Source organism: Alexandriicola marinus (assembly GCF_004000435.1).
GTDB classification, from domain to species: Bacteria; Pseudomonadota; Alphaproteobacteria; order Rhodobacterales; family Rhodobacteraceae; genus Alexandriicola; species Alexandriicola marinus.
Window position 1 is genome coordinate 57202 of record NZ_RBVZ01000003.1, and the last position, 55699, is coordinate 112900.

The 55699-nt window shown below is 63.8% G+C and carries 55 protein-coding genes and 1 riboswitch (2 of these 56 running past the window's edge); of the genes, 28 read left to right on the top strand and 27 right to left on the bottom strand.

From position 1 onward, the window contains the following. Nucleotides 1-59 carry the final stretch of an enoyl-CoA hydratase/isomerase family protein gene (locus EP376_RS12885; RefSeq protein ID WP_203331010.1) on the top strand. 727 nt of this gene lie to the left of the window's left edge, so 59 of the gene's 786 nt are visible here — the last part of the coding sequence; the start codon falls outside the window, past its left edge; the stop codon is at nt 57-59. Continuing rightward, complete coding sequence (locus tag EP376_RS12890) at nt 56-637, top strand: GAF domain-containing protein (RefSeq protein WP_127656017.1); 582 nt, start codon at nt 56-58, stop codon at nt 635-637. Before EP376_RS12885 ends, EP376_RS12890 begins: the two co-directional genes overlap by 4 nt. A 265-nt stretch (nt 638-902) precedes the next feature. Here EP376_RS12890 and EP376_RS12895 read toward each other — a convergent pair whose 3' ends face one another. The 6 genes from EP376_RS12895 to EP376_RS12920 form a co-directional block, all read right to left on the bottom strand. Beyond that, nucleotides 903-1670, bottom strand: a complete 768-nt coding sequence (locus tag EP376_RS12895) for an ABC transporter permease (RefSeq protein WP_127656241.1) — start codon at nt 1668-1670, stop codon at nt 903-905. 76 nt (nt 1671-1746) lie between these two features. After that, the gene (locus tag EP376_RS12900) at nt 1747-2550 is read right to left on the bottom strand and encodes an ABC transporter ATP-binding protein (protein ID WP_127656018.1); all 804 of its coding nucleotides are present in this window, start codon (nt 2548-2550) and stop codon (nt 1747-1749) included. A gap of 57 nt (nt 2551-2607) precedes the next feature. Then, a complete protein-coding gene (locus tag EP376_RS12905; protein WP_420837131.1) occupies nt 2608-3609 on the bottom strand; it encodes an ABC transporter substrate-binding protein in 1002 nt (333 codons plus the stop codon). 256 nt (nt 3610-3865) lie between these two features. After that, complete coding sequence (locus EP376_RS12910) at nt 3866-5290, bottom strand: FGGY family carbohydrate kinase (protein ID WP_203331011.1); 1425 nt, start codon at nt 5288-5290, stop codon at nt 3866-3868. Next, entirely contained in the window at nt 5287-6507 is a 1221-nt protein-coding gene (locus EP376_RS12915; RefSeq protein ID WP_240652463.1) for an NAD(P)/FAD-dependent oxidoreductase, read from the bottom strand. Before EP376_RS12915 ends, EP376_RS12910 begins: the two co-directional genes overlap by 4 nt. Continuing rightward, nucleotides 6500-7897: an NAD(P)/FAD-dependent oxidoreductase gene (locus tag EP376_RS12920; protein WP_127656020.1), complete on the bottom strand. Its 1398-nt coding sequence runs from the start codon at nt 7895-7897 to the stop codon at nt 6500-6502. Before EP376_RS12920 ends, EP376_RS12915 begins: the two co-directional genes overlap by 8 nt. Before the next feature lie 155 nt (nt 7898-8052). On the opposite strand from EP376_RS12920, the gene EP376_RS12925 reads away from it, so the two are divergent. From EP376_RS12925 to EP376_RS12945, 5 genes are all read left to right on the top strand, one after another. Next, entirely contained in the window at nt 8053-8811 is a 759-nt protein-coding gene (locus tag EP376_RS12925; protein WP_127656021.1) for a DeoR/GlpR family DNA-binding transcription regulator, read from the top strand. 16 nt (nt 8812-8827) lie between these two features. Continuing rightward, nucleotides 8828-9340 carry a TRAP transporter small permease subunit gene (locus tag EP376_RS12930; RefSeq protein ID WP_127656022.1) on the top strand — a complete coding sequence of 171 codons (513 nt, stop codon included), beginning with the start codon at nt 8828-8830 and terminating at the stop codon, nt 9338-9340. Next, entirely contained in the window at nt 9337-10671 is a 1335-nt protein-coding gene (locus EP376_RS12935) for a TRAP transporter large permease (protein WP_127656023.1), read from the top strand. The genes EP376_RS12930 and EP376_RS12935 overlap by 4 nt, the downstream gene beginning before the upstream one ends. A gap of 70 nt (nt 10672-10741) precedes the next feature. After that, nucleotides 10742-11836: a twin-arginine translocation signal domain-containing protein gene (locus EP376_RS12940; protein ID WP_127656024.1), complete on the top strand. Its 1095-nt coding sequence runs from the start codon at nt 10742-10744 to the stop codon at nt 11834-11836. Between the two features lie 164 nt (nt 11837-12000). Then, entirely contained in the window at nt 12001-12840 is an 840-nt protein-coding gene (locus EP376_RS12945; RefSeq protein WP_127656025.1) for a DUF6544 family protein, read from the top strand. A gap of 56 nt (nt 12841-12896) precedes the next feature. Here EP376_RS12945 and EP376_RS12950 read toward each other — a convergent pair whose 3' ends face one another. Beyond that, complete coding sequence (locus EP376_RS12950) at nt 12897-13382, bottom strand: bacterioferritin (RefSeq protein WP_127656026.1); 486 nt, start codon at nt 13380-13382, stop codon at nt 12897-12899. Nucleotides 13383-13705: 323 nt separating this feature from the next. On the opposite strand from EP376_RS12950, the gene EP376_RS12955 reads away from it, so the two are divergent. Further along, nucleotides 13706-15334 (top strand): ABC transporter permease, encoded by a 1629-nt coding sequence (locus EP376_RS12955; protein ID WP_127656027.1) that lies wholly within the window; start codon nt 13706-13708, stop codon nt 15332-15334. A 45-nt stretch (nt 15335-15379) separates the two neighbouring features. On the opposite strand, the gene EP376_RS23015 is transcribed toward EP376_RS12955, so the two are convergent. The 3 genes from EP376_RS23015 to EP376_RS12965 all read right to left on the bottom strand — a co-directional run bounded on the left by EP376_RS23015 (nt 15380) and on the right by EP376_RS12965 (nt 18930). Beyond that, a complete protein-coding gene (locus EP376_RS23015) occupies nt 15380-15517 on the bottom strand; it encodes a hypothetical protein (RefSeq protein ID WP_164744932.1) in 138 nt (45 codons plus the stop codon). 167 nt (nt 15518-15684) lie between these two features. Further along, complete coding sequence (locus tag EP376_RS12960; RefSeq protein ID WP_127656028.1) at nt 15685-16701, bottom strand: extracellular solute-binding protein; 1017 nt, start codon at nt 16699-16701, stop codon at nt 15685-15687. Nucleotides 16702-16923: 222 nt separating this feature from the next. Continuing rightward, nucleotides 16924-18930: a DUF5054 domain-containing protein gene (locus EP376_RS12965; RefSeq protein ID WP_127656029.1), complete on the bottom strand. Its 2007-nt coding sequence runs from the start codon at nt 18928-18930 to the stop codon at nt 16924-16926. Between the two features lie 229 nt (nt 18931-19159). Here EP376_RS12965 and EP376_RS12970 point away from each other — a divergent pair, with 229 nt between their 5' ends. The 10 genes from EP376_RS12970 (at nt 19160) to EP376_RS13015 (ending at nt 30914) form a co-directional block, all read left to right on the top strand. Further along, nucleotides 19160-20563, top strand: coding sequence for a CehA/McbA family metallohydrolase (locus EP376_RS12970; protein WP_164744933.1), 1404 nt, complete (start codon nt 19160-19162; stop codon nt 20561-20563). Nucleotides 20564-20651: 88 nt separating this feature from the next. Beyond that, entirely contained in the window at nt 20652-21167 is a 516-nt protein-coding gene (locus EP376_RS12975; RefSeq protein ID WP_127656030.1) for a nucleotidyltransferase domain-containing protein, read from the top strand. Nucleotides 21168-21393: 226 nt separating this feature from the next. Next, nucleotides 21394-22740, top strand: coding sequence for an ABC transporter substrate-binding protein (locus EP376_RS12980; RefSeq protein ID WP_203331012.1), 1347 nt, complete (start codon nt 21394-21396; stop codon nt 22738-22740). A gap of 66 nt (nt 22741-22806) precedes the next feature. Further along, nucleotides 22807-24102 (top strand): carbohydrate ABC transporter permease, encoded by a 1296-nt coding sequence (locus EP376_RS12985; protein WP_127656031.1) that lies wholly within the window; start codon nt 22807-22809, stop codon nt 24100-24102. Beyond that, on the top strand, nt 24099-24926 hold the full coding sequence (locus tag EP376_RS12990) for a carbohydrate ABC transporter permease (protein WP_127656032.1): 828 nt from the start codon (nt 24099-24101) through the stop codon (nt 24924-24926). The genes EP376_RS12985 and EP376_RS12990 overlap by 4 nt, the downstream gene beginning before the upstream one ends. Then, nucleotides 24926-25969: an ABC transporter ATP-binding protein gene (locus EP376_RS12995; protein WP_127656033.1), complete on the top strand. Its 1044-nt coding sequence runs from the start codon at nt 24926-24928 to the stop codon at nt 25967-25969. The genes EP376_RS12990 and EP376_RS12995 overlap by 1 nt, the downstream gene beginning before the upstream one ends. Continuing rightward, a complete protein-coding gene (locus EP376_RS13000; RefSeq protein ID WP_127656034.1) occupies nt 25966-27384 on the top strand; it encodes a glycerophosphodiester phosphodiesterase in 1419 nt (472 codons plus the stop codon). The genes EP376_RS12995 and EP376_RS13000 overlap by 4 nt, the downstream gene beginning before the upstream one ends. Beyond that, nucleotides 27377-28396 carry a LacI family DNA-binding transcriptional regulator gene (locus tag EP376_RS13005; RefSeq protein ID WP_164744934.1) on the top strand — a complete coding sequence of 340 codons (1020 nt, stop codon included), beginning with the start codon at nt 27377-27379 and terminating at the stop codon, nt 28394-28396. Before EP376_RS13000 ends, EP376_RS13005 begins: the two co-directional genes overlap by 8 nt. Next, the gene (locus EP376_RS13010; protein ID WP_127656036.1) at nt 28386-29147 is read left to right on the top strand and encodes an inositol monophosphatase family protein; all 762 of its coding nucleotides are present in this window, start codon (nt 28386-28388) and stop codon (nt 29145-29147) included. The genes EP376_RS13005 and EP376_RS13010 overlap by 11 nt, the downstream gene beginning before the upstream one ends. A 108-nt stretch (nt 29148-29255) precedes the next feature. Continuing rightward, nucleotides 29256-30914 carry a Na/Pi cotransporter family protein gene (locus tag EP376_RS13015; protein WP_127656037.1) on the top strand — a complete coding sequence of 553 codons (1659 nt, stop codon included), beginning with the start codon at nt 29256-29258 and terminating at the stop codon, nt 30912-30914. Between the two features lie 88 nt (nt 30915-31002). Here EP376_RS13015 and EP376_RS13020 read toward each other — a convergent pair whose 3' ends face one another. Continuing rightward, complete coding sequence (locus EP376_RS13020) at nt 31003-31356, bottom strand: DUF5368 domain-containing protein (protein ID WP_127656038.1); 354 nt, start codon at nt 31354-31356, stop codon at nt 31003-31005. 11 nt (nt 31357-31367) lie between these two features. Continuing rightward, on the bottom strand, nt 31368-32678 hold the full coding sequence (locus tag EP376_RS13025; RefSeq protein ID WP_127656039.1) for an FAD-dependent oxidoreductase: 1311 nt from the start codon (nt 32676-32678) through the stop codon (nt 31368-31370). 236 nt (nt 32679-32914) lie between these two features. Between EP376_RS13025 and EP376_RS13030 the strand changes: the two genes are divergently transcribed. Genes EP376_RS13030 through EP376_RS13040 form a run of 3 tightly spaced genes read left to right on the top strand, consistent with a single transcriptional unit; the run spans nt 32915 to nt 35939 of the window. Then, entirely contained in the window at nt 32915-33619 is a 705-nt protein-coding gene (locus EP376_RS13030) for a hypothetical protein (protein ID WP_238928837.1), read from the top strand. After that, entirely contained in the window at nt 33616-34722 is a 1107-nt protein-coding gene (locus EP376_RS13035; protein WP_127656040.1) for an AAA family ATPase, read from the top strand. Before EP376_RS13030 ends, EP376_RS13035 begins: the two co-directional genes overlap by 4 nt. After that, the gene (locus EP376_RS13040; protein WP_240652464.1) at nt 34719-35939 is read left to right on the top strand and encodes a vWA domain-containing protein; all 1221 of its coding nucleotides are present in this window, start codon (nt 34719-34721) and stop codon (nt 35937-35939) included. Before EP376_RS13035 ends, EP376_RS13040 begins: the two co-directional genes overlap by 4 nt. A 38-nt stretch (nt 35940-35977) precedes the next feature. Here EP376_RS13040 and EP376_RS13045 read toward each other — a convergent pair whose 3' ends face one another. Next, nucleotides 35978-36826 carry a DUF6782 family putative metallopeptidase gene (locus tag EP376_RS13045; RefSeq protein WP_127656041.1) on the bottom strand — a complete coding sequence of 283 codons (849 nt, stop codon included), beginning with the start codon at nt 36824-36826 and terminating at the stop codon, nt 35978-35980. Between the two features lie 150 nt (nt 36827-36976). Between EP376_RS13045 and EP376_RS13050 the strand changes: the two genes are divergently transcribed. Further along, nucleotides 36977-37717: a heparan-alpha-glucosaminide N-acetyltransferase gene (locus EP376_RS13050; RefSeq protein WP_238928838.1), complete on the top strand. Its 741-nt coding sequence runs from the start codon at nt 36977-36979 to the stop codon at nt 37715-37717. Nucleotides 37718-37719: 2 nt separating this feature from the next. Here EP376_RS13050 and EP376_RS23020 read toward each other — a convergent pair whose 3' ends face one another. From EP376_RS23020 to EP376_RS13080, 7 genes are all read right to left on the bottom strand, one after another. Further along, the gene (locus EP376_RS23020; protein WP_164744935.1) at nt 37720-37890 is read right to left on the bottom strand and encodes a hypothetical protein; all 171 of its coding nucleotides are present in this window, start codon (nt 37888-37890) and stop codon (nt 37720-37722) included. After that, the gene (locus EP376_RS13055; protein ID WP_127656042.1) at nt 37887-38309 is read right to left on the bottom strand and encodes a hypothetical protein; all 423 of its coding nucleotides are present in this window, start codon (nt 38307-38309) and stop codon (nt 37887-37889) included. Before EP376_RS13055 ends, EP376_RS23020 begins: the two co-directional genes overlap by 4 nt. After that, nucleotides 38299-39543, bottom strand: coding sequence for an agmatinase family protein (locus EP376_RS13060; RefSeq protein ID WP_127656043.1), 1245 nt, complete (start codon nt 39541-39543; stop codon nt 38299-38301). Before EP376_RS13060 ends, EP376_RS13055 begins: the two co-directional genes overlap by 11 nt. Next, on the bottom strand, nt 39524-40291 hold the full coding sequence (locus EP376_RS13065; protein ID WP_127656044.1) for an ATP-binding cassette domain-containing protein: 768 nt from the start codon (nt 40289-40291) through the stop codon (nt 39524-39526). Before EP376_RS13065 ends, EP376_RS13060 begins: the two co-directional genes overlap by 20 nt. A gap of 22 nt (nt 40292-40313) precedes the next feature. Beyond that, nucleotides 40314-40697, bottom strand: a complete 384-nt coding sequence (locus EP376_RS13070; RefSeq protein ID WP_127656045.1) for a nuclear transport factor 2 family protein — start codon at nt 40695-40697, stop codon at nt 40314-40316. Between the two features lie 63 nt (nt 40698-40760). Next, nucleotides 40761-41573, bottom strand: a complete 813-nt coding sequence (locus EP376_RS13075) for an ABC transporter permease (RefSeq protein ID WP_127656046.1) — start codon at nt 41571-41573, stop codon at nt 40761-40763. Nucleotides 41574-41597: 24 nt separating this feature from the next. Then, on the bottom strand, nt 41598-42656 hold the full coding sequence (locus EP376_RS13080; protein ID WP_127656047.1) for a putative urea ABC transporter substrate-binding protein: 1059 nt from the start codon (nt 42654-42656) through the stop codon (nt 41598-41600). Between the two features lie 98 nt (nt 42657-42754). Beyond that, nucleotides 42755-42875: riboswitch (guanidine-I (ykkC/yxkD leader) on the bottom strand. Nucleotides 42876-43037: 162 nt separating this feature from the next. Between EP376_RS13080 and EP376_RS13085 the strand changes: the two genes are divergently transcribed. Next, the gene (locus EP376_RS13085) at nt 43038-43823 is read left to right on the top strand and encodes an MBL fold metallo-hydrolase (protein WP_164744936.1); all 786 of its coding nucleotides are present in this window, start codon (nt 43038-43040) and stop codon (nt 43821-43823) included. On the opposite strand, the gene EP376_RS13090 is transcribed toward EP376_RS13085, so the two are convergent. From EP376_RS13090 to EP376_RS13115, 6 genes are read right to left on the bottom strand one after another with little or no spacing between them, the layout of a single operon-like run. Further along, nucleotides 43820-44569 (bottom strand): hypothetical protein, encoded by a 750-nt coding sequence (locus EP376_RS13090; RefSeq protein ID WP_127656049.1) that lies wholly within the window; start codon nt 44567-44569, stop codon nt 43820-43822. The two genes, EP376_RS13085 and EP376_RS13090, sit on opposite strands and share 4 nt — an antisense overlap. Beyond that, on the bottom strand, nt 44566-45180 hold the full coding sequence (locus tag EP376_RS13095) for a cysteine hydrolase family protein (RefSeq protein ID WP_127656050.1): 615 nt from the start codon (nt 45178-45180) through the stop codon (nt 44566-44568). The genes EP376_RS13090 and EP376_RS13095 overlap by 4 nt, the downstream gene beginning before the upstream one ends. Before the next feature lie 12 nt (nt 45181-45192). After that, the gene (locus tag EP376_RS13100; RefSeq protein ID WP_164744937.1) at nt 45193-45966 is read right to left on the bottom strand and encodes an ABC transporter permease; all 774 of its coding nucleotides are present in this window, start codon (nt 45964-45966) and stop codon (nt 45193-45195) included. Nucleotides 45967-45989: 23 nt separating this feature from the next. Then, entirely contained in the window at nt 45990-46973 is a 984-nt protein-coding gene (locus EP376_RS13105; RefSeq protein ID WP_127656052.1) for an ABC transporter permease, read from the bottom strand. Continuing rightward, nucleotides 46970-48034 carry an ABC transporter ATP-binding protein gene (locus EP376_RS13110; protein WP_127656053.1) on the bottom strand — a complete coding sequence of 355 codons (1065 nt, stop codon included), beginning with the start codon at nt 48032-48034 and terminating at the stop codon, nt 46970-46972. Before EP376_RS13110 ends, EP376_RS13105 begins: the two co-directional genes overlap by 4 nt. 6 nt (nt 48035-48040) lie before the next feature. Continuing rightward, nucleotides 48041-49111 carry an ABC transporter substrate-binding protein gene (locus tag EP376_RS13115; protein ID WP_127656054.1) on the bottom strand — a complete coding sequence of 357 codons (1071 nt, stop codon included), beginning with the start codon at nt 49109-49111 and terminating at the stop codon, nt 48041-48043. 248 nt (nt 49112-49359) lie between these two features. Here EP376_RS13115 and EP376_RS13120 point away from each other — a divergent pair, with 248 nt between their 5' ends. Next, nucleotides 49360-50439, top strand: coding sequence for an isopenicillin N synthase family dioxygenase (locus EP376_RS13120; RefSeq protein WP_127656055.1), 1080 nt, complete (start codon nt 49360-49362; stop codon nt 50437-50439). Nucleotide 50440: 1 nt separating this feature from the next. Beyond that, nucleotides 50441-50887: a hypothetical protein gene (locus EP376_RS13125; protein WP_127656056.1), complete on the top strand. Its 447-nt coding sequence runs from the start codon at nt 50441-50443 to the stop codon at nt 50885-50887. Here EP376_RS13125 and EP376_RS13130 read toward each other — a convergent pair. Next, nucleotides 50875-51783 carry a LysR family transcriptional regulator gene (locus EP376_RS13130; RefSeq protein ID WP_127656057.1) on the bottom strand — a complete coding sequence of 303 codons (909 nt, stop codon included), beginning with the start codon at nt 51781-51783 and terminating at the stop codon, nt 50875-50877. The genes EP376_RS13125 and EP376_RS13130 overlap by 13 nt on opposite strands. Before the next feature lie 126 nt (nt 51784-51909). Here EP376_RS13130 and ygiD point away from each other — a divergent pair, with 126 nt between their 5' ends. The 3 genes from ygiD to urtB all read left to right on the top strand — a co-directional run. Next, nucleotides 51910-52734 carry a 4,5-DOPA-extradiol-dioxygenase gene (gene ygiD / locus EP376_RS13135; RefSeq protein ID WP_127656058.1) on the top strand — a complete coding sequence of 275 codons (825 nt, stop codon included), beginning with the start codon at nt 51910-51912 and terminating at the stop codon, nt 52732-52734. A gap of 305 nt (nt 52735-53039) precedes the next feature. Further along, nucleotides 53040-54326: an urea ABC transporter substrate-binding protein gene (gene urtA, locus EP376_RS13140; RefSeq protein WP_127656059.1), complete on the top strand. Its 1287-nt coding sequence runs from the start codon at nt 53040-53042 to the stop codon at nt 54324-54326. 64 nt (nt 54327-54390) lie between these two features. Next, on the top strand, nt 54391-55699 hold the 5' portion of the coding sequence (urtB, locus tag EP376_RS13145; RefSeq protein WP_127656060.1) for an urea ABC transporter permease subunit UrtB. It continues 644 nt past the right edge of the window; only the first 1309 of its 1953 coding nucleotides appear in the window; it begins with the start codon at nt 54391-54393; its stop codon lies off the right edge, out of view.

The following is a 55699-nucleotide window of genomic DNA, read 5'->3' on the forward strand; positions in this document are numbered from 1 at the left end:
AAGGCTACCGTGCCTTTCTGGAAAAGCGCCGCCCCGATTTCGGGGGCTCAAACCAATGAAAATCACACTTCTCGAACAGGCCGCAGCCGCGGGGGCCGCGGCCCCGGGTCCGGAACAGGCTTTGCGCGCCTTGCTGACGCCGCTACATCAGGGTCTTGGGCGGCGCGACGGCACGTTCGACCTGCCGGAGGGGGTGTCCCAGTTCTTCGTCGCTGGGGCGTTCATGGTCACGCCCGATCAGGACTGGCATATGCTGACGGCCAGCCTTGATTTTCCGCCCGAACAGGAACGGCTGATGATCCCTATCGGCGCAGGCCATCCCGGCCGCGTGCGTGACAGTGGCACGCCCTTGCATCTGCTCGATACCGAGGCTGAACCGGGCGCATTCAAGCAATACCTGAAGACCGCGCGCATGGGATCGGCGATCTATGCGCCGATGATCTGGCAGGGGCGCTTTCTTGGGCAGATCGTGATGGCGGGACGGGCGCGAAAGACGCTGGAACAGGCCGATTTCGAAGTCATGCGCGCCGCGGCTCCGATCGCGGCCGCGCTCTGGATGGCGCATTCCGGCGATGACTGGCTCGCCGGGATCTACCCGCCCGAGAACGGGTTCCGGGTCGATCCGATGGGGATGTAGCGGCAGACCCGGCCAGCCTTGATGCCGGAAGAGCCTGCGCCCCAACCAGAAGGTCTTTCGGGCTCAGTCGTGGTTTCGGTCCGCTGTCGAATTGAGCGGAGCAGTCTCGATCAAGTGTGCCGGCCATCTGGTGACTTGAGGGGGACCGACAATGACGGCCGCTGGAAATACGTGATCGACAGCCCGGACGGCGCGGCGCTTCTTCCGGGATAGACCTGCGGCATCTTCTCCGTTGGGACTGCAAGAGGTCGAGAACGTTCCGGTCCTATTGGGTCGGGGTGCGTTCCGCCCAGCCGGCAAAGATCTTCTCGAGGGCGACCACCACGTAATAAAGCAGGATCCCCAGCACGGCGAGCGCGATGAGAACGGCAAACATCAGCGGATAGTCGGAATTCGTCTTGCCGGAATCGAACAGCGCACCAAGACCACGGCCATGCGGGCTGACGATCTCCATGAGGTTGGTGCCGATGAAGGCGAGCGTCACCGCGACCTTCAGCGCGCCAAAGAATTCGGGCAGGGTCTTGGGCAAGGCGATCTTCCAGAAGATCGTGGTCTGCGAGGCCCCGAGCGAGCGCAGGATATCGCGGTATTCGGGCTCCAGCGTCGACAGGCCGATCGACACCGAAACCGCGATCGGGAAGAACGAGATCATGAAGGCGATCAGCACCGTGTTGAAATCGTGCGCGCCCACGAAGAGCAGGGCCACGATCGGAACCAGTGTCGCCTTGGGGATCGCGTTGAAGCCGACAAGCAGCGGATAAAGTGCGTCGCGCGTGGTGCGGGAGAAGCCCATGGCCATTCCGATCAGAACACCGACGACGACCGCCAGAACAAGCCCGACGACCGTGCGCCACAGCGTCTGCCAGCCCATGATCAGGAACAGGTTCCAGTATTGCGAATAGGCGGCGGGCAGGTCGGACGGCGAGGCCATGACGTAATCGGGCCAGCTGTTGGCCCAGACGATGAATTCCCAGAAGACAAGGAACAGGATCACCGCACCGATCGGCGCCAGAACCGCACGACTTGTCAGCATGCGCAGAAGGCCGCCGCCGCGGGGAACGCGGTTCGTATCGGGAAGCGGTTCGGGAACATAGGCCATCGTGTTGCTCCTACTCGGCAGCAGATGTTTCTTCGGCCGGGGCCCGGCCCTGCGCGACCTCGATCTGGTGGCGCAGGATCGCCAGCATCTCGGACGCTTCGGACGTGTAGAGATGCTCAAGGTCCCGGGGGCCGGTATTGGGCACGGGAAGGACGTATTGCGTTCGGGCGGGGCGGCCCGACAGGACGATCACCTGATTGGCCAGAAAGATCGCCTCGCGCAGATCGTGGGTGATCAGGACGCCGGTAAACGGCTCTTTCTCTTTCACGAGGTGCATCGTCTGCCACAGGTCTTCGCGGGTGAAGGCATCGAGCGCGCCGAACGGTTCATCGAGGATCAGAACCTCGGGCTGGTGCACAAGGGCACGACACAGCGAGGCGCGCTGGCGCATGCCGCCTGATAACTCGGAGGGCCTCTTGTCTTCAAAGCCTTCCAGACCAACCAGCGAGAGAAGGTATCGGGCCCTGTCTTCCTGCTGGCTGCGGGTCAGCTTTGTCGGCACGATTTCAAGCGGAAGCATGACGTTCTTGAGGATCGAGCGCCATTCCAGAAGCACCGGGTTCTGGAATGCCATGCCAACCGTCGACCGGGGCGAAGTCACGCGCGAGCCGTGCAACCAGACTTCACCGGTGTCGGGCTTCATCAATCCCGCGACAAGTTTCGTCAGCGTCGATTTTCCGCAGCCCGAGGGGCCGACCACGGCGGCAAAACCGCCCTCTTCGACGGATAATTCCAATCCGTCCAGAACGGGCAAAGGGCCCTGGCCTGTCGGGTAGGCGTGGCGCACGCCCTTGATCTCGATGAGTTTTTCCATGACCGGCCCGGTCCCCTATTGTTGCGGGCCCGTGTAACCGGGCCCGCACAGGTTGGATTACTGGAGCGAGAAGCCGCCCTCGGGCAGATATGCGTCGGTAAAGTATTTCGACATATCAGGCACCGTTTCGAACTCGTAGGTCAGGGCGATCTGCTCGATGGAATTTGCCATACGGTCAAGATCGATCCCGCCCATGCCATTGGCCAGGGTGTAGTCGGTCACGACGTTGTCATTGATGGACAGCTGCAAGCGACGCTCTTCGAGCGCGGCATCCGCTGCCGGGTTACGTTCGATCAGGCTTTCGATTGCGCCGCTCGGGTCGGCGATCGCATCGGTCCAGCCTTTCGCGATCGCGACGAGGAAGCCTTCGATCAACTCGGGATTCTCGGCGGCAAAGTTGGTATTCACGATGATCGCGTTGCCATAAAGATCGACGCCGTAATCCGCCATCAGGATGGTCGAGATGTCGGCCTCGTCGACACCCAGCCGCACGAGGTTGAGGTAGGAGCTGAACGAAAAGCCGGTGATCGCGGCCACGTTGCCTTCGGCAAGCATCGGTTCGCGCGTCGGGAAGCCGACGGGTTCCACGGTGATCGCATCGACATCGAGATCGTTCTCGACGGCGAAGATCGGGAACTGGGCCCAGGCGCCGTCCGGCGGCGGCGCGCCAAGCACCCGACCTTCAAGATCGGCGGGCACTTCGACACCCAGGGATTTGCGCCCGATAATGGCGAAGGGCGGCTTGTCATAGACCATCATGACCGCGATCACCGGGGCATCCGGGTTCTGATCGAGGAACTTGATCAGGCTGTTGATATCGGCAAAACCAACCGGAAACGCACCAGTCGCCACTTTCGGGATCGCGTCGAGCGAACCGGAGCCGGCAGAGATTTCGACCTCGAGCCCGGCATCGGCGAAGTGCCCGTTGTCGATGGCGACGAAATAGGGCGCGGCGGGGCCTTCGAATTTCCAGTCGAGCGCGAAGGGCATCTGTTCCTGGGCCTGAGCGGCGGCCCCCAGAACAAGTGCGCTTGCCATCAAGATAGAGCGATGAATCACGGGTGTTCTCCCTGTTCGAGTGTTTCTGGTCCGGTTATGGGCTTGTCGCTCGCGGGCTGTGAGGCCGGGACTTATGTTTTGTTCCGTTGCTTGTAACATGTGTGCAGGTATTAGGCGCAAGCGAGGATTTTGCTCAAAAGATAAGCGGTCGGGTGGTGAATGTGATCCCGGATCGGCAGGAAACGCGGGCGTGGCTGCGCCGGATTCCCGATCGTGCGCTTTGCCTGGCGCCGGCCGAACCTTGGGTCTCGCGGGATTACCCCACGTCCACAGGCGCCTTGCCGAACTCCTGAACAAGACCCCGCGCAAGGGCGAAAGTCTCGTTCCAATGCGCGGGCTGCGGGCGCGGCGAAATGATCTTGCCGGCCCGTTTCCTCTCGAAGGTCTGCCCGGCGCCCAGTGCCGCAAGCTCGGCAGTGCCGAGGGCCGTCAACTCGGGTTCGTCTGAAATCACGACCTCTCGCCCCAGCGTGTCGGCAAGAAATTGGCAGAACCAAGGGTTGCGCGTCATGCCGCCATCGATCGAGATGGGTTGGGTCAGGGGCGTATGCGCCTCGAACGAGGCGATCACCTCGGCAGCGCGGAACGCGACCCCCTCGATCACCGCCTGAACGAGGTCGGTCTTTCCGGTATCCAGACCCAAGCCCAGCCACGCACCTCTGGCACGCCTGTCCCAATGGGGGCAGGCCAGACCGGCAAGCGACGGCACGAAGACCAGTCCGCGTGATATGGCCGGCGGCGCGCTGAACTCCACGATCTCGTCAAATTCGCCAAAAAGACCGAGGTCCCGCGCCCAGTTGAGGGCGGCCGCCGCAGCATAGACCCCGCCTTCAAGAGCGTAGGTCGGGCCCTTGCCCCCGATCTCCCACGCGATCGTCGGCAATGGTCCACGCCCCGGTTCGGGCACCTTGGCCCCGCCGACGGCAAGGACGAATGCGCCGGTTCCAAAGGTAATTTTCGCATCGCCCTCGGTGGCGCAGCCATGGCCGCGCAATGCGGCCTGCTGATCGACGACCGAGGCGGTCAGTGGCAGCGAGCCGATCTGTCCCAGATCACCTGTCGTTGGGGTGATCTGCGGCAAGCATTCTACCGGAACGCCGAACAGCGCGCAGAGGTCGGGATCCCATTGGCATGTGCCCAGATTCATCAGCGATGTGCGCGACGCGGTTGTCGGATCGGTCTCGCATCGCCCGGTCAGCCGCTGCCGGAAAAACGCATCCGTGGTCCCAAGGCGCAGGCGGCCCGCGCGCGCAAGTGCGGCGGCCTCGGGCAATTCACGCATGATCCATCCCAGCTTCGACGCCGAGAAATAGGGATCGAGCGGCAGGCCTGCCCGCGCAAGGGTCAGCGCCTCGGCGCCCTCGGACCTGAGCCGGTCCGTCTCGGCCATCGTCCGTTCATCCTGCCACACGATGACCGGTGAGACGGGCTGGCCGGTTTCGGCGTCCCAGGCGAGGCAGCTTTCCCCCTGGTTATCCAGACCGACGGCTGCGACTGCGCCTGCGGCATCGATGCAGGCGCGGATATTGCCCATCAGTTCCTCTGGGTCATGTTCGACCCAGCCCGGGCGCGGATAGATCTGGCGATGTTCGATCGACCTGACGATCCGGACCGTGCCATCGGGCGCCACGGTGACGGCCCGTGTGCTGGTCGTTCCTTGATCGATGGCAAGAATGGTCATGACGATGGCTCCAGCGACACAGAGGGATCAGAGCCGGGGGAAGGCAGGGGCAGGAGCAGGCGTCTTTCGGGCAGGGCCAAGAGCGCGCGGCCCGCGGTTTCCTGCCCGCCCGCGTGCAGAGACAGGCGGCCCCTCGCTGCCGAGCAAGCACGCAATTGAAGGACATCCAGCGCGGGCGCGGCGCCTCCGGCGATCCGCTGCGGGAGGACATAGGCAAGGTGTTCGCCTGTCTGGCCGATGCGCTGCGAGGCCGGTGGCGGAAGCCCCCCCGACAAGGCGCGCGCCATCGCCCCCGCGACCGCGCGTCCCTCGGCCCAGCACCAGCCCGCGGTTTCCACCCCGCGCAGCAGGTTGCCGGCGGCAAAGACCTGCGGGTCGGAGGTTCGGCCGAATTCGTCGACCTCCGGTCCGCCGGTCGCAGGGTCATAAGTCAGGCCGCCCAGCCGGACCAGCGACGCCTCGGGCCGAAACCGCCCTGTGACGATCACACCATCCGCGGCCAGCCGCCGTTCCCCGCCGGGCGTGCGCAGGACAACCTCCTCAACGGTCTCGCGGCCTTCGATCGACACCAGCCCTGTCCGGTAAAGGAGCGGGATGCCGAGGAGGCGGGGCAGAAGGCTCGCGGGCCAGCGTGCCGTCGTCCGGTGCCCGGGTTCGATCATGGCGACGGGGCGGATGCCGGCGTGTCTGCAGGTAAGGATTGCGGAAAAGGCGACGAGTTCCGTCCCGAGGATCACGGGCCGCCGAAATGGCCGCATCCCGGCACCGTAGACGAGGCCCTGAAGCGCACCCGTTGTCAGAACGCCACCGGGCTTCGTCCCCCCGAGAAGCTGCCCGGCCCGAGTTGTCTCACGGATTCCGGTGGCCAGCATGACGACTTTGGCAGAAATCTCGGACAGTCCCGCGTCGGAACTGATCTCAAGACACGGGCCCTTTTTCAGCGCGATGACGGTGACGCCGGTTGCGATCCGAACACCGGCACGGCGCGCCTGTGAGACAAGGGAACGGGCATAGGCGGGTCCCAGCATCGGGCGTTTGAATTCCCGCAGGCCGTAGGGCGAGTGGCCGCAATGGCGCGGCACACCGCCCGGTTCGCTCTCCCGCTCGAGGACAACCACCCGGTCGATGCCCAGCCGGCGCAACTCCGTCGCGGCGGCGAGACCCGCCGGGCCTGCGCCGACGATTGCCACATCTACCTGATGGGGCAGGTCAGGCACGCTCTGCCATGGGCGTGTCGAACGCCCCCTCCGTCATGGTCGCGAGCGGGCCTGAGCAATGAAATCCCTGGCAGCGGCCCATGGTCACCCGGGTGCGCCGTTTCAGTCCGGCGAGGCTTTGGGCGGGCAGGGGCCCGGAGAGCGCCCTTTCGATCTCGCGCCGCGTCACCTGTTCGCAATGGCAGACGATGCCGCCATTGCCGGCACTTTCGCAATCGCGCGGCGCGGCGGTCGAGATGTTGGGCACGCGGGGCCAGTGGATCCGCGACGGGGCAGACCAGCCATGGCCCGCCTCCCTTGCCATGCGGACCACATGCGCCGCGATGCCGAGGGCGCCGCTCAGGCCGGTCGACCGGATGCCGCCTACCGTGACATAGCGCCCCTCGTCGTGCAGCCGGATCTGATAGTCCTTGAATTCGGTCGCGGGGCGCAGCCCGGCATAGACGGCGGTGATGTCATGATCGCGAAGGGCGGGCAGGATCTCTTCACCGCGGATGCGCAGCGCGTCGAGCGTGTCGTGATCGAGGCCCGCGCGGTCGCGGTCTTCCTGATCCTCGGCGGTCGGGCCGACCAGCAGGTTGCCCCATGCCGTCCGGCACAGGACCACGCCCTTCGTGATGGCGGTCGGCACCGGCAGAAGGATATGTCCGGCCAGCGCCGCGGCAGGTTTGTCATAGACGATGAACTGTCCCTTGCGCGGCGTGACGTTGAAATCGCGCCTGCCCAGCAGCGCCTCGTCAACCAGATCGCCCCGCAGCCCGGCGGCATTGATGACCAGACGCCCCGAGATCGCGCCCCGCGTCGTGTCGAGCGCCCAGACATCGCCCTGCCGGGTGCCGCCCCGCACCTCGCAGCGGCGGATGACCTGCCCGCCGTGTTCCATCGCCTGCAGCAGATAGGCCAAGGGCGCGGACCATGCATCGATCAGGAACTCTCCGGGCACCCGGAAACTCGCCTTCAGCGCAGGTGACAAATGGGGCTCTGCCGCGAGCGTTTCCTCTCGGGTCAGGGCTTCGACATCCGTCACGCCGTTCTCGCGGGCTTGCGCCATCAGGTCGGGCAATTTGTCGTCCTGTTCGGCCGTCCAGGCGATGACCATCGCACCCGACCGGATGACCGGCAGGCCAAGCCTGTCGTGAATGTCGAGGTAGTCGCGATAGCCTTCGGCAATGCACGCCGCCTCGAGCGATCCGGGCGGTGCGTCGAACCCCGTGTGGAGGATTGCGCTGTTGCCCTTGGACGCCCCGTCGAGGATATCCGCGGCTCGCTCCAGCAGGACCACGCTTGCCCCCTCAAGCGCAAAGCGTCGCGCAAGCGCGCAGCCCACAACTCCGCCGCCAATGACAACCACGTCAAAGACATCATCGGGGGCGGAGGTGTGGTCTTTCATGGAGCGAGGGTCTCCCGAAACTCCCCTCAGCAAATCGCACGAAAAGCCCGTTTCGTCAATTTTGACCCTCGAATTTTCCGAAACAGTAACACATTGGGTCAGAAATTGTTGACACGGTCATTTCACTTGGGGTCTCGTGTCCGTCGGGAGCGCGCATGAAACCAAGAAACCGACAGGCAATCATCCTCGAGATCGTGGCGACCGACGGCGAAGCCTCGGTCGATGCGCTTGCCGCCCGGTTCGATGTTTCGGCCGAGACGATTCGGCGTGACCTGCGCGATCTGGCAAGCACCGGTGCGCTCTACAAGGTGCAGGGTGGCGCCCGTCGCATCCGGCTGTCGACCGAAGGCAGCTTTGAAGAACGGCGTTTCGAACAGGCTGAGGCCAAGGCCGCCATCGCCCGGACCCTGAGCGACATGATCGAGCCGGGCGAGAAGATCTTTCTCGATACCGGGACGACCACGCTCGCCTGTGCGGAGGAGCTGGCCCAGATCGACGGGTTGACGGTGGTGACCAATTCTTTCCGGATCGCCAACCGGATGGGGTCGGGTCCCGGAAAGACGCGGATCCACGCGATCGGTGGCGCCTGGGCGGCGGACAATGCCGAAACCGTGGGGCCGATGGCCATCGGGCAGATCGCGGCGTTTCAGGCCGACCGTGCCATCGTCGGCGTGGCCGCGCTCGATGCCGAGGCGGGCGCCATGGATGCCGATTTCGACGAGGCACAGGTTGCCCAAGCGATGATCGGTCATGCCAACCAGGTGATAATTCTTGCACATTCCGAGAAATTCGATCGTCGTGCGGCCTTCAGGGTTTGTCGACTTGCCGATATCGATGTGCTTGTCTGTGACAAACAGCCGGACGGAGACTTGGCCCGCGCGCTCGAGCGGGCGGGTGTCGAGGTTCGGTGCTAGAAGGCGATTGGGGGCAATGCCGGAAATAATCAAGACATATGTCCGGTGGGTCGACCGCGTGTCCGACTATGTCGGCATCGTCGCCATGTACCTGATTTTCCTGATGATCGGCATCCTGCTGATGGACGCGATCACTCGCAATGTCGTCGACATCCCCGTGCATTGGGCCATCGAGGCGGCGCAGTTCACGCTGGCCGCCTATTACTTCATGGGTGGCGCGATGACTCTCAAGAACAACGATCATGTCCGGATGGACCTGTTCTATGACAACCTCTCCGAGAGGGGGAAGGCGCGGATGGACCTGATCACGATGGTCTGCCTGCTGTTCTATCTCTCGGTCCTGCTGTTCGGGTCGGTGTCGTCGCTGAGCTACGCGATCGAAACGGGCGAGCGCCGGTTTTCGATGTGGAACCCGTCGATGATCCCGATCAAATCGCTGATGGTGGCCTGCATCGTGCTGATGCTGCTGCAAACGTTCTCGCTGATCATCAAGCATGTGGCGACGCTCCGTGGGGAGCGCATTGCATGACCGACGAATACACCGCGCTTTTGATGTTCGCCTCGATGATGGTCCTGCTGGCAACGGGTCAGCGGGTCTTTGCGGCGATCGGGTTCGTGGCGTCGGGCATGGTGCTGATGCTCTATGGCACGGGCGGGATCGAATTGCCGTTCAGCCAGGCGTTCAAGCTGTTCAACTGGTTCCCGATGCTGACCCTGCCCCTGTTCATCTACATGGGCTATATCCTGAGCGAGAGCGGCATCGCCGAAGACCTCTACCGCATGCTGCACGTCTGGTTCGGGCGCATGGCAGGCGGGCTTGCCATCGGAACGATCCTGCTCATGGTCATCATCTCGGCGATGAACGGGCTTTCTGTGGCCGGCATGGCGATCGGCGCCACGATCGCGCTGCCCGAGATGCTGCGGCGGGGGTATGACAAGATCCTCATCACCGGAGTGGTGCAGGGCGGGTCATCGCTGGGGATCCTCGTGCCGCCATCCGTCGTGCTGGTGCTTTACGGCATGATCGCGCGCGAGCCGGTCAGCCAGCTGTGGCTTGCCGGCGTCTTTCCGGGCCTTCTGATGGCCACGTTCTTCGGCATCTACATCTGGCTGCGCTGCAAGTTTCAACCGCACCTCGCCCCGACCCTGTCCGAAGAAGACCTCGCCATGCCGCTGCGCGACAAGCTGCGGCTCTTGCGGTTCGGGATCCTTCCGTTCCTGATTTTCTTCACGATGACGGGCCTCTTCGTCATGGGGATCACCAGCCTTGTCGAAAGCTCGGCCGTGGGGGCCACGGGCGCCACGCTGGCCGCGATCGCCAAGGGGCGGATGTCTTTCCGTCTTTTGCACGAGACGGCGCGCAAGACGCTGGGCATCTCGTGCATGTTCCTCTGGCTGATCCTCGCTGCGTTGGCCTTTGGTGCGGTTTTCGACGGGCTGGGGGCCGCCCGCGCGATCGAGAGCCTGTTCATCTCGGATTGGGAATTGTCGCCCTGGCAGGTGATCGTGATGATGCAGATCAGCTTCATCGTGATGGGCATGTTCCTTGACGATACCGCCATGCTCGTGATCGTCGCGCCGCTTTACGTGCCGCTTGTCAAACTTCTTGACCTGGGCTTCGACAATCAGCTGATCTGGTTCGGTATCCTCTACACGATGACCTGCCAGATCGCCTATATTACGCCGCCCTTCGGCTATAACCTGTTCCTGATGCGGTCGCTGGCGCCGCCCGAGATCAAGCTGATGGATATCTATAGGTCCATCTGGCCTTTCGTTCTGATGATGGGCGCAACCATCGCGCTGGTGATGATCTTTCCGCAGCTTGCCCTTTGGCTGCCCGAGACCTTGAATGTGAGGTAACCGATCGAAGCATTCTGAGACCGAAGGCCCGCCAAGAGGCCCCATATCCACCTGCAGAGGAGTGACGGACATGTCCGATCCAAAATCCAAATCACCATCCCCTTCGGAAAAGATTCTCGCGTCGCGTCGCGACTTCATGAAAAAGGCCGGCTTCGGCGGCGCCGCGGCGGCCACGGGCATGCTCGCGGCACCGGCCGCGATCAAGGCACAGGCGCCGATCCGCTGGCGGCTTCAGACCTATTCGGGCGCACCGCTGGGCGCGCATGTCATCAAGCCGCAGGTCGATGCGTTCAACGCCGCGGCCAATGGCGAGATGGAGATCGAACTGTACTACGCCGACCAGCTTGTTCCCACGGCCGAACTGTTCCGCGCCATGCAGAACGGCACGCTTGACGCGGTCCAGTCGGACGAGGCGACGATGGCCTCGCCCGTCGATATCTCGGTCTTCGGGGGCTACTTCCCGTTCGCCACGCGCTACAGCCTCGATGTGGCGTCGATGTTTACCTACTGGGGTCTCGGCGAAATCTGGAACGAGGCCTATTCCGAGGTCGACAACGTGACCTGGCTGTCTTCGGGCGCCTGGGATCCGCTGCACGTCTTCACCGTCGACAAGCCGATCCGGTCTCTTGAAGACATGCGCGGCCTGCGCGTCTTTGGCGTGCCGACGGCAGGGCGGTTCCTGTCGCGCTATGGCCTGATCCCGGTCACCGTTCCGTGGGATGACGTCGAGGTCGCCATGCGCACGGGCGAACTGGATGGCGTGGCCTGGTGCGGCTTTACCGAAGCTTACGAGGTGGGCTGGGCCGATGTCTGCAACTACGCTCTGACGAACTCCGTCACCGGCGCCTGGTTCGGCTCCTACTTCGCCAATACCGAAAGCTGGAACGCGGTGCCGCCGCATCTGCAGCAGCTCTATCGCTCCACGATCGACCAGTCGCACTACTACCGCGCGGTCTGGTATTGGGGCGGCGAGGCGCTTCTGCGGACGACGGGCGAAAAGATGGAGCTGACCTCCATCCCGGCCGAGGAATGGAACACCGTCGTGTCCGACGCCTCCGAGTTCTGGGACGAGATCGCATCCTCTTCGGAACGGGCCGGGCGCGTGGTCGATATCTTCAAGCGCTATGCCGCCGCACAGGAAGCGGCGGGATATCCCTACCGCTGATCTTTCACGAAACAGGAAAGGGGCACCGGCTGGTCCGGTGCCCCTTTTTCGTGCGGCCATGACGGCGGGGCCAGTCCCGGACACCGGGATTTGATCCAGGTCATCGTGGCGGCGCTATGCCTGCATTAGGCCCTCTGCGGAACGTAGCCGGGGGCCGATCCGCCATGAACCTTGTCACGCTTATCCTTGCCATTCTTGCCGCCGGACTGCTGGCGCTGTTTGTCCTGCGCGGACTTGACCAGAGGGCGATGACCGCGGAGTGGGCGCGTCTGGCGGCGCACCAGCCATCGGAGCCGTTACGATATTCCCCCGACATGGTCGCAGATCTGCCCGAGCCGGCCCGCCGCTATTTCGCCTATACGATCCAGCCCGGCACGCCGCTCTATACTGTCGTGACCATCGAGATGACGGGTCAGTTCAGCCTCGGCACGAAGGAGGCGCCCAACTACCAGCCCATGATGGCGCGCCAGATCCTCGCGGCGCCCTACGGATTTGTCTGGGCCATGCGCACGACCGGAAAGATGCCGTTTTCAGGGTCGGATAGCGGGCACTGGACGCGGTTCGGCATCTTCGGGCTGATCCCTGTGGCGCGACAGGGCGGCGATCCCGATCATGCCCGGTCGGCCTTCGGGCGCTATGTCTCTGAGGCGATTTTCTGGACACCTGCCGCCCTGTTGCCGGGGCCGGGCGTGACATGGGCTGCGGTCGACGCGAACACGGCCCGCGTCACTGTCCGGCAGGGCGGGCAGGAGCAGGCGGTCGATATCATCCTCGACCCCGAAGGCCGGCCGACCGAGGTGTCGTTCCAGCGCTGGACGAATGCTAACCCCGAAAAGGAACACCGGTTGCAGCCTTTCGGAGGTTACCTGTCCGATTTCCGCGAAGTCGACGGCTTTCGCCTTCCGTTCCATGTGGAGGCCGGGAACATGTTCGGCACGGAGGAATATTTCCCCTTCTTCATCGCCGAAGTCACAGGGGTCGGGTTCCCCGCTCCCGATCCGTAGCGAAGACCGGCGCGCAGCCGGGGCGCCGCTCCGCGGCCCCGGCTGTGCACTGCCGCTCAGGCTCCTGTGCTGTCCCCGCTCATGTAGATCGACATGAACGCCGGTTCGCCCATGCGTTTGAGCGTGGCCAGCTGCCGGTCGAGCCAATCCCAATGGCCCTCCTCGTCGATAACGATCGTCTCGAACAGGGTCCGGGTGCCGATGTCGTTCGCCTCGTAGGCATCGCGGGCGGCCTTGCTGTAGAACTCGATCGCGCCCTTCTCCTCGGTCTTGTCGTCCTCGAACATCGACTGGAGGGTTTCAGCCATCGCCGGCGTTTTGGTCGGGCTCAGTTCCGGTGTTCCGCCGAGGAACATGATCCGGTCGATGAACTGTCCGGCGTGGCCCAGTTCCTCCTGCATCTCCTCGCGCATGCGGTTCGCGAGCTTGTCCAGTCCCCAGTCTTCCAGGGTGTGGGCGTGCAGGAGGTATTGATTGACGGCGGTCAACTCCATCGCGAGGGCGGTCTGAAGGTTCTCGATGCTTTTGCTGTGGTCGGTCATGAGGGTCCTCTCTTTGCGGTGCGTCTCATTCAAGACTAGGCATGCATCTTCGGATTTGAACCGTCGGGCCGGGAATTCGGGTTCTATCAAAGGGGCAAGCTGCTGTTTCAAATGGATAAATTTTTCTAACCTGCGCCGAGTGATATCTACGCCTTCCCGCAAACCCTGATGGCCAGCCGAGGCCCGGCCTGCGACGAGGTGGCGCCCGGACCTGATCGAGTGTTGAAGAATCCCGCCGGATAGGCTCATTTCCGGTAATCCCGACTAAAACTATCGGAACTGGACCGCGGGGTGCTGACAGGACCCGTGCAGGAGGCGAAGAGATGGACACGAAGATCATGGCCGGCCTTGTCCTGCTGATCGCGGGGATCTGCCTTCTGCCGATGCTGGGTGTCATCGCCGCCGCGGCCTTCGGCACGCTTGAAACACTTGGACAACTCGCGGAGACAGTGCTGTGGCGCTATACCCGCACGACACTTGCGCTAGTCGCGCTTGTCGCGCTGGGCACCATCGTGATCGGGGCCACGACGGCGTGGATCGTGGTGACCTGCGAATTCCGGGGGCGGCGGTTCCTCGAGGCGGCGCTTGTCGTGCCGCTGGCCTTTCCGGCCTATGTGCTGGCCTATGCCTATACCGATGTTCTGGACCATCCCGGGATCGTGCAATCGACGCTGCGGGATGTGATGGGGTGGGGGCCGCGTGACTATTGGTTTCCCGAGATCCGGTCGCTGGGTGGCGCGGCGCTGATGCTGACGCTGGTGCTTTATCCTTATGTTTATCTGTTGACCCGAACGGCCTTCCGGATGCAGGCCGCTGCCCCGTTCTATTCGGCCCGGTCGCTGGGCGCGTCACCGGTGCACGCGTTCCTGCGCATCTCGCTTCCCATGGCGCGGCCCGCGATTGCGGCTGGGGCGCTGCTCGTCGTGATGGAGACCATCGCGGATTTCGGGACGGTGGCGCATTTCAGCGTCCAGACCTTTGCGACAGGCATATACACCAGTTGGTTCGGTCTGGCCGATCGCGGGGCGGCGGCCCAACTGTCGCTCGGGCTTCTGACCTTTTCGCTTCTGGTGGCGGCGCTGGAGTACATGAACCGTGGGCGCGCATCATACGCGATGAAAGGACGGCACGAGCCCTTTACCCGGTTCAAACTTTCCGGGGGCCGCGCTCTGGCCGCCCAGATTGCCTGTGCCCTGCCGGTCCTGCTGGGGGCGGTCATCCCGGTCATCACGCTGTTTCTGATGGGGTTGCGGTCGGAACAGGATATCCTCAGCCCGCGCTACCTTCATTTCATCCGGAATTCACTGCTCCTCGCCGGTATCGCGGCCCTTGTCACGGTTGCTGCTGCCATGCTGCTGAGCAGTCACAACCGGATCGCATCCAACCGCGTCTCGCTCGCCTCGCTGTTCGTCGGGCGGCTGGGATACGCGGTGCCCGGCGGTGTGATCGCCGTGGGCCTGCTGGTGCCGTTCGCGACGTTCGACAACTGGGTCGACGCCCGGATGGAGGCGTGGTTCGATATCTCGACCGGGCTTCTGATCTCGGGGTCGATCTGGCTGATGATCGCTGCCTACATGATCCGGTTTCTGGCCGCCGCGATCGGGGCCTATGACAGCGGGCTGACGGCGGTCACGCCGAACATCGACGCCGCGTCCCGGGTTCTGGGCCGCACGGCGTGGGGCACGGCGCGGGCCGTTCATCTGCCCCTGCTGAGGCCCAGCATCCTGACGGCCCTGCTGATCGTCTTTGTCGATACGGTCAAGGAATTGCCGGCCACACTGATCCTGCGGCCATTCAACTATGACACGCTGGCGGTGCAGGCCTTTCGGCTTGCTTCGGACGAGCGGCTTGATGGCGCGGCTGTCCCGAGCCTGATGATCGCGGGGATAAGCCTGATCCCCGTGGCGTTGTTGTTGTCGCAAATGGGGGTGGGCGGAAAAGGCCGCGGCTAGGCTGACAAGGGCGCGAGCCGAAGACATACTCCGGCCCGGGACCTCTCAGCCAAGCTGTTCCTTGATCTTCTCGATCACATCTTCGACCGACAGGCAGAGCCCGCTCTCACCGATCATGTCCATGATTTTGTCTTGCCCTCCGAGGGCGCCGCCTGCTTTTCCAAGCATGTCACCAAGTCCCATTACGCAACTCCTTTACCAGATCGAACACGGTTAGGTTCCCCTACCGAAGGTGCCATCGATGCCGTGGGATGGAAAGTGCGACCAAGCCGCATTGCGGGCTCTGATCATCGCGAAACGAAAAAGGCGCCCCGAAACAGGGGGCGCCTTTCCGTGGTCTCTGGTTTGGTTCAGCGCCAGCCGGCCTCGTTCAGAACCCGCTGGGCCGCTTCGATATTGTCTGCAATATCGGACAGGTCGATCGTGTCGGGGCGGAAGATACCAAGTGCCGCCACCGAGGGCGCAAGGCCCACGCCCGCGACGGCCGGGTATTCGTCGTTGCCGGCCGAGAAATAGTCCTGCGCCTGATCCGACGCGAGGTATTCGAGGAACGCGATCGCATTCTCGCGGTTGGGTGCATAGGCCGCGACGCCGCCGCCCGAGATGTTCATATGCGCGCCGATGTCGTTCTGGTTGGGGAACACCCAGCCGATGTTGGCGAGGTCGTCCTCGGTCATCGTGCTGTCGCCTTTGCGCAGGGCGCGGGCATAGTAATAGGTGTTCGACATGGCGATGTCGCACTCGCCCGACGCGATGCCGCGCAGCTGGTCGGTGTCGCCGCCCTGCGGATCGCGGGCAAAGTTGTTCACCACGCCCTTGGCCCAGTCCAGCGTCGCCTCTTCGCCCAGATGTGCCACCAGGGCTGCCGTGATGTTCTGGGTGTAGACGTTGGAGGATGAGCGGATGCAGACCAGCCCCTCGTATTCGGGGTTCGCCAGATCCTGATAGGTTGCGGGCGGGTTCGTCACATCCGTCTTGTCGTAGAACAGGATCCGCGCCCTCTGGGAAAAGGCGAACCACTGGTTGTCCTCGTCCTGAAGATAGGCGGGGATCCGCGCCTCGAGCAGGTCGCTGTCGATGGATTGCAACAGACCCAGTTCCTTCGCCCGGGTCATCCGGACAGTGTCGACGGTCAGGAAGACATCGACCGGGGAATTCTCGCCCTCGGCTTCCATTCGGGCGATCAGCTCATCGGCATTGCCTTCGATCCGGTTGATCGTGATCCCGGTCGCTTCGGTGAAGTCGGAATAGAGGCGTTCGTCGGTGTCGTAATGGCGCGAGGAATAGAGGTTCAGCTCGCCTTCAGCATAGGCCGGCACGGATACCGCAGCCATGCCAATCGCAAGAATGAAATGTCCGGTTTTCATGAAGGTCTCCCTTGTCGATCAATTCCTATTGTTTTTGTCGGATATCGGAGGCTGACTTGGAAATCAAGTTTAGTTGAGTAAAACAGTAGGAGATTAATCAGGCGGACACTGGTAATCCCATGTCGGTATATTTGACATATTTATCAGGGTCTTGCGGTTGATCTCCGACCCCGCGCCGGGATGCTGTAGACGCGAGGTCGGGGAGGGCACCGATGGGCGGTGCTAACTGTCGCCGGACATTTCCGGCCAGGACAACTCGAATCGGAAGACCGCGTCGCCGGACCACCACATCGGGAAATTCGTGCCCCATTTGTTGGTGTAGGTCAGGAAGGCGATGCCCCGATCCCATGCGGGCGGATCGGACTGAAACGTCATCAGGTCGTGTCCCGCAGGTGCGCAAAGCCCGGCGTCCAGAGGCCTGATGCCAAGCTGCCCGTCCGGCAGGCTGCATCGCGCGGCAAAGAGGCCATGCAGAGCGCCGCCGGCCCGGCGGGCACAGGTCGCGGGATCAATCCAGAGGCCCGTCTTCTCCAGCTGCCAGTCGCGGGCGCCTTGGGGGGCGATGGTGACATGGCCCGCTTCAGGCATCCGGTTCGCGGGCTTGTCTTCGAGGATGAGCATGATCGAGAGGCTGTCGGCACTCTGGCCGGGGGTGATCCGCCAACGATACCCCGCCGGCGCGCCGAGTTCGTCATGCGCGCCTTGCGGCATCCGGGCTGTGATCTCGACGATCTCGCTGTGCTGGGTCAGCCCGGAAAACTCGGTTTCGAACCGCGCCGAGAGGGCCGTTTCGGCCTGGGACAGGCCCGGCTTTCCGTGGTCGAGGATCGCCCAATCCGGCCGGTCGATCAGATAGCTGTCCATGTGGCGGTCAATATCGGCGGCATCACAGCTTTGATGTGTCGCGGCAAACAGAGGGGCGTCGTCACGGCCCTTGAGGCTGCGTCCGTCAGGCGCGGTGAGCCGCGCGATACCGCCAGTGACGAGATCGGCTTCGATCCGCCAGCCGCCGATTTCGCGGACCCCGTCGGCCGAGGTCGTGATCCGGGGAGGAGCGGTAAGATCGGCCAGAACCGCCTGTGCCCGGCCCAGATCATCTGGCTCCAGTTCGGAGAGTGCGGCATCGATATAACGGCGCTGTTCTTCCCACGATGCCTCGGCAAAGGTGAACCGATAATCGGAGGCGCGGATGGCATCAAATGCGCTGCGATCCCATGCGGTCTCGTCGCGCAGATAGCTCTTGATATCGACGCCCCAGGTATGTTCGGCGACAAGGCAGAGCGATCGCCCGAAGGCCAGTCGTGACGGCGTGAGCCCCTCCTCCTCGAACCGGTCATAGAGCCGCTGCAGCTGCCGAAAGCGGGCAAGCTTTTCGGGATCGCTGGCGCAGCCGTGGATCCAGCTGTCGCCGATCTCGGTCTCGACCACGGGCAGCGAGGCCCGTCGTTCCCACAGGAGGGCGCCATACTCCTCGAGCGTTGCAGCGCGGATGCAGGCGCCGGGATGGGCCTTGGCCAGTGCGCGATAGACTTCTGCCGTCTGGGGCACGCTTTGCGGGCCGATATTGTCCTCGGTATGGGCGAAGGACAGCGCATCGACCATGCCATCAGGCAGCTGTGTCTCGCCATAGGAATTCTGATACATCACAACGAGTTCCGAGCCATCCGGCGCGCGCCAGCAGAACAGGTCCGGCAGGTCGGGAACGGGACAGGCCGTGTTGACGCCAAGGTGCAGGAACCGCACGCCCGCCTTGGCCAGAATCGGGACGATCCCGATCGTGTGGCCCGGAACATCGGTCATCTTGGCCGCCCGGGTGGTCATGCCGAACCGGACATCGAGTTCCTTGCCAAAACTCAACCCTGCGCGGAACAGCGCAGGGCTCATCAGTTCCGAATGGGTGGTGAAGGGCAGGGCATGCCAGCGGATCAGGCCGCGTTCGATCGCCTGCTCCAGCCGGGCGACCTCGGCTGGCCCGGCCTCGGCAAGGTAGTCATGGATCAGCCACGCCCCCGTCGTCCAGATGAAAGCCGGGTTCTCGGGGTCCTCGCGCCAGAAATGCTCGGCCGTGGTCAGCGCCTGGGGGATGAACCGGTCGTGATATTGCTTGCGAACGGCCTCGGCATGGTCGGTGAAGCCGATGTCGAGATGGGTCTTGAAGACCAGATGGATCAGTGCGGGCGCCGCGGCCTGCCGGTCTGGCGCTGTGCTGCTTGTGCCGGTGTCTGTCATGAAAATATCGATGTTATCTGCCCGCAACAGGAGGATGCTTGCGCCTGATCGTGCGCGATCCGATGCTGAATTGACAAACGAAACTTCGCTGGGCCCGGTTGTCGGACCGGGCCAGACTGCGAAGAACGGATTTGACTCCACCTTCGTCCTGCGCCCTTTTCAAAGGGTGTGACGCGGGCGATTTTCGGGAAGTTGGGCCCGCACCGCACCCGATGGAGGAGCCCGCCAGATGATCGAGAAACGGATCGTTGTTCCGACACGGGACGAGACACAAAGCAATTATGCCTATGCGCCGATCCCGGTGCCCGAAGGCATTTCACGGATCGACGTGGCCGTCGAATATGACCGGGGCGAGGACTGCGCCATCGATCTGGGACTGGCTGATCCCAGGTTCGGGGTCTTCCCCTCTCGCGAGGGGTTCAGGGGCTGGTCAGGTTCGGCGCGCGACAGGTTTTTCGTGGCCAGCGATGATGCGACACCGGGCTATCTGCCGGGTCCGATGCCCGCGGGCGACTGGCAATTGATCCTCGGTTTATATCGCGTGCCTGCGGGAGGTACGGAGATCATCATCCGGGTCAGCTTCGACGCGGGGTCGCGCGGGCCATGGTCCGGCCTGCCCGCCCCGGTTGAGGTGCGCCGGGAAGCAGAGGGGTGGTATCGCGGCGATCTGCATTGCCATTGCTGGCATTCCGATGCCGCCGGAAGCCCCGAGACATTGCATGCCGCCGCCCGTCAGGCCGGGCTCGATTTTCTGGCGGTGTCGGATCACAACACCGTCTCGCACCGGCGGTATTTCCTGCCGCGCAGCACCCCTGACCTCCTGTTCCTGCGTGCCATGGAGGTGACCACCTATGACGGCCACGCGAATGCCTTCGGCACCGATGGCTGGGTCGATTTTCGCATCGACCGGCCAGAGGACGTGCAGGCCATGGCCCATGAGGTTCGAAGGCAGGGCGGGGTCCTGTCGATCAATCATGACAAGCCGGGCCTGCCCTGGCTTCATGATTGGCCGGGCCCCGACTGCATGGAGGTCTGGCAGCACCCCTGGCTTGCCCGCAACTGGATCTCGCTCGAGAAATGGCAGCACCGGCTGGCGGCGGGCGAACGGCTGCCCGCGATCGGCGGCAGCGACTGGCATCAGCCAGCTGACCTGCGACCCGAGGGGCCATATACGCTCGCCCGGCCGACAACTGTCCTGCATCTGCCCGAACTGACCGAGGCGTCGGTGCTTGAGGCGATGAAGGCGGGCCGGGGCTACATCACCGAGGCGCCGGACGGCCCCCATCTCGATCTGCGGATCGGGGAAGCATGGATGGGCGAAACCGCGCGCCCGAGCGATCCGGTGCGCCTCGACGTGCGGGGCGCGAATGGCGATATTCTGACCTTGCACGACGCCGGCGGAAAGATCGCGGCGATCGAGATCGCGGGTGATGATGTCATGCTGACGCCTGACGTGTCGCCTCGCGGGTTCCTGCGGGCAGAGATCATCGCCGCTGGCAGCCGCGACCGGCTGTTGTCCGAGTTTCGCGCGACGTTTCCGGCCGGGCTTCCCTGGGGTCTGACGGAGGAGGAGATCGCCGCTCAACCGCTGAGGCGGGCGCTCTCCAACCCGATCTGGTTCGACCGGCCATGAGGCGCGGACGGTTCAGGCTCATGATGGCGCGCGCGGCGAATGGCGTGGATCGACGCCCGACAACCCGGGTGGGATAGGAGGATCACGGATGCAGGCAAAAGATGTCTTGGCTTTCTGGGAGCTGTTCGAAAAGGCGGGGCTGGAAGTCTGTATCGACGGGGGCTGGGCGGTCGACGCGCTCCTCGGACGGCAGACCCGGCCGCACAACGACCTCGATATCGCGCTGCCTGCATCGAAGGTCCCGGCATTGAGGCGGCTCCTGTCCGACATGGGGTTCGAAGAAATCCCGCAGCCCGATGCATGGGAACACAACTTCGTTCTTGGCCATCCGGATGGCGCGCTTCTTGATGTGCATTCCTACGAGTTGAACCCTGATGGCAGCAACCTGTCGGGGGTCGCTTACATTGCCGAACAGCTCTCCGGACGGGGGCTTGTCCTAGGCACGCCGGTGCGGTGCGTGCCGCCTGAGTGGCTGGTGAAATTTCACACCGGCTACGAGCTGGATGACGACGACTGGCACGATGTCAGGCTGCTTTGCGAGGCGTTCGATCTGCCGGTTCCGGAGGAATATGCGACGTTTCAGGCGAGGGAAACCGACGGCTGATTCCTGTCGGATGTCGTGTGAAAAGGCAGTGAAACCAAGCGCTCAGACAGGTTTGCTGCTGATCCTGCTCCGCGAAATAAAACTGTCATATTAGGGTGTTACCACTATCCCGTGCGCGGCGATGAGGTCGTGCAGACAAAGGTTCTTCCCAGATGGGGAGAATCATGACATCGTTTTTGCACACGTGTGCACAAAGCACGTGAACCCATGCAGAGGAGGAAGAGAGATGGCGAACCTGATGCGGACCTCCGCTTTGGTCGGTGCCCTGGTATGGTCGGCGGTGCCGGCGCTTGCCGAGGATATCAACATCACGGTCTGGGCCGGCGGCTCGAACGACAGCGACAGCTACAGGATCGAGGCGATCGAGATCGCGGCGGATATCCTGGAGCGCGAATATTCCATCTGGGGCGAAGAGGTGAACATCACCGTCGAAGGGCGGCGCGATTTCACCGGATGGGACGAGTTCAAACAGGGTGTCACCCTCGGCGCCGAGGCCGGGACGGCCCCCAGCATCGTCGTGACATCGCATCTCGACATCGCTCCGTGGAGCCAGGCGGGTTACATCGTCGCGGTCGAGGATTATGTCGATCTGGACGCGTGGCCGCTCTCGAACGTGTATCCGAACCTCATGGAAATCGCATCCTATGCAGGGGCCCAGTGGGGCATTCCGCAGGATTCCGAATCCCGTCCCTTCTTCTACTGGCGGGAGACGATGGCCGCGCTGGGCTACGACGAAGACCAGATCGACGCGCTGCCCGACATGGTCGCAAGCGGCGAGTATACGCTTGCCAACGTTCTCGAAGATGCGACCAAGGCCGTCGAGATGGGCCTTGTCGAAGAGGGATACGGCTTCTATCCGCGTCCGTCGAACGGCCCCGACTATGCGCAGTTCTACCAATCCTTCGGTGGTCAGCTGGTCGATCCTGAAACCGGCAAGCTGGTCCTCGATGTCGAGGCGATGACTGAATTCTACCAGTTCTTCGTCGATGCCGTGGCCGCCGGCGTGACCCGGCAGAACCATATCGGGACCGACTGGAACCAGTGGTACAACGAAGTGGCCAACGGCCGGGCCGCATTCTGGCACGGCGGAACCTGGCATTTCGGCCGCTATGCAACCGAAGGCAACGACGATTTCTGGGGCACGATCCAGTTCTCGCTGATCCCGGCGGGTGACGAAGACGGCCGGGCCAACACGATCACGCATCCGCTTGTCTACCTCGTCATGGATCAGGAAGACGACCGGATCGAAGAGATCGCCGCCCAGCTGGTGACCATCGCGACAGAGCCCCGGCTCAACTCGCTCCATGCGATCCAGTCCAACCACCTCGCCGTGGCCGAAGCTCAGGCCGATATCGACCTGTATCGCGGCAACCGCTGGGCATCCGAGGCGACCGAGGTTCTTCTGGCCTCGGCCAATGCGCAGCCCAACCACCTGGACTACGGCGCCTATTCCGAGGCGATGTTCCGGGGTCTGGAAGCGGCCTGGACCGGGGTGCAGACCCCCGAAGAGGCCGTGGCTGAAGTCGAGGCCCAGATGCGCGCGACCATCGGCGATCAGCTGATCGTCCGCTGATCCGAAAACACGGGGCAGGGCGCCGATGATCGCGCCCTGCCACCCAAGCCGAAGGGAGCCGCTGCCATGAAAACGCGTCTGCTTGCGTTCGGGTTTCTCTCGCCCGCGCTGATCGCGGTATTCTTCTTCTTCCTTTTGCCGGTGTTGCTGACGGTCGTGTTCGCCTTCACGAACATGTCCACCTCGACCGGGATCATGGGCGGAGCCTACCAGATCAACGAAACCCAGATGGGAAGCCTTCGGGACACAGAGGTCAGCCCGGAGTCGATCGAGAAACTCGAAGGCGCGGGATACCTGATCTCCGAAGCAGGCCTTGCCGCGCTGGCCGAAGAGTTCGGCGAAGACACCGCCGAGGAACTGCGCGACGATTATCTGGGGGAAACCTTTGCGGCACGGCGCGACCTGGAACGGGTTCTGCGCAACCTCGATGATCCGATCCGCAATACCCGCGACAGGAAAGCAGCCGCAGACCTCTTCGTCTCGACCGTCATCGGCGAGCGGTTCGACACGGCCGAAGATTTCCGGGCGGCGCTTGTCGAGACCGGGATCGACCCGGCGGATCACGATCTTCTGACCGAGTTCGCCTATACCGGCTGGACCTGGACGACCGCCAACTTCTCACTGCTGGCAGAGCTTCCCTCGACCATGCGTTACGCATCGAACACGGCGTTCTACGTGGTCTGCACCCTGACGTTCAACATCCTGTTCGGACTGTTCCTCGCGATCTCGACCTTCTACCTGCCCGGGCGTCTGGCGAATACGTTTCGCGCGATCTGGTTTCTCCCCCGGATTCTGCCGCCGGTTCTGTATGTGCTGATGTGGAACTGGTTCACATGGGATCGCGGTTTCATCGCGACGGTGGCCGGCTGGTTCGGCGCGCCGCAACAGAACTGGATGCTGCATACCTCGACCCATGCCTGGACGGCGGTGATCCTGATCAACGGGTTCGTCGGGGCCTCGCTCGGGATGATCCTCTTTTCATCGGCGATCAAGGCGATCCCGACCTCGATGCTCTATGCCTCCGAAGTCGACGGAGCCAATCGCTGGCAGCAGGTGCGCTATATCATCCTGCCCCAGATGCGCTGGCCGATCCTGTTCATGACGTCCTACCAGACGCTCAGCCTGCTGACGTCGTTTGAATACATCCTGCTGGCAACCGACGGCGGACCCGGCCGGTCGACCGAGGTCTGGGCCCTGGCGGCCTATCACACGGCCCTGAACAATTACGGGGGCAACCTTCAGTACGGGCTGGGCGCGGCCTATGCGCTGGCACTGGTCTTCATCGGGATCGCCCTGTCGATCCTTTACCTGAGGTTCTTCAACTTCAAGGAATTGCTGTCAAAGCCGAGGATCGAACAATGACCGGCACTCCGCGCATCTGGCCCCTTGTCCTGATCCTGGCGATCTTTTCGACGCCGCTGGTGATCATGTATCTTTACCAGATCATCGACAGTGTCGCCTCGCCCGATCCGGGCTCGCTCATCCCGGGTGAACTCGATCTGTCGAACTGGCGGTTCCTGTGGGAACGGATCGACTCGGGCCGGCCCACAATCTGGCAGGTCACCTTCAACACCTTCCTGTTCGCCTCGACCACGGCGTTCCTCGTGACGCTGCTGTCGACCACGGCGGGCTATGCGCTGTCGCGGCTCAATATGCCCGGCCGGCCCTATTTCCTGGGCGGTCTGATCATCCTGCATGCCTTTCCGACGATCACGCTGATCATCGCGATTTTCATCATCCTGCAGGCGCTGGGGCTGTTCGATACGCTTCTGGGGATCATCCTCGTGAAGGCGGCTCTGGAACTGCCGTTCGGGGTCTGGATCATGAAGGGCTTCTACGACACCGTCCCGTGGGAGATCGAGATGGCGGGCGTTCAGGATGGCGCCTCGCGGTTCCGGGTCTGGTGGGAACTGGTGATGCCACAGGTCAAACCGGGTCTCGCGGCACTTCTGATCATCTCGTTCCTGTCGGGATGGTCGGAATTCGTGCTGCCCCTCGTGCTTGCACCGGGGTCGAGCACGCAGGTCCTGTCGACCTTCATGAACGCAGTGATCCAGGATGATGCGACGGCCGATTTCGGGCTCTTCAAGGCGATCGGGATGTATTACTCGATCCCGGTCATTGTCATCTACCTGATCTTCCAGAAACAGCTGATGAATATCTACGGCGGAGGGACAAAGGGCTAATGGAACTCAGGCTCGAGAAATTCACCAAGGCCTTCGGGCCGGTCACCGTCATCCAAGACATGGACCTGACCGTGGGCAGCGGCGAGATGATGGCCCTGCTGGGGCCGTCGGGCTGCGGCAAGTCCACGACGCTTTTCGCGATTTGCGGCATCCACAAGATGACGGGCGGGCGGCTCTACTTCGGGGATCGCGACGTGACGAGCGTTCCGGCGCAGCAGCGATCGGTCGGCGTCGTCTTTCAGAACTATGCGCTTTATCCCCACATGACCGCCGAGCAGAACATCGGCTTTCCCCTCAAGGTCATGCGCCAGCCCAAGGCCGAGATCGCCAAGGAGGTTCAGCGCCTGGCGGACCTCGTCCAGATCGGCGATCTTCTGGATCGGCGTCCGGCTCAGCTTTCGGGCGGGCAGCAACAGCGGGTGGCCCTCGCGCGGGCGATGATCCGAAAGCCCGATGTGCTGTTGCTCGATGAACCGCTTGCCAACCTCGATGCGAAACTGCGTCTCGAGATGCGGGCGGAGATCCGGCGCATCCAGCGCGAGACCGGGATCACCGCGATCCTCGTGACCCACGATCAGGTCGAGGCGATGTCGATGTGCGACCGGATCGCCCTGATGCGGGATGGCAAGATCGTTCAACTCGATACCCCGGAGCGCATGTATGCCGATCCGGCCTCTCAATTCGTGGCGGGTTTCCTTGGCAACCCGCCGATCTCGTTCCTCCCGGCTCGGGCGGGGGAGCAGCTGGCCATCGGTCAGTCTCAAGTGCTCCCCCGTCCGGCTGGGCTGGAGGTTCAGGGCGATATCGTGCTGGGCATCCGCCCGGAACACTTCGGGCCACAACACGGGCAGGGGCTTCACGGCGAGGTCATCTTTGTCGAACCGCAGGGCCGCGAAGAACTGGTCGACGTGCAGCTGGACGGGGGTGGCATCCTGCGCGCCATCCTGCCGACCGGAGATCCGGTCAAGCTGGGCGATCGCGTGAACTGGGGTGTGTCCGGCGGCAATATCCTCGCCTTTTCCACGGAAGGTGTGCGTCTGTGACAAAGGCAGGACTTCCCCCCCGTCCGTGGTCGATCGCGCATCGCGGTGCATCGGCCTATGCTCCTGCCAATACCATGGCCGCCTTCCGCAAGGCCGCGATGCTGGGGGCCGACATGTGGGAGGTCGATATCCGCAGCACGTCGGACGGCATTCCCGTTGTTCACCATGACGCGACCCTTGCGTCGGGCACCGCGCTCAACAGCCTGACGCGCGATGCCCTGCGCGATCACATGCCCGATTGCCCCGATCTGTCCGAAGTGGTTGAACTGGCCGCTGAATTGGGTGCGGGGATCTATGCAGATATCAAGGATGCCGAGGCGGCCCTGCCGACGTTGCACCTGCTTCAGGAGGCAGGGATCGAACCCGTGATCATCGGCGCCTTCAACACCGCGATCGTCGACACCCTCCGGGAGGCCGGCAGCCGATATCCCGTCTCGGCTCTGGTGCCCATCGGGGTCGATCCGCATCAGCACGCGGCCGAGGCCGACGTGATCCACCTCTGCTGGGAACATCTGCCCGCCCCGCAGGACATGCTGACACAGGATTTCTTTGCCCGCGCCTTCGCGGACGGCAAACGCGTCGTCCTGTGGCACGAGGAAGACCCCGACAGGATGGCCGCCATCCGGACCCGGCCGGTGACGGGGATCTGTTCGGACATGCCCGAACTGGTCAATCCCTTCCGGCCGCCTGCCGATTACCCGTTCGGCGTCGTCTGCCACCGTGGTGCCAACCGGATTGCCCCCGAAAACACGCTGCCCGCGCTGGAATGCGCGCTTGCCGCGGGCTTCACGCATATCGAGGTCGATCTGCACATTACCGCCGATGGCGAGATCGTCGTGATCCACGACCCCAAGCTGGACCGCACCACCAACGGCACCGGCCCGGTCACGGCCCGGACGCTGGCGGAACTGCGCGCCCTCGATGCCGGGTCTTGGTTCGATCCCTTCTTCGAAGGCACCCAGATCCCTACGCTGGCCGAGGTTCTCGCCCTTGTCGCGCGTTATGATGCCCGGGCCTATCTCGAGTTCAAATCGGCCCCGCCCGCCCCGGTTCTTGCGCAGGTCGAAGCTGCTGGCCTTCTCGACCGTGTGTTCTTCTGGTCGTTCAACCGCGATTTCCTGCATGACTTGCGACGTCTCAGCGCCAAGGCCCGCATCATGGCCCGGCGCGAAGACTATGGATCGCTTGCCGAAACCTTGTCGGATTACAGCGCCGATATCGTTGAATTCAGGCCCGATGCCGATGCGCTGGAGATTGCGACTTTGCGGGGGGACGACCTGCTCTCGATGGTGGCCTATATGGGCGACGATCCCGAGGTCTTCGACCGGATCCTCGATTTCAGGCCCGACCTGTTCAACCTCAATGAACCGTTCCTCTTTACCCGTCACGCCTTGCGGGCCAGACGCGATGGCTAGAGACGTGGAACGCAAACCCACCTCCTTCGACGTGGCGAAACTCGCCGGCGTCTCTCGGTCGGCGGTGTCGCGTGCGTTCACACCGGGGGGGCGAATTTCGCCCCAGACGAAGGAAAAGGTCACGCGGGCCGCGAGCGAGCTGGGATACCGGGTGAATTCGCTGGCCCGAGGATTGCAGCAGGATCATTCGGGCATCGTCGGGCTGGTTGCGTCGCGTCTGGATACACCGCTGCGGTCGAGCCAGGTCGCACGGCTGAGCGAATTGCTGATCCGCGAAGGATTCAAGCCGATGCTGATCACGGCCGAACGGCCCGATCATGTCGGCACGCTGATCGAATCCCTTCTTGGATACAACGTGGCCGGCATGATCTTTACCTCCGACACGCCGCCGCCCGACCTGATCAAGGATTGCGCCCGCTTCGGGCTTCCGGTCGTGCTGATCAACCGGCCCGGCAATTCCGGCTGGGGTGACCGGGTCGTGGCCGACAACCTGACCGGCGGGTCGATGGCGGCCCAGTTGCTGATCGATTGCGGGGCGACCCGCCTGGGATGCCTGATGCCGCGCCGGGAAACCTTTTCGGTGTCCGGGCGCGCCCAGGCCTTCGTCGATTACGCGACCGAACGGGGCCACCCGGTCGAGGTCCTTCTGGCCGACGATCAGGGCTATGCCGATGCCCGCGCCGGCATCGCAAAGGCAGACGCCGATGTTCTGCATCGGATCGACGGGCTGTTCTGTTCGACCGATCTGATGGCCCTCGGCGCGCTGGATGCCCTGCGGATCGATCGCGGCATCAAGGTGCCCGAGCAGATGCAGGTTCTGGGTTTCGACAATATTGAACAGGCCGGCTGGGGGTCTTATGACCTGTCGACCATCAGTCAGGATATCGACGCGCAGGCGGCGACTGTCGTTCGGCTCCTGATCGAAAGGATGGCTGGCGACGCCTCGTCCAACAAGCTCGAACAGGAGCCCTTGACCGCCATACTTCGGGGGACGACACGACATGCTCGATGATCGCCTGACCGTCATGCTCGACATGGCGCGCGAGGCAGGCCGCCTTGCACAGAAGATGCGCACCGACCCGGACATCCTTCAGACGCGCGAAAAGGGGCCGATGGACCTTGTGACCGCCGCCGATCTGGCCGTCGAGGCGCATTTGCGCGATCGCATACAGGCGCTGGAGCCGGATGTCGCGATCCTCGGCGAAGAGGGCGGCCTGACCGGCTCGGGCGGCGAGACATGGATCCTCGATCCGATCGACGGCACGGTGAATTTCTCCCGTGGGACGCCGAACTGGGCCATTTCCATCGGGACATTCGACGGCACCGCGCTGACCCACGGGGTCATTCATGCGCCCGATCTCGACATGACCGCCTGGGCGCGGCGAGGGCATGGCAGTTATCTGAACGGTCAGCGGATCACCTTCGATCCGGCAATCGTCGATAACCCGATCATGGCGCTGGGATATTCTCCGCGCACGGCGCTCGCGGATTACTTCAACGAGATCGAGGCGTTATTGGATGCAGGGATCGAACATCGGCGCTACGGTGCCGCCACGATCTGCTTTCTGGGTGTCTTGGCGGGTTGGTTCGATGCCTTCCACGAAGGCGCGCTCAACATATGGGACGCCGCCGCAGGCCTTGTTCTGATCGAAGAGGCCGGAGGCACCGTCTCCCATGACCCGTTCGAGGCCTTTCTGGCGGGGCCCTCGCGGGTGACGGCCTGCAACGCGAGGTTTCCGCGCGGGGTTGCCGGGATCACCTGATCTGATTGACATGCGCACGCGCCTGGGTGCGAAGTGCGGCGTGCGGATTCGGTGTCCGGTCCTTTCCGATCGGGCCGGACCACGAGTTATTGGAGGCAAGGGCCAACCTTGGAAAGCAGCCCGATCATCTTTGTCCTGAACATCGCGGCGGCGGCCGCACTTCTGGTGTGGGCGGTCAGGCTTGTGCGCACGGGATTTGAACGCGCGCTGGGTGCGCGGCTGCGGATCTGGCTGCGCCGCTCTACTTCGGGTCGGATCCGCGCCTCTGCCAGCGGTGCGCTGGTGGCCCTGATCCTGCAAAGCTCGACCGCTGTCGCCGTTCTGATCCGGGGCTTTGCCGCGGGGGGCGGTCTTGGCGGGCTTGCCAGTCTGACGATGCTTCTTGGGGCCGATGTCGGCTCTGCCTTGGTCGCCATTCTGCTGACCTCGGGGTTGTCGGTCATCGCGCCGCTGCTGTTGTTGTCGGGCGTGCTGACCTTCCTGCGAAGCACGCGTCGCGGCATTCGCCAGATCGGCCGGGTCCTGATCGGGTTCGCGCTGATCTTTCTCGCGCTCGACCTGATCCGCGCGGCAAGCCAGCCGATGCTTGAGAACCCCGGCGCGCAGGCCGTGATGGTCTATCTGTCGGGCGATCTTCTGACGGCCTTCGTCGTCTCCGCGCTTTTTGCGTGGCTCGTTCACTCCAGCGTCGCCGCTGTCCTGCTGTATGCGACGATGGCCGGGCAGGGCGTCTTGCCCCTCGATGCAGCACTTGCGATGGTGCTGGGCGCCAACCTCGGGGGCTGCCTCATTGCACTCGGGCTGACGGCGGGCGCGGATGTCGTCGTGCGCCGGGCGGTCTGGTCGAACTTCTGGCTCAGGGGCGGCGGGGCGCTTACTGTTCTGTTCCTGCTTTCAGCGTTGCCGTTTCAGGACTGGTTGCCCGGCGTCAGCCCCGATCAGCAGGCGCTGAGCCTGCACCTGATCTTCAATGTCCTCGTCCTGATGGTCGGCCTGCCGCTTGCCGGCCCTGCGCTGCGCATCGCGGGGGCGCTTATTCCCGACGCGCCCGACACTGCCTCGGCCTCGGCCTACAGCTCCGCGCTCGACCGGGAGGCGCTGTCGCATCCACGGCGGGCGCTGTCCTGTTCGGTGCGCGAACTGGTGCATATGTGCGGGATCGTCGAGGGGATGTTCCGGCAGTCGATGGCGCTCTTCGCCAGCTATGACGAAGCCGAGGCCGCCGCGATCGCCGAGACAAATCGCAAGGTCGAACGCATGTCGCTGGACCTGCGGGTCTATCTCGCCGAAATCGGCGAAGGCAAGGACCGCGAAAGGTTCGGGCCACGCGCCTTCGAACTCGCCGGGATCGGGGCCAACCTCGAGGCGGCGGCAGACGTCATCGCACAGATCATGGTCCGGCAGGCCAAGCGGATGAGCTATGACAACCTGTCCTTTTCCGAAGAGGGCTGGCGGGAACTGGTCGATTTCCACGATCAGGTCCTGCGCAACCTGCAACAGGCCGTTGCCGTTCTGATGAACGGTGACCCGTCTCTGGCCGAGGCCCTTGTCGCGGAAAAGGATCGGGTGCGCGAATTGTCGAAGGACCTTGAGGAGCGCCACCTTCAGCGGCTTCAGCAGGGCAACGAGGCGACGATGCTGACAAGCAGCATCCATATTGACCTGCTTCGCGCGCTCAAGAGCGTGAACACCTCCTTCGCGATGATCGCCTATCCCGTCTTGCTGGAATCCGGCAAGCTGCGCGAAACCCGGCTCGACGCCGGCTAGCGGCTGGGCCTCGGGCAGCAAGGTCGACCGCCTTGCGCGCGGTCGACCTTGATCGTTTGTGGCTGCGGTTTGCTGGCGGCTTGTCAGCCTAGTCGGCCGACGGGCGCGAAATCAGCGATTGCACCGTATAGACGAGGATTGCCGTGCCGATGGCCCCCGCCGCTGCGATCCCGAGAAAGACTATCACGTCGACCGGGCCGCCGAGGTCGGACAGGCGCGAATGCGTGATTGCGAGCACGAACCAGACTGCCGCGATCGCGCCCACCGGCATCGAAAGCTGGGCCAGAAGGAACTTCCGCCAGCTTATCTGGCGGTCCCGGATCAACACAAAGACATAGGCGAGGGTCACGATCACCGCCAAGACCGCCATTCCCCAGAAAAGCCATGCGCCGAAGATTTCCTCGAACACTGCGATAAGCGTGCCAAGTGTCAGGTCTTTCATGATGTTTCTCCTTATGCCCGGCCGCGCAGCATGGCGTTATAGGTCGGCTTGAGCGCCACCTCCTTCATCAGCCAGCTGATCCACAGCTCTTCGAGCGGCGCGATCACGCCCGGGAAAGACGGGACGAGGTCGTTGTTGTAGTCGAACTCGATCAGCATGGCCCTACCGACCCGCGTGATCATCGGGCAGGAGGTGTAGCCGCCATAGGTTTCGGTGGGATCGCGCTCTTCGATCGCGGCGATGATGCCGTCTTCGACAACCGGGACCTGCCACTTGACCGAAGCCGCCGTCTTGCCCTTGGGCACGCCCGCCACGTCTCCCAGAGCCCATACAGTGTCGTAGCGCAGGTGTCGCAGGCTGGCCATGTCGCATTCGACCCAGCCCTGATCCGTCCATTTGTCGGCCCAGCTCAGCCCCGATTGGCGGATCACCTCGGGCGCACGTTGTGGCGGGATGATGTGGATGTAGTCATAGTCCATCTCGGCGGTGCCGTCGGGCGTGGCAAAGGTGGCGCGCTTCGCGCCCGCGTCGATGGCGGTCAGCGTGTGCTGCATCGACGTTTCGATGCCCCTGTCGCCGAACAGCATCCGCACTTTCTCGGCCACGATAGGCACGCCAAAGAGCGCGCCTTGCGGGGCGGCATAATGGAACTCCGCCTTGCCGCGATTGCCGGCGGTGCGGGTGATGTCCTCGATCAGGAAGGCGTGCTTGAGGGGCGCGCCCGCGCATTTCATCTCGGTCGCCGGACGGGTGAAGAGCCCGATGCCGCCATCTTCGGTAAAGGCCTGCGCGGCCTGCCAGGTGGCTGCGGCATATTGCGGCCCGGCATAGAGCGCGCCGATGCCGTTCTGCCCCACCATGTCGAGCGAGAAGCCCTCGATCGCGTCGTGATCGAGCACGAGGCCCGGCGCCACGACGAGGAAATCATAGTCCAATCGCTGCCCCCCCGATGTCTCGACCACCCGTGCCTCCGGATCGATTGTCGCAGCGGCCTCGGCGATCAGGGTCACGCCCCGGGGGAGCCAGTCCGTCGTCTTCGAGACGACATAGTCGGCAGGCTTCAATCCCGCCGCGACCAGTGACAGCCCCGGCTGGTAGAGGTGATCGACCCGCGGGTCGAGCAGCGTGATCCGCGCACCTTCAAGCCGACGGACAAGGCGGTTGGCAAGAGCCGTGCCGCCCGCGCCGGCACCGATTATGACGATATTCGCATTCGTCGCCACCTGCGCCGCCGCCTCTCGCGGTGCGGCGAACGAGGCGGCCGCGGCACCACCTGCGGCCAGTCCCAGGAACTGGCGACGACTTGCGGTCAGCTTGGTCATGACGTCCTCCGATTAAAACATTCAAGAAGTCATATATGACAACTTCGGCGGATCCTTGTTGATCTGGGTCAAGTTGGCTGCGGCACGGACAGGCCGAAGGCGGGATGTCCTGCAGAGGCGACATCAGGGCTTGTGCTGGCCTTGCCTGAGCCACGCGCTAGACTTGTCGCCATGAAACATGACCTCCGCCCCGTCCTTGGCCCACGCGCGCCCGGCTGCCTCGGGGGCCGCATAGAATGAGCCTGATGGTCGTCACGCCCGAGACGGTGCACAATCCGCGTGCCCTGCGCACCGGAACGGTGCCGCGCAAGATCCTCAAGCGGGTCTTCGTCCTGCCCCGCCGGGGAGAGCGGAGCGCCGGGCTCATCGTCCGCCTCATCGCAGAGGTGGAGGCTCTTCGCTACCTGATCGCTCTGACGCCCTTTGTCGCTGTGGGTCTGATCTGGACCGACCTCGCCCTGCCTTTGGCACAGGCCCCGCTTCTAATGGTGATCGTCATCGGTTTCTTCGAATTGCGCGTCTTGCGGCCCACGGCGGCGAAGCGCGAAAAGCTGATGTCCGAGGACGAGGCCGTCCGCATCGTCGATACGCTGAATTTCCGCGCCCGTGCGATCCTGTCGAGGATTGCGGCACGCCCCGATGCCCCCGGAGGAGAGATCATGCTGGTGGTCGAGCAATCCGATCTGGCCCATGTGCCCACCCTCACGCTTGTGTCGCTGCAAACCGCCGAGGGACGCCCCCGCATCCTGAGCCTCGGCCCCGAGGATCGCGCGATGATCCGGGCGGAGCTTTTCGACGAGGAGTTCACCGAACGGCGCCTGCAAACCGCGAACCTGCGCGAGAACGTCTTTCTGCGATCCGTGGTCTATGACACCCGCGGCGTGACGGCCCATGCCCGGCTGGCCGCGCTCCTCGAGGCTCCGGCGGCGGCCCCGGCATGAGCGTGAACGCACGGATCCTGTCGGCGGGCGACGCGCTCGAGGTGCTCGAGGCGGGCTGGACGGCGCAGAAGGCCGGTGGCCTGACGGTGTCGTGGATGCTGCATGGCCGGCCCGGCGTCGGCAAGACCGACGTGGTCCGCACGCTGGCCGACAGGATCGGGGCAGAGCTGATCGACATCCGCCTGACCACGATCGAGCCGCAGGATCTGCGCGGGCTGCCCTACTACGATCACGACCGGAAGCAGACGGTCTGGTACCGGCCCGAGGATTTGCCCGACGATCCCGATCGCCCCGCGATCCTGTTTCTTGATGAGTTGACGGCGGCCTCGCCCTACCTTCAGCCCACCGTCTACGGCCTGCTGCAGGAGCGGCGCGTGGGTCGGCACCTTCTGCCCGACAGCACCTTCGTGGTGGCTGCCGGCAATACCGTCGACGATGGGGCCATCGCCTATGAAATGGGAACGGCCCTGTCAGACCGTCTGATCCACATGCAGGTGCAGGCCACCGCGCAGGACTGGCTCGAACGCTATGCGGTGGATCGCGGCATCCACCCGGCGGTGACCGCGTTTCTGAGGGCGCGGCCCGATCTTCTGGACACGACCGAGGAAAGCATCCGGCGCGGCGATATCATCGCCTGCACCCCCCGCTCGTGGGAGCGGGTCAGCCGGATTCTGGGCGCCGTCGAGACGCGGGCGATGCGCGACACGATGATCGCGGGCACCGTGGGCAGCGCGGCAGGCGCCGAATTCATGGCCGTCGCCGACGAGATCGCGGCCCTTGTCGCCATCGATGATCTGATCGCGACCCCGAGGGGCAGGCGGGCGGACCTCTATCCCGAAACGCTCAACGGCCTTGTCGGGTTGATCTATGCAGTCGTCGCGCGCGCTGATGCGCAGACGATGCCGGATGCGATCGACATCCTTGCCGATCTTCCGACGCTTGGCGGTGAGGCACGGCGCGCGCTGCCCTTGGCAGAGCTGGCAAGCTTCGGCTTTGAACTGCTGATCCGAAAGGCGCTGAACGAGGGATTGGCCGAGGCGTTCCGGGGATCGGAAAGCTATGCCGCCTATGCCGCGCAGCGCAGGGAAACGGGCGCGCTGTGACAGGCGGCATCCATTCGCGCCGCGCCGCCGCGGCGCTGGCCCGGATGCCCGAGATCGACCCCGCCATCGCGGCGCTCGCGCTTTGGTGCCGGCACCGGGATGACCCCGGCCAGACCCGAACCCGGGGTGATACGATCCTCTATGGTCCCGGCTTTGAGGCGCTCAGCCTGCCCGAACAGACCGGCCTTGCCGCGCATCACGTCCTGCATGTGGCGCTGCGCCATTCGGGGCGGGCCGATGCGCTGGCCGTCCGGCTGGGCGCGGATTTCGACGCCGCGCGCTTTTCGCTGGCCTGCGACGGGCTGATCAACGACCTGCTGATCGAAGGCGGGCACGCGCTGCCCCGGCCTGCCGTCCGCGCGACCGAGCTGATCGACCGTGTCGCCGGGCCCGGCATCGATGCGGCCACGATCATGGCTGAATGGACGGCGGAACGGCTCTACCTCGCGCTACTGCATAAACCGAGCCGGGGGGAGACGCGCGACACGGATACGGCCGACGGCTATGCCCGCGACAAGCAGTTCCAGCCCGATCTGGACGGCGATCCGCAGGAAGACAGCGGCCCGGATACCTGGCGGGCCCGGCTGGAGCAGGCCTTCGCGGCCGGGCGTGCGGCGGGCACCGGGATCGGCCCTGCCCTGCGCCGTTTTGCCGATCTGCCCACGGCCGCCGTCCCTTGGGAGGTGCATCTCAGGCGGCTCCTGCTGCGGGCGGTCAGCGATCACCCCCGGCGCAGCCACAAGCGACCCGCCCACGGCTGGATCGCCCGCGAGGCGATGGCGCGGGCGTCAGGTGGCCCTGTCCCCGTATTCGAACCCGGCCCCGCGCGGGATGCGCGGCGGCCGCGGATCGTTGTCGCGCTTGATACCTCGAGTTCGATCACCGAGGCGCAGCTTGATCTGTTTGCCGCCGAGGCGCTTTCGATCACCCGGCGCAGCGGCGCCGAGACGCATCTTCTGGGCTTCGACACCGAGGTTCACACCAGAACCCGACTGGATCGCGCGGCACTCGAAGGGCTTGAGATGCGCCGCGGCGGCGGCACGGATTTCGCCGATGTCATTGCCGAGGCCGGGCGGCTTGCGCCCTCTATCGCGGTTATTCTGACCGATCTCGACGGGCCGACAGGGGCCGCGCCGGCGTTTCCCGTCTTGTGGGCCGTTCCACATGCGCCGGGCACAGCGCCGTCCTTCGGCACGATCCTCGAGATGGATCGCTGAACCGCAGCTGCGCCTTGCAGGCGATGACAGGCCTGCCGCTACTCGAGGTCCGGTTCTTGACAGTCATAGGCGTCACCCGTCGGCAAACGGCACAGCGCGCGGAACGCCGCATCGTCGACCGAATCATAGCCCGCGATCGCGTGAGTCTGATCCTGCCGGTCCAGATAGGCGCTGCAGGCCGCGCGATAGTAGACTTCGCGCAGGTCGTCGACCTCGTACCAGCGGGCGAAGGCTGCCGTGGTTGCGCGTGCGAAATCCCCGCTATCAGCGATCTCGTCCTCGAAGGCCTGAACGACGGACGACTGACCTGGCCAATCGGCAAGCGCGTCCCAGACCTCCGGTTCGCCCGATTGCCGCAAGACCCAGGCGATCCCCGCGCCAATGGCGCTTGCGTCGGCCTCCATTGCCAGAACCAGCCGGGCCGAGGATTGCATCGACAGGTCAGGGTGAAGGCAGATGCCCATGCTATCCTGCTGGGCGTGCCGCAACTCGTGGATCGCGACCGCCCGCATAAGGCCCGGCTCCAGATCGGCGCGCAGGACGATGCGCCGGCTGCCGACTTCGAAGTAGCCCTGTATCCCGAACAACCGCTCGCCAAGGCAGACCTCAAGCGACGGGTCGTCCAGGATCTCGATCAGGCTGTCGAATTCCCCCAGCGCCGAGCGGAGCCAGACGACCAGCGAGCGGACCTTCTGTTCCTGTTCGGTGGGGGCGGCCTCGAACGGCGGGGAGAGGCAGGTCAGACCTTCAAGATCGGTCTGCGCGAACACGGGCACAGCGCCACATGCGAAGGTAGAGCACGCCGCGATGCGCAGAAGCCGGGTGAGAACTTGGGTCGCCATCCGGTTCAGGATAAGTTGGATCAGGTTGAGCCGGCAATCCTGCAAGGCGGGTCTTGGCCGGGTTGCGGCAGTTGATGCAGGCCAATCGGGGCGCTACCGTCGCGCAATTGGCGACGGCGTGTCGCCGACGAAAGGTTTGTCAGAAAGATCGGGGTCAATGCGGTTTTCGTTGCATTTCATTGTGTCGGGCCGGGCATGACCGTTGACCTCATGAACGCGGATGCCCGCCCGCCGCAGGGCGATCGGATCGTGATCGTCGATCTGGCGCGGAGCGCGGCGCTTCTGGGCATGATCGTCTTTCACTTCGTCACCGACCTCGAATTGTTCGAACTGATCGAACCGGGCACGACACTTCAGGGCGGATGGTACGTGATGGCACGGGTCGTCGCCGGAAGCTTTCTGTTCCTTGTGGGGATCAGCCTTGTTCTGGCGCATGGCCGTGGCATCCGGTGGCGGCCGTTCTGGCGGCAGATCGCACTTATCGCAGGGGCGGCCCTGATCATCTCGGTGGTGACCTACGTGGCGATGCCCGGCAGCTTTGTCTATTTCGGCATCCTGCACGTCATCGTCGTGGCGAAGCTGGCGGGCTTGCTGGTGGTAGTGCGGCCTGCGTGGCTTGCCGCGCTTGCCGCGGCGATCGTGCTGGGGGTCTGGGCGCGGTTCGGGTTGTCCTTGCCGCTAGATCCGTGGCTTGGCTGGACCGGGCTTGCCGCGCGGCCGCGCCCGGCGCTGGATCTGATCCCGATCTTTCCGTGGCTGGCGCCGATGTTCCTTGGCATCGTCGTGGCCAAGCTTGTCGACATGCGGGCCTTGCCGGGGCCACGGACAAGGTTTGCCCGGGCGCTTGCATGGCCCGGGCAACACAGTCTCGCGGTCTATCTGCTGCACCAGCCGGTGCTGATCGGTCTGCTGTGGCTGGGGCTTCAGCTGGCCTGAGCCTAGCGGCGACCCCGCCCCGCGACATAGGCCAGTGTCGCCACCAGAGCGATGCCGATGGCCCAGGCCAGGCCTTCGATGGAATGGACATGCGCCGTGCCATCAGTGTGGGCGAGCGCGGGCAGCGCGGCAAGCGGGGTCAGCGCCGTGGCGAGCGTGAGGAATTTCTTCATTCGTGATGCTCCTTGGTTTTGTGGGCGAGGAAGTCGCGGATATCGAGAAGGGATTTTTCGTCCATCGAGACATAGACAAGCGCCATGTTCGTCCGTTCGCTGACCATCTCTCCGGGGAAGGGAAGATAGCTCAGTTCGCGTGATCCGAAGGACGGGGAGGCGGTGCCCACCTGCCATTCGGTGGTCAGCGACACGTCCACCAGCTTGAGCGCCTTGGCGCCCGCGCTGCCGGGCCTTTCGAACGGAACACCGGCAAGCCGCAGATAGGCTGTCTTATCGGCGGCCTGAACAAAGCCGTCGATGAACTGGGTCGCCAGAACCTGGATGTCGGCGGCCTCGTCCTCGGGCTGCATGTGGCTGTGCAGGTGATCGTGGCTGTGGTTGTGGCCGATATGGCCGTTGACGATGTCATGTGGCATTGGACCACCTCTTGCCTTCGAATTCGCCGTGCGGGATCGTGACGGGCTTGTCGATATGGCGCTTGTGCTTGCCCAGATTGCCCGAGGCGACGAGCGATCCCAGCACATCCACGATCACGCGCGTGCCCATCAGCGCGGTGATGTCGCTGGTGTCATAGGGCGGCGAGACTTCGACCAGCTCCATACCGCAGATGCCCTCGGCCGCGACCTTGGACGCCAGTGCCAGCGCCTCGCGCGGGAGGAAACCGCCGGGTTCCGGCCAGCCTGTGCCGGGGACGAAGCCGCAGTCGATCGAATCGATGTCGAAGGACATGTAGACCATGTCGACCCCGTCCCACGCCATCTCGAGCGCCATTTCGGCGGTCTTGTCGATGCCCATCGCTTCCATGTCGGACATGGTGATGATGTTGGTCTCGCGCTCGCGGGCGACCTTGACCGCCTCGCGCGGGACCTGCCAGCCGCCGATGCCCACCTGCACGAGGTTCTTGGCGGGCACGTTGGGCAGGTTCGTCGAATGGAACCACGGGGTGGTGTGCATCCGCTCGTCGAGATCCTTTTCCTGGATGTCGGCATGCCGGTCGAAATGCACGATCCCGATCTTCTTGGAGGTGCATTCCGCGATGCCGCGCACGCAGGGGAAGCCGATCGAATGGTCACCGCCGATCATGATCGGCAGGGAGCCGGACGAGAACACATGGCTCACCGCGCGGCTGATCTGGTCGAAGCTCTTCTCGATATTGGCGGGGATGGTGAAGACATCGCCCGCGTCGCACAGCGTCATCTGCTCGCGAAGATCGACACCCATTTCATAATTGTAAGGCGTATAGAGAGCCGAGATCTTGCGAACGCCTTGTGGTCCGAACCTTGTGCCGGGGCGGTAAGTTGTGCCGCCGTCAAACGGGATGCCCAGAACAGTGGCGTCATAATCCTTTACCTCCGTCACATCCTCGGCGTAGGGCGCCTTGAGGAAGGTGTTGATGCCCGCGTAGTGCGGCAGCTCGCCCCGCGCGAAGGTGGGGATCGACTTGTCTTCGATGGTGTCGGCGCCGGTCAGGCCCATGCGCAGCGCCCAGCGGCGCTCTTCGTCCCAGCGGCCCTCGGGAAGGTCTCCCTCGGCCTGCATGGCCTTCCAGCCGCGCAGCTTGGTCAAATCCGGGTGGTGATGCCGCCGATCTGACAGGCGCCGGTCGGCCGGATGATGCGATCGCGATCGCTCAGGCGGGGCGAAAAACATGGGTGTCCTCCTTGATGCGTTGAAACGGGATGCCGCCATCGCGGGCATCGAAATCGTAGGTGATGGTGGCGCCATAGGCGTTGGGGTCGTGCGGATCCCAGCGCGGCTTGTCGAAGACAAGGACCCGGTCGCCCAGCTTGAACCCCTCTTCGAGGTCATGGGTCACCATGAAGACGGTCATGCCCGTCTCCTCGCGCAGATCCTGCAGGAAATCATGCATCGACAGCCGTGTGCCGGGATCGAGCGCGCCGAACGGCTCGTCGAGCAGAAGGATCCGGGGCTTTGCCGTCAGCGCCTGCCCGATGGCGAGGCGCTGCTGCATCCCGCCCGAGAGCGTCGCAGGATACTGATCGGCCACATGATCGAGACCGATGCGTCTGAGCGTCTCGTCCGCCCGGTCGCGCGCCGCGCGTTTCGCGGCCCCCGAAAACATGCCCCATCTGGTGCGAAAGCTTTCGCCCGCGACGATATTGTCGCGAACGGTCATGTGCGGAAAGACGGAATACCGCTGAAAGACGACGCCGCGATCGCGGCCCGGCTCCTCGGCGGGTTCGGCGCCGGCCACTCGAATCTCGCCCCGGGTCGGGCGCTCCTGCGCGAGAAGAAGCCGAAGGAAGGTGGATTTGCCGCAGCCCGATGCACCCACGATCGAGATGAATTCCCCTTCCTCGACCGTCACGTTCACGCGCTGCAGGATCGGACGCGTTCCGTAGGACTGGAAGATGTCTCTGGCGACGACGAAACTCATGCCCGGCCTCCCGGGCTGAGGGTCAGAACATGCCGTTCTCGTTCGCGCTGACCTTCGGCATGACCTGAAGCACATCCCAATGCTCGACCACCTTGCCCTCCGCATCGAGGCGGAAGATGTCGATGCCGGCATAATCCTCCGATGTCGGCCATTGCTGGTGACAGTGCAGCACCACGTAGTCGCCCTCTGCGATCACACGCTTGAACGTGACGCACTTGCCCGGATGCTCTCGGGCCATCCGTTCGAAATAGTCGATGAAGGCTTCCTTGCCGTCTCCCACATGCGGGTTGTGCTGGATGTATCTGTTGCCGGCATACCGTTCGATTGCGTCGCGCGGGCGGCACTCGTTGAACATCATGTCGTAGAAGGCGGTGACCGTCGCCTTGTTCGTCTCTGGATCGGGCATGTGTCGCTCCGGCGTTAAGTCGCCGGTTCAGGAGACCACATGGCCCATGGATCGCGCAACCGTTCACAGGCTCGCCTCCGTCCAGGGGAACAGCCGGCGCGACAGCCAGCGCAGGACCATGTCCATCATGAAGGCGAGAAACGTGATCCAGATGACATAGGTCAGGATGATGTCCATCGCGAGGAACCGCCGCACGAGGAAGATGCGGTAGCCCAGCCCGCGTTCGGCGGCGATGGCTTCGGCCGCGATCAGGAACAGCCATGCCGGGCCCAGCGACAGGCGCACCGCCTGTATCAGGCGGGGCAGAAGCTGTGGCAGCGCGACCCGGAGCGCGATGACGAAGGTAGAGGCGCCCAGCGTCTCTGCCTTCACGATCATCTCGCGCGGGATCTCGATCACCCGGGCTGACAGATCGCGGATCAGGAAGGGCAGGATGCCCACGATGATCAGGACGACCTTGGACAATTCCCCAAGGCCAAAGACGATGAAGAGAATGGGCAGAACCGCCAGTGGCGGGATCATCGACACCACCGCGACAAACCCCGCCAACGTGGCGCGCACATAGGGGAGCAGGCCGATCAGAAGCCCGAGGATCGTGGCCAGAACGGCCGAGATGCCGACACCAAGCCCCAGCCGGATCAGGCTCGCGGCCGTATCGCCCCACAGGAGGATCTTTTCCGACCTCTGATCGGGCATGGTGAACAGCCGGTGCGCCGTTTCGGCGATGGTGGAGGGGGCGGGCAGGAGCTTGTCCGACGGGTTGGCGGTCAGACGGATGTCCGAACCTATCGCATAGGCTCCGAACGCCAGCAGAAACGGAAGTGCGACAAGCGCTGTCCGCGTCAGCCGGCCGGGATGCCTGTTGATCAACCTCAAGGGACTGCTCCCACCCGCGCCGGATCAGAGCGCGCCGTCGGCGGCCATTTGCATATAGGTCGTGTCGAAGCGGAACTGAACGTTGCCTTCGTCGCCCGTCACCGATCCGTCAGGATAGGCGATGCCCACGAAATCGGCAGAGGGCGCGCCCACGCCAAGGATGCCCTTGTCGAACAGGAACTCGGCCACGTTGATCATGGTCGCAGGCAATTCGGCGCTTTGTGTGAACGCCACCGCATCGGCGGGATCATAGAACATCTGGGTCGAGGCAAGCTGCGCCTGATATCCCGCCAGATCGGTGCCCGAGGCCTCGGCCATGGCGGTCAGCACGTCTTCATCGCCGGCGGCCATCAGGCCCATCACTTCGTACCAAGCGCCCACAAGCGCCTTGCCGAAATCGGGATTGGCCTCGAGCGTTTCGGTATTCACCACCATCAGGTCGATGATCTCGCCCGGTATGTCGGAGCTGTCGAAGACGCTCTTGGCGTTGGGATCTTCGAGTATGGTCGACACGAGCGGGTTCCACGTCACCACCGCTTCGACGTCAGGCGTCGCGAAGGCTGCGATCATGTCGGCGTCCGAGGTGTTGATCACGGAGGCGAGGTCCGCCTCGCGCAGGCCGACACTGTCGAGCGCGCGGGCCAGCAGGTAGTGAGAAACCGACAGCTCTACCAGGTTGACCGGCTTGCCCGCCAGATCGGCCAGCTCGCCGTCGCCCTTGAGGATCACCGCGTCATTTCCGTCGGAGAAGTCCCCGACGATCAGGGCGGTGGTGTCGACGCCGCCGCCTGCGGGGATCGACAAGGTATCCATGTTGGTGGCGGACACGCCGTCGAAGGCGCCTGCGGTGTATTGGTTGATGGATTCGACATAATCGTTGATCTGAACGATCTCGACATCGATCCCGTATTTTTCGGCCCATTTGTCCATGATGCCGGAGTCTTCAAGATAGCCCCACGGCATCCAGCCCACATAGATCGACCAGGCGACGCGGAATTCGGTTCTGTCCTGGGCGACGGCGGGTGCGGTGGCGCCGATGGTCAGCGCGGCAGCAACTGCGGCGATCGTGCGGAATTCTGGCATGGGATATCCCCCTTATGCGACGTTCCGCCAAAAACGATGGTATCGGGGGGACCGAGGCGGAACGGGAGAGATCGGTCAGCCCCCAAAATATCGCAGTGCTCTCCCGGGATTTTGCCCCGCCGTGTACCGAGACCGGAATTTGCCGGCACGGTGGCGTCTCTCGGACCAGACCCTCGGGGAGGAGGAGGAGGTTGAGGCGGAACCCTAGACACCCTGCTTGACCTCAACGATGCAGCAGCACAGCGGGGAGTCACGGATTCGCGCCCGTTTGCGGGGCAAAGCGCGGGCTTGGCGCCTGCTTTTTGGGCATCTATCGGGGGTGGTGGTCACGAAAGCAGCGGAAAGATGGCATTTTCGCATGTCCCGTCTCAGGTTCGGGGCATGACATATCCCGTCGCTTTGCCGTGGTACGGCCTGACCTCGCTGGATGATCGGACATGGTGCCTGACCGAGCCCCATGTGCACCCGATCTTTTCCGCAAATATCTTTCTCGTGCTGGGCCGCGACGCGGATCTGGTGATCGACAGCGGGATGGGCATCGCACCGTTGCGACCGGTGATCGACGGCATAAGGCCCGATCCCGCAAAGCCGCTGATCCTGTTTACGACCCATGCCCATGTCGATCACATCGGCGCGGCGCATGAGTTCGAAACGCGTCTGGCCCACCCTCTCGAGGCCGAAGAGATGGCGGATCCGACGCCCTACAGCCTCGATAGCGCGGATATCCCCGACCGGTTCCGCCAGCTGTTCCTCGACGCGGGCTATCCGCCGCTCTGGCCGATGCTCATCGATGCGATCCCGCACGAAGGATATGATCCCTCTCGCTATCGCCTGACGGGGGCTGCGCCGACCTCGCTGGTCCGCGACGGCGACGTCGTCGATCTGGGTGACTGGCGCGCCGAGGTGCTGCACCTGCCCGGCCATTCGCCGGGGCAGATCGGCCTCTGGCACGACGCGAGCGGCACACTCTTCGGCGCGGACGCCATCTATGACGGGCCGCTGATCTATGACGGCCCGGGGATGAGCGTGCCGGATTACGCGGCCAGCCTGAAACGCATTCGCGATCTGCCGGTCAAGCAGGTCTATGGCGGCCATGATCCTGCGTTCGGGCCGGAACGGCGCGATGAGATCGTGAACCGCTATCTCGACCTCTGGGGCGAGGCTTAGGCCGCCACAACATGCGCCGGGCGCGGGGCAAGCGCCTCGGTCCGTTCGGTGCCGTTGAAATCCATGTCATGCAGGATGAACCCGTCGGCCGTGCGGGTCAGGACGGGACGCCCCTGCATCAGCGGATTGGTCGCCTGATCGGCCATGCCGCTGGCGCCCTTCCAGCGCCCCAGAACGTGCAGGCGCGAGAAGACATCGGCAAGACCGTCGGGACGCCGTCCCTGATCGAGTGCCGCGATGATCTCTGCCGTCGCGGGCGCGTCCGGATCGCCCAGCCCCAGAACGAACCGGTGACCCACCGTGACTAGGAAGCCTGTCCGGCCCGAGGGCCCGGTCAGTTCGATCCCTTCGGAGGGGTCGTCATCCAGCCGGTGCCACAACTCGGCATATTCGGCATGGACGCCGGTTTCCGTCAGGGCGCCGTTATCGTCGATCGCCATATGGCCCGCGTCGATGACCTCGGTGGCGCCGTGCCAGTTGATCCGTCGCTCCCACGTGCAGATATCGTTCTCGACGGTGATATGACCGGCGAAGCCCTCGGCTTCCAGCAGCCGGCGCAGGGTGCGGGGGGCCAGATCGCTCAGCGCGGCGGCCCCCCGGATATCCGGGCGATCGGCGGGAATGCGGACATCGGCATAAAGGCTGCCGGCCTGCATCCAGTGCACCGAGGTCAGACGATCCTCGACGCCCGGCGCCCGGAGCCACGCGCGCCGCCAATGGCCCTGAAGATCGCCGGCCCCGATCATTCGGCGGCGATCCGCGCCGATCCCATCTCGGCGATGATGTCGGCCGCACTGATCACGGCGCCTTCCTGCAGGTATTCCATCGCGTTGAGCGAGGCCTGATGCGCCTCGGGCGATGTGCCGCCGACGCAATCGGCCACAACCCGGCAGTAGTAATCGTGCTGATGCCCGTCGACGAAGGAATAATGCACGCAGACATCCGTCATGCCGCCGACCATGATCAGCGTCTCGGCCTTCAGCCCCTTGAGAAGGATTTCCATCTCGGTCCCGAAGAAACAGGAATAGCGCCGCTTGGGGACGAAATAATCGCCGGGTTGACGGCCCATTTCCTCGAAGGCGACGGGCGTGCCGGGTTCGCCTTCCATGCAGTGGATGCTTTCCGACCCGTCAAGCTCGCGGCCGTAATCGATCATGTCGCGGCGGTGGATTTCCTGGATGAAGATCACGGGAATACCATTCTCGTGGGCCGCATCCACGACGCTGCGCGCGCGCTCCATGTTCTGGCGATAGCCGTCCATCACGGGAATGCCGGCCTTCACGTCCATGAAGGCGCTTTTCTGGATGTCGATGACAAGAAGTGCGGCCTTGCCGACGATGGTAGGTTGGCGGGGCATGGGAAATCCTCCTCAGTTGCGGGATTGGTCCGCGCCCATTAGGCGCGGAAGGTCGCCCCAGCGGGCGACTGCGGAAAAGACCAGAACGGACACCACGATGAAGGTGATCGCAGCCACCGCCATCGTGGGCGTGTAACCGTTCCGGAGCGAGTTGAAGATCTGCAGTGTCACCGTCGCGTAGGACGATGCCGAGACGAAGAACATCACGATGAATTCGTTGAACGACAGGACCAGCACAAAGAAGAAACCCGAGATCGTGTAGGGCACCGTCTGCGGCAGGACGACCGTCCGGAACGTCACGGCCTCTGTCGCGCCCATGGTCGCGGCCGCATCCAGATGCGCGCGGTCAATCGCGCGCAACCCGATGGAGATCGTGACAAGGGGTAGGGCCATCAGCAGGATCGCATGGCTCACGACGCCTGCCCAGATTTCGCCCAGCCCACCGGTGAACCCCCAGAAGAACCCGAGCCCCACGCCAAAGACGATGGGCGGCACGGCAAAGGGCAGGGACCCGAGGCCCGCCAATACCTGTGACAGCCGCGACCCGGTCGACCACAGAAGATAGGCGATCGGCCAGGCCAGCAGAACGGCCAGCGTCGCCGCCCCGAAGGCCACGATCAGCGAATTGCCAAGCGCATTCGTCCAGACCGTCTCGTAGATGAAGAATTCCCCGAACCGGGCAAGCGTCGGCTCGCGCGGCGGAAAGGTCATCGTGCGCCCGCCGTTCAGGGCGGCGCCGCAGACCACGACGATGGGCAGCGCCAGAACGATCGCCGACAATGCCATATATATGTGCCCAATCCCCCGCATCATCGCGCCTCCGACCAGCGGTTCAGCGTGTGTCCAAGGACAAGGCACACGCTCGCCGACACCAGCAGGATCACGGCCTGCGTCGCGCCGAAGGGCGCGTTCAGGTTCGCCCCGCGCACGTTGGAATAGATCGCCACCGCCGTCGTGTGTTTCGAGGGATCGGCAAAGACCGTGATCGCCACGTAGGTGCCCAGCAGGAACACGAACAGAAGAAGCGTCGTGCCGAACAGCGGCAGCCGGACCGACGGCAGGGTGACGGTGCGCAGCACGGTCAGGTTGCCCGCGCCCATCGTCCGCGCCGCCTCGCTCAGCGATGGGTCGAGCCGCGAAAGCGCCGGATAGAGCAGGATCACCGAATAAGGCCAGACGAGATAGCTCATCGTCAGGATCGTGGCGAATTCGGATGTCTTGAATTTCACGTTTCGGGGATTGGCGAGCCCCCATTCCCTGAGCGTGTCGAACCAGCCCACGGCCTTGAGCCAGTCGGTCAGGCCGGTGGATTTGAACAGGGCCGGAAGGCCGGAATTGTTCGACAGAAGGATGTCCCAGCCCATCACGATGAAGACCTCGGACAGCGACAACGACGACAGGATGAACACCAGCCAAGCCGCCTGTGCCCTGCGCGACAGCCGCGTCAGCGCCAGCGTGAAGGGAAGCGCCGTTATCACCGCGAGTATCGAGGCGATGACCGCGTACCAGAACGAATAGCCAAGCTGCTGCAGGTAAAGGAATGTCACCTCGTCGGGCCAAAGGGTGCCCACGAAGAAGCGTTGGTAATTCTCGAAGGTGAAGTCCCAGACCCAGGCGGCGCCTTCGATCTTGCGGCCAAAGGAAATCGCGATCACCAGCAGGAATGGCACGACACAGAAGAGCGCGATCAGCGCGGTCAGGCCCCACGGCAGAACCCGCGACCAGCGGAACGGCGCCCGCGCCGGGGCGGTCTCTTCGCCCAAGGGCGGATCGATGCCGTCCGCGACGCTCATTCCGCGGCCATCGCGGCGGTCGGGTGCGGGAAGACGTGAAGCGCGTCCGGCGGCAGGCGCACTTCGACGTGGTCGCCCGTCTTCATCGGTCGGGCGCCTTCGCCGATCGCGTATTCGACGACCATCGGCCCGATCGCGGTATCAAGGTGATATTCCCGGTGCGGACCAAGGTCGCGGACAAAGGTTATGGTCGCGGGCAGACGGTTCGGACCCTCGGCATCATCGAGGGCCGCACGTTCGGGCCGGATCGCCACGCGAACCTGATAGCCTGCGTGAAATTTCGATTTGCTGACAAGCGTCTGGTCTCCCACGCGGATGCCGCCCGCCTCGGCCACACCGTCAAAGAAATTCGCCTTGCCGATGAAATCCGCGACAAAGGCGTTTTCCGGCCGGTGATAGATATCCTGGGGCGAGCCCACCTGTTCCACCCGCCCATTCGACATCACGACAATGCTGTCGGCCATTGTCATCGCTTCGCGCTGATCATGGGTGACGACGATCGTGGTGATGCCAAGCCGCTGTTGCAGCAGACGCAGCTCGACCTGCATCTCTTCGCGCAACTTTGCGTCAAGCGCTGACATCGGTTCATCCAGAAGGAAGACATCCGGTTCCTGCGCAAGGGCCCTTGCGATGGCCACGCGCTGACGCTGGCCGCCCGACAATTCCCCGATGCGTCGGTCGCCCATGGCCGACAATTGCACGAGGTCCAGTAGCGTGGATGCCTTTTCCGCGGCGGCCGTCTTCGACGCGCCGGAAATGGTCAGCGAATAGGCCACGTTTTCCCGCACGTTCAGATGCGGGAACAGCGCGAAACTCTGGAACACCATGCCGAACTTGCGCTTGTGGGCGGGCAGATCGGTGATGTTGCGTTTGCCCAGCGTGATCGAACCGGTCGAGGGCGCCTCGAGGCCTGCGATCATCCGCAAGAGCGTGGTCTTGCCGCAGCCCGACGGTCCGAGGAGGGCGGTCAACGCACCCTCCTCGAAGGTCAGGTCGGCCTGTTCGACGGCAAGGGTGCCGCCGAACCGCTTTGTGATCCCCTTGAGAACAAGGCCGGACATTGGCGCTTATGCCCCTGCCAGCATCTTGTCCCAGGTTTCCTTGATGAACGTCTCGTTGTCGAGATAGGCCTCGTAGGCGGGCTTGATCGACGGCGTGCCCGAGACGAAGGTGAATTCCTCGTCGCTCAGATCGGTCAGCGACTTGTCCACCAGCGGCGCGGTGCCGATCATCCGGCTCATCAGGGCCTGCGTCGCCGGGTCGGACGAATAGTTGATGAACTCGGCCGCTTCGGCGCTCTTGTCCGACAGCGAGGACAGGCACCACGAGCCGTAATCCTGCGGGTTTCCTTCCTTCGGGAACAGCGGCTGGATCGGGAAGCCGTCGGCCATCATGAGGTTGGCCACGTCGAGGTAATACTGGCCGCCGATCACGTCGCCGTTCTTCATCGACTGTTCCATCTGGCTTTCGGCCGACCACCAGAGCGCGACATTGGGCTTGATCTCGGCTGCCTTCTCGATCAGCGCGACGATCCCGTCCTGCGTGGCAAAGGTGGCCTCACCTTCGAAGAAGGTCGCGGCAACGATGTCGAGGAACTGCGAGTTGTAGTTGCGCGACAGGCCCAGTGACGATTCGTAGAGAGAGCTGTCCCAGAAATCGGCCCAGCTTTCCGGCGCGTCCACCTCGTTGGGGTTGATGACCATCGCCGTGAACCACGACATCGCGCCAACGCCCAGCGGGCCTTCGTTGCCTTCGAACACGAAGTAGGGATCGAGGTTCGACGTGGCCGGCATGGCCGACAGGTCCAGCGGCTGCAAGAGCCCGCCAATCCGGCTTGCCTTGATCAGCGTGTCGCGCGCGTAAAGCGACAGGTCAGCCGGAACGCTGCCCGCGGCGGTGGCCTGCTGCATGGTGACAAGCCAGTCGGTCGAGTTGGGCTGGGTCACGCTTTCGATGGCGATGCCGGTCGCTTCGGTAAAGGCGGGATAGACATGTTCCTTGAAGCTGTTCTCGAAATAGCCGCCGTAGGAGCCGATCTTGAGGCTGCGATCCTGCGCGATCAGCGGTGCACCGAGGCTCGATGCCGCAAAGGTGGCGGCGCCGGTCTTTAGAAGGCTGCGTCGATTCATTCTTGTCATGTTCGATCCTTTATTCACGGCCGCGTGGGCGCAGCTCGCCCGCCGTGGCTCCCCTGTTGATGGTTGGACTGCGCGGCAGACGGCCCCGTCCGGTCAACGCGACCTGACCCAAAACGCGCCGACCATGCAGTCAAACGATCAAATTTTGAGCGTCGGTTAACGGATCGGAAACTTTCTTAATCGCCGCTGATTCCCATCTCCCGCGGGCGTGGGACAGTCGGTCGATCAACGGAATCGGAGAAAACCACATGACCCGCGCGACCATTTCTGATGACCAGAAGGCCCTCACGATCGACGACGCCACGTTGCCTGTCATCGACCTGTCGGGCCTGTTCACGGACGATCCCGAAGACAAGGCGCAGGTCGCCGCGGCGCTGGGCGAAGCCGCCCGCACATCGGGCTTCTTCTACATAACCGGTCACGGCATTCCGCAGGACCTGATCGACGCGATGTTCGCGGCGTCAAAGGAATTCCACTACAAGCCGCGCAGCTACAAGATGAAGTATTGGTCGGGCTTCACCACCAATCATCGCGGCTATGTTCCCCTTGAAGAGAACGGCTCCGATTTCCCCAAACAGATCAATTTCAACGAAGCCTGGGACATGTCCTACGAGGCGCCGGCGGATCATCCCGACTACCTCGCGGGCTGGCGGATGACCGGGCCGAACATCTGGCCCGATATCCCCGGCTGGAAGGATACGGTCGCCACCTATTACGACAACGTCTTCGATCTTGGCCTGCGCCTGCTGGATGCCCTTGCTCTCGAGCTTGGGGTCGAACCCGAAGAGCTGACCCAGCACATCACCTATCCCACGTCGCAGTTGCGGATGCTGCGATATGTGCCCAACGACATGCCCGCCACGAAGGATATCGTCGGCATCGCCGCGCATTCGGATTTCGAATGCTTCACGATCCTGCTTCAGGGCGGACCGGGTCTTCAGGTCATGAATGCCGAGGATGTCTGGATCGAGGCGCCGCCGATCCCGGGATGTTTCATCGTCAATATCGGCGACATCTTCGAGACGTGGTCGGGTGGGCAGTTCAAGTCGACACAGCACCGCGTCGTCAATTCCGGCAATGAACGGTTCTCGTTCCCGCTGTTCTTCGGCCTTGATTACCATGCCATTGTCGAGCCGCTGGAGAAGTTCCGCACGCCCGAGACGGTCGAGAAATACCCCGCCATGAAGGCGGGTGACCACTTGATGCGCATGTCGATCAACGCCTTCCGCTACATGGCCGAGGCGCGCGCAGCGGGAGATTTGATCCCGGAATACGAGGTGCCCGACGAAAATCCGTTCAAGCGTGAGGCAAAGCAGCCCGACGCCTGACATGGACCCGCATCCCGATTTCGCAGGGGTCGATCTGCCGCGTGCGGTCGACCTTCCGCCGTTCTGCCTGACGCCGCTGTCGATGGCGCAGGTCGACGAGGATTTCGAGGCCGTGACAGGCGCCGCCGGGGTGCTGACCGGCTTCTGGGGGTCGTGGCCCGAAGGCCTGACGCGGGAAGAGGACCTGATCGACCTGGCGTGGCATGATCGCGAATTCACGCTGCGCCGGTCGTTCTCGTGGATCGTGCGCGACGAGGGTGGGCGCTATATCGGCTGCGCCTACCTGTTCCCCGATCCCGGCGCACGGGGATCGGCCAACGTCGTCACCTGGATGTGCGATCTGCCTGATCGCAAGGCGCGTCTTGCCTCGCTGAACGCGGCGCTGGCCACGTGGTTCGAGGGTGTTCTGCCCGGGGGGATCGCCCTGCGCTGGACCTATCCCGATTGAACCAGCGATCCGGATGCCCGCATCTCCTGTGCCGCGAAATCGACGAGCGCCCTCAACTTGCGGGGCAGGACCTGCCCATCGAGCCAGACAACGCTCAGTTCTATGCGAAGCGTTTCGTAATCGGTCAGAAGCGGGCGCAGATGTCCCCCGGCGATGTCGCCATCGACGGCGAAATCCGGCGCATAGGCGATCCCGGCCCCGGCCCGGGCGAGCTCTGCCGCACCACGGGCGGAATTCACCGCAAAGCCGCCTTTGACGGCAATCGCGACCTCGGCCCCGTCTTTGCGGAACATCCAGCGCCGCGGCAACGTCTGGTTGGTGTCGATGATACATTCATGTTCCGCCAGTTCTGCGGGTTCCCGCGGTATGCCCGCCGCGTCGAGGTAGCTTTGGCTGGCCACGAGCCGGGTCTGGATCATCCCCAGCTTCCGCATCTTGAGTGAAAAGGCGCGCGGCGATCCCGCGCGAAAGGCCAGATCGATGCCTTCGGCGGCCAGGTCGACATGGGCGTCACTCAGCCGCAGGTCGATCTCCAGCCCCGGATTGGCCCGGCGGAACCGGTTGAGAAGACCCACGAGCCTTGCTTCGCCAAAGATGACGGGCGCCGCGATACGGATCGTCCCGGACAATGCCCCCGCATCGTCGCGGATCGCGCCGATCAACTCGTCGAAACCCTCGAGCAGCGCCGGGGCCCGGGCCATGAGTTCGGCGCCCGATGGCGTCAGCCCGACCTTTCGGGTCGTTCTTTGCAAGAGCCTGACGCCGAGATCCCGTTCGAGTTCGGCCACGTATTTCGAGGTCAGCCTGTTGGAGAGGCCCAGAAGCCGCGCACCGGCGGTGAAGGAGCCTGTCTGTGCCGTGGCGACAAAGGCGCGCAACTGGTCGAGTGTATCCATGACAGCCTATTGCGAATGATTTGTGGATAGTCATAGCACATAGAGACCATATCGTTGAAGGTCGTTCCCTTCTATTCTGGGTGTGCCGGGTCGCCCCGGGGCAGCATCAGAAAAGGAACCGACACCATGACAACGGCCACAACGCTGGATGCGCTCCGCGATCGTCTCCGCCCCTCGGCCAGGATGCCCGTCGTCTTTCTGGGTCACGGCAGCCCGATGAATGCGCTGCAGGACACGGCCTACAGCCGGGCATGGCGCGACCTCGGTGCGACGTTGCCGCGCCCGCAGGCGATCCTCGTGGTCTCGGCGCACTGGATGACAAAAGGCACGACCCTCGTCGATGTCTCGGCACTGCCGCGCACGATCCACGATTTCCGGAACTTTCCGCAGGCGCTCTATGAGATGACCTACCCGGCTCCCGGCGCTCCTGATCTGGCCCGCGATGTCGTGAGCCTTCTGGCCAGCCACAATTCCGCCGAGGATGACAGCTGGGGGCTCGATCACGGGTCCTGGGCCGTTCTGAAATTCCTCTATCCCGAGGCCGACGTCCCGGTGTTCCAGGTGTCGATCGACATGTCCGCCGACCTTGATCACCATATCGAGATCGGCCGGACGCTGGCCGATCTTCGCAAACGCGGCGTTCTGATCATGGGATCGGGCAACATCGTGCACAACCTGCGCCGGATGAGCCCGGGTGCCGCGCCGCAGGATTTCGCGGTCGCGTTCGACAGCTTTTTTGCCGACCGGCTCGAGGCGCGTGATCACGCGGCTCTCGCTGATCGTGTGGCGATGGGATCATTGCTGCCCGAGGCCCATCCGACGGTGGATCACTACCTGCCCGCGCTCACGATCGCGGGGGCTTCCGGGCCTGATGATGACCTGACCTTCATGACGGATGCGATCGATCTGGGTTCGGTGTCGATGCGGTCCTTCGTGTTTCACGGGGCCTGAAGTCCTGACGTCGAGTCAATGCTGCAACTGCAAAAGGCGAATCCCGCGACTTCTGCTCAATAATCTCGCATATGCAGCATGATTGATCGTTTTGGCATCGTCGATATTGCCGGCGCGCGATGAGCCCGCGCAAGTTCTGATCGGGTCACCAGACCTTGAAACGACGCGCAGGGGCTTGGTCCGCTAAAACTCATACCCCCGCGCGACGGCAACTGACACGTTGCGGTGAAAAGATATGCTGAATTTGCGTTTTGAAAAGGGCGCAGAGGCACGTCACCGCAGCCAGAAAACGGGGACGTTAGTCAATGAAGACTTTCACCAAATTCGCCAGCCTGACCACGGGTGCGCTTCTCGCGATGTCGACCGCTGCCGCGGCGCAGGATTGCCCGATCAAGGTCGGCGTTCTGCATTCGCTCTCGGGCACCATGGCGATTTCCGAGACAACTCTGAAAGACACGATGCTGATGCTCGTCGAGCAGCAGAACGCCGCGGGTGGCCTGCTGGGCTGCGAAGTCGAAGCGGTCGTCGTCGACCCGGCCTCCGACTGGCCGCTCTTTGCCGAAAAGACGCGCGAGTTGCTGACCGTTAACGAAGTTGATGTGATCTTCGGTGCCTGGACCTCCGTCAGCCGCAAGTCTGCGCTGCCGGTTCTCGAGGAACTGAACGGACTGATGTTCTATCCTGTGCAGTACGAGGGCGAGGAAAGCTCGCGCAACGTGTTCTACACCGGCGCCGCGCCGAACCAGCAGGCTATCCCGGCCGTCGACTATTTCCTCGAGGAACTGGGCGTCGAGAAATTCGCGCTTCTGGGCACCGATTATGTCTATCCGCGCACCACGAACAACATCCTCGAGCAGTACCTTCTGGACGCGGGCATTCCCGAAGAAGACATCTTCGTGAACTACACCCCGTTCAGCCATTCCGACTGGGCAACGATCGTTTCTGACGTCGTGGCGCTGGGCGAGGACGGCAAGCAGGTCGGCGTCATCTCGACGATCAATGGCGACGCCAACATCGGCTTCTACAAGGAACTCGCGGCGGCCGGCGTGTCGGCAGACGACCTTCCCGTCGTCGCCTTCTCTGTCGGTGAAGAGGAACTGTCGGGCCTCGATACGACGAACCTCGTCGGTCACCTCGCTGCGTGGAACTACTTTATGTCCGCGGACACCGAGGCCAATGCCGAATTCATCTCCGCCTGGCATGATTTCATTGGCAATACCGACCGCGTGACCAACGACCCGATGGAAGCCCATTACATCGGCTTCAACATGTGGGTGAACGCGGTCACCGAAGCGGGTACCACCGATGTGGATGCCGTGCGCGAGGCGATGTGGGGTCAGGAATTCCCGAATCTCACCGGCGGCATGGCCGTGATGGGCGCGAACCATCACCTCGCCAAGCCTGTTCTGATCGGCGAGATCACGGCGGATGGCCAGTTCGACATCATCAGCCAGACCAGCGAAGTGCCGGGCGATGCCTGGACGGACTTCCTGCCGGAATCGGCCGTTCTGACGTCCGATTGGCAGGAGCTTGGCTGCGGGATGTACAACACCGAGACATCCACCTGCGTTCAGCTGACCTCGAACTACTGATGGCAGACGGGGCGCGCGGGTGTGATGCCCGCGCCCCCCATTCTCCGCTGGAAAGAAGTCCCAGATGATCCGCGCCTTCCTGCTCGCGCTATTCCTGCTCGTGTCCGCCCCGATAGGGGCGCAGGCCCAGCAATCCGACCTTCAGTCGATCCTGCAAGACTACCAGGAGATCGTGGCCAGCCCGTCACGCCGGACCGTGGGCCCCATGCTCGAGGCGCTGGCCGCCTCTGGGCTCCCCGGAACGCTCGGGTTCCTCGAGGCCTTCCAGAACCGCGATGTCTGGGTCCGGGGCGCCGACGGGCTGTTCTTCTACGTGATCGAGCGTGATGACGACCAGTTCACCCTGCTGGATATCGCCACGGGCGAAGAGGTCGGCACCGCAGACAAATCCGAGATCGAGCAAATCCGCCCCAACGGCGGTGTGCGCCGGGAAATCGGATCGGCGCTTGTTCAGTTTCAACTATCCGATCCCGATATCGAACGACGGCAGGCCGCCGTCGATGCGATCGCGCGGGATCTGTCGGCCGATCAGATCGGGCCCCTGTCGGGCGCGATCGACAACGAGGCCGATCCCGATCTCAAGGCCCGCAAGGAAATGCTGCTGGGCATGCTGATCGCCGGTTTCGGCGATGTCCCCGAAGAGAGGATCACCGCGATCGAAACGCTGGCCGACCGGTCCTCGGTCGAGGCGCGCGCGGTGCTGAACCAGATCCTGCGCAGCTCCTCCGAGGTGGCGGCCGACTTGCCCGAGGGCGAGAATATCGCCGGCGAACGGATCGTGGGCGTCGATCTGTCCCGCGAAGAGGCCTATCTGGAACTGGTCGACGCGGGCCTTGCGCCGCAACGTATCTCGGCCGACGCGCTGCGCGCGGCCCTCGTCGAGAACCTGGCCGATGGCGCGGTCGGCGGCGTTCCGGTCGACGAACTGGGCGATCCCGCCCGCCGGGTCGACGCCTATCAGGCGCTGGCCGAGGCCGGGCAGGTGGCCCCCTTCGTCACCGAGGACGAAATCACCGCGGCCCTCGCCGCCCACACGTTCTACGACGTCTATGCAGAGGCGGATGCCAGCGTGACCCGCGCCGCCGAAGAGGCGCTGGCTGCCATCGAGACGCGGGTCGCGATGGGGCAGGCGGTCGATCTTGGCCTTGACGCGCTGTCGCTGGCCTCGATCTACTTCCTCGCCGCGATCGGACTGGCCGTCACCTTCGGCGTGATGGGCGTGATCAACATGGCACATGGCGAATTCATCATGATGGGCGCCTACACCGGCTATGTCGTGCAACTGGTCATCCCCGATTACACCCTGTCTCTGGTCGTGGCGCTCCCGCTGGCCTTTGCGGTGACCTTTGCCGCCGGTGTCGCGATGGAGCGGC

Excerpts from the sequence above, each read along its gene's own strand:
- EP376_RS12890 (WP_127656017.1), top strand. The coding sequence starts at position 56 with ATGAAAATCACACTTCTCGAACAGGCCGCAGCCGCGGGGGCCGCGGCC.
- EP376_RS12895 (WP_127656241.1), bottom strand. The coding sequence starts at position 1,670 with ATGCTGACAAGTCGTGCGGTTCTGGCGCCGATCGGTGCGGTGATCCTG.
- EP376_RS12900 (WP_127656018.1), bottom strand. The coding sequence starts at position 2,550 with ATGGAAAAACTCATCGAGATCAAGGGCGTGCGCCACGCCTACCCGACA.
- EP376_RS12910 (WP_203331011.1), bottom strand. The coding sequence starts at position 5,290 with ATGACCATTCTTGCCATCGATCAAGGAACGACCAGCACACGGGCCGTC.
- EP376_RS12920 (WP_127656020.1), bottom strand. The coding sequence starts at position 7,897 with ATGAAAGACCACACCTCCGCCCCCGATGATGTCTTTGACGTGGTTGTC.
- EP376_RS12925 (WP_127656021.1), top strand. The coding sequence starts at position 8,053 with ATGAAACCAAGAAACCGACAGGCAATCATCCTCGAGATCGTGGCGACC.
- EP376_RS12930 (WP_127656022.1), top strand. The coding sequence starts at position 8,828 with ATGCCGGAAATAATCAAGACATATGTCCGGTGGGTCGACCGCGTGTCC.
- EP376_RS12935 (WP_127656023.1), top strand. The coding sequence starts at position 9,337 with ATGACCGACGAATACACCGCGCTTTTGATGTTCGCCTCGATGATGGTC.
- EP376_RS12940 (WP_127656024.1), top strand. The coding sequence starts at position 10,742 with ATGTCCGATCCAAAATCCAAATCACCATCCCCTTCGGAAAAGATTCTC.
- EP376_RS12945 (WP_127656025.1), top strand. The coding sequence starts at position 12,001 with ATGAACCTTGTCACGCTTATCCTTGCCATTCTTGCCGCCGGACTGCTG.
- EP376_RS12950 (WP_127656026.1), bottom strand. The coding sequence starts at position 13,382 with ATGACCGACCACAGCAAAAGCATCGAGAACCTTCAGACCGCCCTCGCG.
- EP376_RS12955 (WP_127656027.1), top strand. The coding sequence starts at position 13,706 with ATGGACACGAAGATCATGGCCGGCCTTGTCCTGCTGATCGCGGGGATC.
- EP376_RS23015 (WP_164744932.1), bottom strand. The coding sequence starts at position 15,517 with ATGGGACTTGGTGACATGCTTGGAAAAGCAGGCGGCGCCCTCGGAGGG.
- EP376_RS12960 (WP_127656028.1), bottom strand. The coding sequence starts at position 16,701 with ATGAAAACCGGACATTTCATTCTTGCGATTGGCATGGCTGCGGTATCC.
- EP376_RS12965 (WP_127656029.1), bottom strand. The coding sequence starts at position 18,930 with ATGACAGACACCGGCACAAGCAGCACAGCGCCAGACCGGCAGGCCGCG.
- EP376_RS12970 (WP_164744933.1), top strand. The coding sequence starts at position 19,160 with ATGATCGAGAAACGGATCGTTGTTCCGACACGGGACGAGACACAAAGC.
- EP376_RS12975 (WP_127656030.1), top strand. The coding sequence starts at position 20,652 with ATGCAGGCAAAAGATGTCTTGGCTTTCTGGGAGCTGTTCGAAAAGGCG.
- EP376_RS12980 (WP_203331012.1), top strand. The coding sequence starts at position 21,394 with ATGGCGAACCTGATGCGGACCTCCGCTTTGGTCGGTGCCCTGGTATGG.
- EP376_RS12985 (WP_127656031.1), top strand. The coding sequence starts at position 22,807 with ATGAAAACGCGTCTGCTTGCGTTCGGGTTTCTCTCGCCCGCGCTGATC.
- EP376_RS12990 (WP_127656032.1), top strand. The coding sequence starts at position 24,099 with ATGACCGGCACTCCGCGCATCTGGCCCCTTGTCCTGATCCTGGCGATC.
- EP376_RS12995 (WP_127656033.1), top strand. The coding sequence starts at position 24,926 with ATGGAACTCAGGCTCGAGAAATTCACCAAGGCCTTCGGGCCGGTCACC.
- EP376_RS13005 (WP_164744934.1), top strand. The coding sequence starts at position 27,377 with ATGGCTAGAGACGTGGAACGCAAACCCACCTCCTTCGACGTGGCGAAA.
- EP376_RS13010 (WP_127656036.1), top strand. The coding sequence starts at position 28,386 with ATGCTCGATGATCGCCTGACCGTCATGCTCGACATGGCGCGCGAGGCA.
- EP376_RS13020 (WP_127656038.1), bottom strand. The coding sequence starts at position 31,356 with ATGAAAGACCTGACACTTGGCACGCTTATCGCAGTGTTCGAGGAAATC.
- EP376_RS13025 (WP_127656039.1), bottom strand. The coding sequence starts at position 32,678 with ATGACCAAGCTGACCGCAAGTCGTCGCCAGTTCCTGGGACTGGCCGCA.
- EP376_RS13030 (WP_238928837.1), top strand. The coding sequence starts at position 32,915 with ATGAGCCTGATGGTCGTCACGCCCGAGACGGTGCACAATCCGCGTGCC.
- EP376_RS13035 (WP_127656040.1), top strand. The coding sequence starts at position 33,616 with ATGAGCGTGAACGCACGGATCCTGTCGGCGGGCGACGCGCTCGAGGTG.
- EP376_RS13050 (WP_238928838.1), top strand. The coding sequence starts at position 36,977 with ATGACCGTTGACCTCATGAACGCGGATGCCCGCCCGCCGCAGGGCGAT.
- EP376_RS23020 (WP_164744935.1), bottom strand. The coding sequence starts at position 37,890 with ATGAAGAAATTCCTCACGCTCGCCACGGCGCTGACCCCGCTTGCCGCG.
- EP376_RS13055 (WP_127656042.1), bottom strand. The coding sequence starts at position 38,309 with ATGCCACATGACATCGTCAACGGCCATATCGGCCACAACCACAGCCAC.
- EP376_RS13060 (WP_127656043.1), bottom strand. The coding sequence starts at position 39,543 with ATGTTTTTCGCCCCGCCTGAGCGATCGCGATCGCATCATCCGGCCGAC.
- EP376_RS13065 (WP_127656044.1), bottom strand. The coding sequence starts at position 40,291 with ATGAGTTTCGTCGTCGCCAGAGACATCTTCCAGTCCTACGGAACGCGT.
- EP376_RS13070 (WP_127656045.1), bottom strand. The coding sequence starts at position 40,697 with ATGCCCGATCCAGAGACGAACAAGGCGACGGTCACCGCCTTCTACGAC.
- EP376_RS13080 (WP_127656047.1), bottom strand. The coding sequence starts at position 42,656 with ATGCCAGAATTCCGCACGATCGCCGCAGTTGCTGCCGCGCTGACCATC.
- EP376_RS13085 (WP_164744936.1), top strand. The coding sequence starts at position 43,038 with ATGACATATCCCGTCGCTTTGCCGTGGTACGGCCTGACCTCGCTGGAT.
- EP376_RS13090 (WP_127656049.1), bottom strand. The coding sequence starts at position 44,569 with ATGATCGGGGCCGGCGATCTTCAGGGCCATTGGCGGCGCGCGTGGCTC.
- EP376_RS13095 (WP_127656050.1), bottom strand. The coding sequence starts at position 45,180 with ATGCCCCGCCAACCTACCATCGTCGGCAAGGCCGCACTTCTTGTCATC.
- EP376_RS13100 (WP_164744937.1), bottom strand. The coding sequence starts at position 45,966 with ATGGCATTGTCGGCGATCGTTCTGGCGCTGCCCATCGTCGTGGTCTGC.
- EP376_RS13105 (WP_127656052.1), bottom strand. The coding sequence starts at position 46,973 with ATGAGCGTCGCGGACGGCATCGATCCGCCCTTGGGCGAAGAGACCGCC.
- EP376_RS13110 (WP_127656053.1), bottom strand. The coding sequence starts at position 48,034 with ATGTCCGGCCTTGTTCTCAAGGGGATCACAAAGCGGTTCGGCGGCACC.
- EP376_RS13115 (WP_127656054.1), bottom strand. The coding sequence starts at position 49,111 with ATGACAAGAATGAATCGACGCAGCCTTCTAAAGACCGGCGCCGCCACC.
- EP376_RS13120 (WP_127656055.1), top strand. The coding sequence starts at position 49,360 with ATGACCCGCGCGACCATTTCTGATGACCAGAAGGCCCTCACGATCGAC.
- EP376_RS13125 (WP_127656056.1), top strand. The coding sequence starts at position 50,441 with ATGGACCCGCATCCCGATTTCGCAGGGGTCGATCTGCCGCGTGCGGTC.
- EP376_RS13130 (WP_127656057.1), bottom strand. The coding sequence starts at position 51,783 with ATGGATACACTCGACCAGTTGCGCGCCTTTGTCGCCACGGCACAGACA.
- ygiD (WP_127656058.1), top strand. The coding sequence starts at position 51,910 with ATGACAACGGCCACAACGCTGGATGCGCTCCGCGATCGTCTCCGCCCC.
- urtA (WP_127656059.1), top strand. The coding sequence starts at position 53,040 with ATGAAGACTTTCACCAAATTCGCCAGCCTGACCACGGGTGCGCTTCTC.